This is a genomic window from Austwickia chelonae NBRC 105200 (genome assembly GCF_000298175.1).
Lineage (GTDB): Bacteria > Actinomycetota > Actinomycetes > Actinomycetales > Dermatophilaceae > Austwickia > Austwickia chelonae.
Genome location: NZ_BAGZ01000008.1, coordinates 515,171 through 572,593, shown reverse-complemented (window position 1 = coordinate 572,593; position 57,423 = coordinate 515,171). Strand labels below are relative to the sequence as shown.

The 57,423-nt window shown below is 66.2% G+C and carries 54 protein-coding genes (2 of these 54 only partly in view); 16 read left to right on the top strand and 38 right to left on the bottom strand.

All coding sequences use genetic code 11. The annotated features are described in order from the left end of the window. Positions 1-1,198, bottom strand: partial view of a molybdopterin-synthase adenylyltransferase MoeB gene (moeB, locus tag AUCHE_RS09265; RefSeq protein WP_006503038.1) — the 5' portion only. Its footprint begins 98 nt before the window's first position; the window shows 1,198 of its 1,296 coding nt (coding positions 1-1,198); it begins with the start codon at positions 1,196-1,198; its stop codon lies off the left edge, out of view. Between the two features lie 73 nt (positions 1,199-1,271). On the opposite strand from moeB, the gene AUCHE_RS09260 reads away from it, so the two are divergent. The 3 genes from AUCHE_RS09260 (at position 1,272) to AUCHE_RS09250 (ending at position 4,099) form a co-directional block, all read left to right on the top strand. Next, complete coding sequence (locus AUCHE_RS09260; protein ID WP_006503037.1) at positions 1,272-1,925, top strand: TetR/AcrR family transcriptional regulator; 654 nt, start codon at positions 1,272-1,274, stop codon at positions 1,923-1,925. A 28-nt stretch (positions 1,926-1,953) separates the two neighbouring features. Next, entirely contained in the window at positions 1,954-2,178 is a 225-nt protein-coding gene (locus AUCHE_RS09255; protein ID WP_006503036.1) for a DUF3107 domain-containing protein, read from the top strand. A gap of 379 nt (positions 2,179-2,557) precedes the next feature. Next, positions 2,558-4,099, top strand: coding sequence for a DEAD/DEAH box helicase (locus tag AUCHE_RS09250; protein ID WP_006503035.1), 1,542 nt, complete (start codon positions 2,558-2,560; stop codon positions 4,097-4,099). Between the two features lie 60 nt (positions 4,100-4,159). Here the strand turns inward: AUCHE_RS09250 and AUCHE_RS09245 are convergent, their stop codons facing one another. The 3 genes from AUCHE_RS09245 to AUCHE_RS09235 all read right to left on the bottom strand — a co-directional run bounded on the left by AUCHE_RS09245 (position 4,160) and on the right by AUCHE_RS09235 (position 6,808). Beyond that, complete coding sequence (locus tag AUCHE_RS09245) at positions 4,160-4,771, bottom strand: MarC family protein (protein ID WP_006503034.1); 612 nt, start codon at positions 4,769-4,771, stop codon at positions 4,160-4,162. Beyond that, entirely contained in the window at positions 4,768-5,613 is an 846-nt protein-coding gene (locus AUCHE_RS09240; RefSeq protein ID WP_006503033.1) for a PHP domain-containing protein, read from the bottom strand. The genes AUCHE_RS09245 and AUCHE_RS09240 overlap by 4 nt, the downstream gene beginning before the upstream one ends. Before the next feature lie 139 nt (positions 5,614-5,752). Continuing rightward, positions 5,753-6,808: a MaoC family dehydratase gene (locus AUCHE_RS09235; protein WP_006503032.1), complete on the bottom strand. Its 1,056-nt coding sequence runs from the start codon at positions 6,806-6,808 to the stop codon at positions 5,753-5,755. A 113-nt stretch (positions 6,809-6,921) separates the two neighbouring features. Between AUCHE_RS09235 and AUCHE_RS09230 the strand changes: the two genes are divergently transcribed. The 4 genes from AUCHE_RS09230 (at position 6,922) to AUCHE_RS17745 (ending at position 9,059) form a co-directional block, all read left to right on the top strand. Continuing rightward, positions 6,922-7,575 carry a GNAT family N-acetyltransferase gene (locus tag AUCHE_RS09230; RefSeq protein WP_006503031.1) on the top strand — a complete coding sequence of 218 codons (654 nt, stop codon included), beginning with the start codon at positions 6,922-6,924 and terminating at the stop codon, positions 7,573-7,575. Between the two features lie 103 nt (positions 7,576-7,678). Further along, positions 7,679-8,071, top strand: coding sequence for a GntR family transcriptional regulator (locus AUCHE_RS09225; RefSeq protein WP_006503030.1), 393 nt, complete (start codon positions 7,679-7,681; stop codon positions 8,069-8,071). Continuing rightward, positions 8,068-8,928: an ABC transporter ATP-binding protein gene (locus AUCHE_RS09220; protein ID WP_006503029.1), complete on the top strand. Its 861-nt coding sequence runs from the start codon at positions 8,068-8,070 to the stop codon at positions 8,926-8,928. The genes AUCHE_RS09225 and AUCHE_RS09220 overlap by 4 nt, the downstream gene beginning before the upstream one ends. Continuing rightward, complete coding sequence (locus tag AUCHE_RS17745) at positions 8,928-9,059, top strand: hypothetical protein (protein WP_281242624.1); 132 nt, start codon at positions 8,928-8,930, stop codon at positions 9,057-9,059. The genes AUCHE_RS09220 and AUCHE_RS17745 overlap by 1 nt, the downstream gene beginning before the upstream one ends. Here the strand turns inward: AUCHE_RS17745 and AUCHE_RS09215 are convergent. Further along, positions 9,053-9,709, bottom strand: coding sequence for an ABC-2 transporter permease (locus AUCHE_RS09215; RefSeq protein ID WP_006503028.1), 657 nt, complete (start codon positions 9,707-9,709; stop codon positions 9,053-9,055). The two genes, AUCHE_RS17745 and AUCHE_RS09215, sit on opposite strands and share 7 nt — an antisense overlap. A gap of 296 nt (positions 9,710-10,005) precedes the next feature. On the opposite strand from AUCHE_RS09215, the gene lpdA reads away from it, so the two are divergent. After that, positions 10,006-11,403, top strand: a complete 1,398-nt coding sequence (gene lpdA / locus AUCHE_RS09210) for a dihydrolipoyl dehydrogenase (RefSeq protein ID WP_006503027.1) — start codon at positions 10,006-10,008, stop codon at positions 11,401-11,403. An 88-nt stretch (positions 11,404-11,491) separates the two neighbouring features. On the opposite strand, the gene AUCHE_RS09205 is transcribed toward lpdA, so the two are convergent. The 8 genes from AUCHE_RS09205 to AUCHE_RS09170 form a co-directional block, all read right to left on the bottom strand. Beyond that, the gene (locus tag AUCHE_RS09205; protein ID WP_006503026.1) at positions 11,492-12,517 is read right to left on the bottom strand and encodes a radical SAM protein; all 1,026 of its coding nucleotides are present in this window, start codon (positions 12,515-12,517) and stop codon (positions 11,492-11,494) included. Positions 12,518-12,700: 183 nt separating this feature from the next. Beyond that, a complete protein-coding gene (locus tag AUCHE_RS09200) occupies positions 12,701-13,429 on the bottom strand; it encodes a tRNA-dependent cyclodipeptide synthase (protein WP_052024849.1) in 729 nt (242 codons plus the stop codon). After that, the gene (locus AUCHE_RS15665) at positions 13,422-14,270 is read right to left on the bottom strand and encodes a DUF1684 domain-containing protein (protein WP_006503024.1); all 849 of its coding nucleotides are present in this window, start codon (positions 14,268-14,270) and stop codon (positions 13,422-13,424) included. Before AUCHE_RS15665 ends, AUCHE_RS09200 begins: the two co-directional genes overlap by 8 nt. 91 nt (positions 14,271-14,361) lie before the next feature. Continuing rightward, positions 14,362-16,050 carry a thioredoxin family protein gene (locus AUCHE_RS15660; protein ID WP_006503023.1) on the bottom strand — a complete coding sequence of 563 codons (1,689 nt, stop codon included), beginning with the start codon at positions 16,048-16,050 and terminating at the stop codon, positions 14,362-14,364. Positions 16,051-16,379: 329 nt separating this feature from the next. After that, positions 16,380-17,729, bottom strand: coding sequence for a purine-cytosine permease family protein (locus tag AUCHE_RS09185; RefSeq protein ID WP_006503022.1), 1,350 nt, complete (start codon positions 17,727-17,729; stop codon positions 16,380-16,382). A 75-nt stretch (positions 17,730-17,804) separates the two neighbouring features. Then, complete coding sequence (locus AUCHE_RS09180; protein ID WP_143114821.1) at positions 17,805-18,167, bottom strand: hypothetical protein; 363 nt, start codon at positions 18,165-18,167, stop codon at positions 17,805-17,807. Positions 18,168-19,188: 1,021 nt separating this feature from the next. Next, entirely contained in the window at positions 19,189-21,912 is a 2,724-nt protein-coding gene (locus AUCHE_RS09175; RefSeq protein WP_040321864.1) for a phosphoenolpyruvate carboxylase, read from the bottom strand. A gap of 160 nt (positions 21,913-22,072) precedes the next feature. Beyond that, the gene (locus tag AUCHE_RS09170) at positions 22,073-23,809 is read right to left on the bottom strand and encodes a threonine/serine exporter family protein (protein WP_162137239.1); all 1,737 of its coding nucleotides are present in this window, start codon (positions 23,807-23,809) and stop codon (positions 22,073-22,075) included. 128 nt (positions 23,810-23,937) lie between these two features. Here AUCHE_RS09170 and AUCHE_RS09165 point away from each other — a divergent pair, with 128 nt between their 5' ends. Further along, on the top strand, positions 23,938-25,446 hold the full coding sequence (locus tag AUCHE_RS09165) for an aminopeptidase P family protein (RefSeq protein WP_040322060.1): 1,509 nt from the start codon (positions 23,938-23,940) through the stop codon (positions 25,444-25,446). Positions 25,447-25,532: 86 nt separating this feature from the next. Here AUCHE_RS09165 and AUCHE_RS09160 read toward each other — a convergent pair whose 3' ends face one another. From AUCHE_RS09160 to AUCHE_RS09105, 12 genes are all read right to left on the bottom strand, one after another. Further along, the gene (locus tag AUCHE_RS09160) at positions 25,533-27,989 is read right to left on the bottom strand and encodes an ABC transporter permease (protein ID WP_006503017.1); all 2,457 of its coding nucleotides are present in this window, start codon (positions 27,987-27,989) and stop codon (positions 25,533-25,535) included. Position 27,990: 1 nt separating this feature from the next. Next, on the bottom strand, positions 27,991-28,713 hold the full coding sequence (locus AUCHE_RS09155) for an ABC transporter ATP-binding protein (protein WP_006503016.1): 723 nt from the start codon (positions 28,711-28,713) through the stop codon (positions 27,991-27,993). Positions 28,714-28,855: 142 nt separating this feature from the next. Next, positions 28,856-29,716: a general stress protein gene (locus AUCHE_RS17155; RefSeq protein ID WP_006503015.1), complete on the bottom strand. Its 861-nt coding sequence runs from the start codon at positions 29,714-29,716 to the stop codon at positions 28,856-28,858. Positions 29,717-30,014: 298 nt separating this feature from the next. After that, on the bottom strand, positions 30,015-30,425 hold the full coding sequence (locus AUCHE_RS15655) for an META domain-containing protein (RefSeq protein WP_006503014.1): 411 nt from the start codon (positions 30,423-30,425) through the stop codon (positions 30,015-30,017). Between the two features lie 259 nt (positions 30,426-30,684). Then, on the bottom strand, positions 30,685-31,881 hold the full coding sequence (locus tag AUCHE_RS09140) for an acyl-CoA dehydrogenase family protein (RefSeq protein ID WP_006503013.1): 1,197 nt from the start codon (positions 31,879-31,881) through the stop codon (positions 30,685-30,687). Positions 31,882-32,134: 253 nt separating this feature from the next. Next, positions 32,135-32,656, bottom strand: a complete 522-nt coding sequence (locus tag AUCHE_RS09135; protein ID WP_052024847.1) for an exonuclease domain-containing protein — start codon at positions 32,654-32,656, stop codon at positions 32,135-32,137. A gap of 71 nt (positions 32,657-32,727) precedes the next feature. After that, positions 32,728-33,726 (bottom strand): ornithine cyclodeaminase, encoded by a 999-nt coding sequence (locus AUCHE_RS09130; protein WP_006503011.1) that lies wholly within the window; start codon positions 33,724-33,726, stop codon positions 32,728-32,730. Continuing rightward, positions 33,723-34,658, bottom strand: a complete 936-nt coding sequence (locus AUCHE_RS09125) for a sulfite exporter TauE/SafE family protein (protein ID WP_006503010.1) — start codon at positions 34,656-34,658, stop codon at positions 33,723-33,725. Before AUCHE_RS09125 ends, AUCHE_RS09130 begins: the two co-directional genes overlap by 4 nt. 444 nt (positions 34,659-35,102) lie before the next feature. Beyond that, positions 35,103-35,558, bottom strand: a complete 456-nt coding sequence (locus tag AUCHE_RS09120) for a GntR family transcriptional regulator (RefSeq protein ID WP_245706790.1) — start codon at positions 35,556-35,558, stop codon at positions 35,103-35,105. Between the two features lie 84 nt (positions 35,559-35,642). Next, complete coding sequence (locus tag AUCHE_RS09115; RefSeq protein ID WP_006503008.1) at positions 35,643-37,286, bottom strand: CocE/NonD family hydrolase; 1,644 nt, start codon at positions 37,284-37,286, stop codon at positions 35,643-35,645. A 324-nt stretch (positions 37,287-37,610) separates the two neighbouring features. Further along, positions 37,611-38,486: an HpcH/HpaI aldolase/citrate lyase family protein gene (locus AUCHE_RS09110; RefSeq protein ID WP_006503007.1), complete on the bottom strand. Its 876-nt coding sequence runs from the start codon at positions 38,484-38,486 to the stop codon at positions 37,611-37,613. 5 nt (positions 38,487-38,491) lie between these two features. Continuing rightward, positions 38,492-39,601, bottom strand: coding sequence for an HpcH/HpaI aldolase/citrate lyase family protein (locus AUCHE_RS09105; RefSeq protein ID WP_006503006.1), 1,110 nt, complete (start codon positions 39,599-39,601; stop codon positions 38,492-38,494). Between the two features lie 258 nt (positions 39,602-39,859). Here AUCHE_RS09105 and AUCHE_RS09100 point away from each other — a divergent pair, with 258 nt between their 5' ends. From AUCHE_RS09100 to AUCHE_RS09090, 3 genes are read left to right on the top strand one after another with little or no spacing between them, the layout of a single operon-like run. Further along, the gene (locus AUCHE_RS09100) at positions 39,860-41,128 is read left to right on the top strand and encodes a magnesium transporter MgtE N-terminal domain-containing protein (RefSeq protein WP_040321863.1); all 1,269 of its coding nucleotides are present in this window, start codon (positions 39,860-39,862) and stop codon (positions 41,126-41,128) included. Further along, positions 41,121-41,822 (top strand): DUF1003 domain-containing protein, encoded by a 702-nt coding sequence (locus AUCHE_RS09095; protein ID WP_006503004.1) that lies wholly within the window; start codon positions 41,121-41,123, stop codon positions 41,820-41,822. The genes AUCHE_RS09100 and AUCHE_RS09095 overlap by 8 nt, the downstream gene beginning before the upstream one ends. A gap of 10 nt (positions 41,823-41,832) precedes the next feature. After that, the gene (locus tag AUCHE_RS09090; RefSeq protein ID WP_040322048.1) at positions 41,833-42,957 is read left to right on the top strand and encodes an Mrp/NBP35 family ATP-binding protein; all 1,125 of its coding nucleotides are present in this window, start codon (positions 41,833-41,835) and stop codon (positions 42,955-42,957) included. Between the two features lie 71 nt (positions 42,958-43,028). On the opposite strand, the gene AUCHE_RS09085 is transcribed toward AUCHE_RS09090, so the two are convergent. Both AUCHE_RS09085 and sigE read right to left on the bottom strand, forming a co-directional pair. After that, positions 43,029-43,406 (bottom strand): Sec-independent protein translocase family protein, encoded by a 378-nt coding sequence (locus AUCHE_RS09085; protein WP_006503002.1) that lies wholly within the window; start codon positions 43,404-43,406, stop codon positions 43,029-43,031. A 101-nt stretch (positions 43,407-43,507) separates the two neighbouring features. Then, entirely contained in the window at positions 43,508-44,116 is a 609-nt protein-coding gene (gene sigE, locus AUCHE_RS09080) for an RNA polymerase sigma factor SigE (RefSeq protein WP_006503001.1), read from the bottom strand. Positions 44,117-44,375: 259 nt separating this feature from the next. Here sigE and AUCHE_RS09075 point away from each other — a divergent pair, with 259 nt between their 5' ends. Beyond that, positions 44,376-45,008: an O-methyltransferase gene (locus AUCHE_RS09075; protein ID WP_040322047.1), complete on the top strand. Its 633-nt coding sequence runs from the start codon at positions 44,376-44,378 to the stop codon at positions 45,006-45,008. Between the two features lie 101 nt (positions 45,009-45,109). On the opposite strand, the gene AUCHE_RS16220 is transcribed toward AUCHE_RS09075, so the two are convergent. Beyond that, positions 45,110-45,286, bottom strand: a complete 177-nt coding sequence (locus tag AUCHE_RS16220; RefSeq protein ID WP_006502999.1) for a DUF3117 domain-containing protein — start codon at positions 45,284-45,286, stop codon at positions 45,110-45,112. Between the two features lie 220 nt (positions 45,287-45,506). Between AUCHE_RS16220 and AUCHE_RS09070 the strand changes: the two genes are divergently transcribed. After that, entirely contained in the window at positions 45,507-46,313 is an 807-nt protein-coding gene (locus tag AUCHE_RS09070) for an enoyl-CoA hydratase/isomerase family protein (RefSeq protein WP_006502998.1), read from the top strand. A gap of 11 nt (positions 46,314-46,324) precedes the next feature. On the opposite strand, the gene AUCHE_RS09065 is transcribed toward AUCHE_RS09070, so the two are convergent. From AUCHE_RS09065 to dapE, 7 genes are all read right to left on the bottom strand, one after another. Beyond that, positions 46,325-47,647 carry a hypothetical protein gene (locus AUCHE_RS09065; protein WP_006502997.1) on the bottom strand — a complete coding sequence of 441 codons (1,323 nt, stop codon included), beginning with the start codon at positions 47,645-47,647 and terminating at the stop codon, positions 46,325-46,327. Further along, positions 47,644-48,012, bottom strand: a complete 369-nt coding sequence (locus AUCHE_RS09060; RefSeq protein WP_143114812.1) for a DivIVA domain-containing protein — start codon at positions 48,010-48,012, stop codon at positions 47,644-47,646. The genes AUCHE_RS09065 and AUCHE_RS09060 overlap by 4 nt, the downstream gene beginning before the upstream one ends. An 87-nt stretch (positions 48,013-48,099) precedes the next feature. Beyond that, on the bottom strand, positions 48,100-48,852 hold the full coding sequence (locus AUCHE_RS09055) for an LOG family protein (RefSeq protein WP_006502995.1): 753 nt from the start codon (positions 48,850-48,852) through the stop codon (positions 48,100-48,102). 69 nt (positions 48,853-48,921) lie between these two features. Beyond that, on the bottom strand, positions 48,922-49,824 hold the full coding sequence (locus tag AUCHE_RS09050; protein ID WP_006502994.1) for a LysR substrate-binding domain-containing protein: 903 nt from the start codon (positions 49,822-49,824) through the stop codon (positions 48,922-48,924). Positions 49,825-49,995: 171 nt separating this feature from the next. Beyond that, complete coding sequence (ahpF, locus tag AUCHE_RS09045) at positions 49,996-51,567, bottom strand: alkyl hydroperoxide reductase subunit F (protein ID WP_006502993.1); 1,572 nt, start codon at positions 51,565-51,567, stop codon at positions 49,996-49,998. A gap of 232 nt (positions 51,568-51,799) precedes the next feature. Beyond that, on the bottom strand, positions 51,800-52,363 hold the full coding sequence (gene ahpC, locus AUCHE_RS09040) for an alkyl hydroperoxide reductase subunit C (protein WP_006502992.1): 564 nt from the start codon (positions 52,361-52,363) through the stop codon (positions 51,800-51,802). Between the two features lie 201 nt (positions 52,364-52,564). Beyond that, positions 52,565-53,677, bottom strand: coding sequence for a succinyl-diaminopimelate desuccinylase (dapE, locus tag AUCHE_RS09035; protein WP_006502991.1), 1,113 nt, complete (start codon positions 53,675-53,677; stop codon positions 52,565-52,567). Between the two features lie 77 nt (positions 53,678-53,754). On the opposite strand from dapE, the gene dapD reads away from it, so the two are divergent. Further along, positions 53,755-54,693 carry a 2,3,4,5-tetrahydropyridine-2,6-dicarboxylate N-succinyltransferase gene (gene dapD / locus AUCHE_RS09030; protein WP_040321862.1) on the top strand — a complete coding sequence of 313 codons (939 nt, stop codon included), beginning with the start codon at positions 53,755-53,757 and terminating at the stop codon, positions 54,691-54,693. Continuing rightward, on the top strand, positions 54,680-55,588 hold the full coding sequence (locus AUCHE_RS09025; protein WP_006502989.1) for a hypothetical protein: 909 nt from the start codon (positions 54,680-54,682) through the stop codon (positions 55,586-55,588). The genes dapD and AUCHE_RS09025 overlap by 14 nt, the downstream gene beginning before the upstream one ends. Positions 55,589-55,618: 30 nt before the next feature. On the opposite strand, the gene dapC is transcribed toward AUCHE_RS09025, so the two are convergent. The 3 genes from dapC to AUCHE_RS09010 form a co-directional block, all read right to left on the bottom strand. Then, the gene (dapC, locus tag AUCHE_RS09020; protein WP_006502988.1) at positions 55,619-56,821 is read right to left on the bottom strand and encodes a succinyldiaminopimelate transaminase; all 1,203 of its coding nucleotides are present in this window, start codon (positions 56,819-56,821) and stop codon (positions 55,619-55,621) included. Further along, positions 56,818-57,138: a ferredoxin gene (gene fdxA / locus AUCHE_RS09015; RefSeq protein ID WP_006502987.1), complete on the bottom strand. Its 321-nt coding sequence runs from the start codon at positions 57,136-57,138 to the stop codon at positions 56,818-56,820. Before fdxA ends, dapC begins: the two co-directional genes overlap by 4 nt. A 150-nt stretch (positions 57,139-57,288) precedes the next feature. Then, positions 57,289-57,423, bottom strand: partial view of a VanW family protein gene (locus AUCHE_RS09010; RefSeq protein ID WP_006502986.1) — the 3' end only. It continues 1,632 nt past the right edge of the window; 135 of the gene's 1,767 nt are visible here — the last part of the coding sequence; its start codon lies off the right edge, out of view; the stop codon is at positions 57,289-57,291.

Below are 57,423 nucleotides of genomic sequence, written 5' to 3'. Positions count from 1 at the left end.
TGAGGGCTTCGGCGGAGCGCATTCCCGATCGGCAGTACACGAGGATCTCCCGGTCGTGGTCGATCCCGGGGAGGCGGGCGTCCCGGTGCAGGTCTCCCAGTGGGATCCACAGTTCCTCGTCGACGGGCAGTCGGACGATCTCCCGTTCGGCGGCTTCCCGGACGTCGACCACGAGGGGCGGGTGGCCTCCGGTGAGCCAGGTGGCTGCGGTCTGCGGGTCGATCTCGCCGGCGGTCCTGGATCTGTCGCCGTCCGTGGGAGCCGTGGGGGTGCGCTCCGTCCGCCGTTCCGGGTCCGTCGGGTGGGTGCATCCGGCGGCCAGGTCGGTCAGGGTGACCGGCCGGGCGTCGGCGGAGCAGAGCGGGCATCGGGGGTGGCGGCGCAGGGGCAGCGTCTCAACGGTGGCGGTCAGCGCGTCGTAGACGAGCATCCGCCCGACCAAGGGTTCCCCGATGTCCAGCAGGATCTTGATGACCTCGGTGGCCTGGAGGGTCCCGACGACGCCGGGGAGGACGCCCAGGACGCCGCCTTCGGCGCAGGAGGGCACCAGCCCCGGCGCGGGTGGTTCGGGGAAGACGCACCGGTAGCAGGGTCCTCTGCCGGGCCACCACACGCTGACCTGCCCGTCGAAGCGGGAGATCGCGCCCCAGACCAGGGGGGTCCCGGTGAGGACGGCGGCGTCCGCGAGGAGGTACCGGGTGGGGAAGTTGTCGGTGGCGTCGACCACGACGTCGTAGCTGCGGAGGAGTTGCTCCGCGACGTGGGCGGTCAACCGTGCGGGGTGTGTCTCGACGCGGACGTGCGGATTCAGTGCGGCGATCCGGTCGCGGGCCGAGTCGACCTTGGGGCGTCCGATGTCCGGGGTTCCGTGCAGTACCTGCCGTTGCAGGTTGGACGGGTCGACCCGGTCGTCGTCGACGACGCCGAGCGTGCCCACTCCGGCAGCGGCGAGATAGGTCAGCACGGGGCTGCCCAGGCCTCCTGCGCCCACCACGAGTACGCGTGCCCCGCGCAGTCGTAGTTGCCCCTGGGTTCCGACACCGGGCAGGAGGAGGTGGCGCGCGTACCGTTCGCGTTCGGGGCCGTCCAGTCCGGCGGTCGTCCCGGTCGCCGGACGGGCGACGGCGCTCTCGACAGGGGGTTCGTGGCCTGCGGCCGGGCCGGCCGACACGGGGTCGCTGCTCGACGAGGTCTGCATGTCGTGAGGCTACCTGGCTAGGATGTTCGCCACCGTGAGTGACCGGCCCACGAGGACCCCGAGGAGCGGCTTGATGATCTACGACGGAGACGCACCCTTGTCACGTGGCGGTCGTCTGTCCCGTCAGGAGCGGCGTGCCCAGCTGTTGGAAGCCGCCCAGGACGTCTTCGTCAGCTCGGGTTATCACGCGGCGGCGATGGACGAGATCGCCGAACGGGCCGGGGTCAGCAAACCTGTCCTCTACCAGCATTTTCCTGGGAAGATGGAGTTGTACCTGGCGCTGCTCGACGATGCCAACGAGCAGCTCACCGACACCGTGCTGAGCGCCTTGGCCGAGGCTCCTACCCTCGCGGAACGGGTCGTGGCGACCATCGAGGCCTATTTCGAGTTCGTGTCCCGTGATCGCACTCCTTACCGTCTGGTCTTCGAGTCCGACCTGGTGAACGACCCTTCCGTCCGGGAGCGCCTCGAGTCGGTGGAATATGCGATCGCCGAAGCCGTTGCCCCGTTGATGCAGGTCAACACCGATTTCTCCGACGCCGAGGCTCGCCTGTTGGCCACGGCGATGGTCGGTATGGCCCAGCAGTCGGCGCGGTTGTGGCAGGAGGAGGGACAGCAGATCCCTCGTGTGCACGCCGCTCGCCTGGTCGCAGCCTTGGCCTTCACCGGGGTGAAACGGTTGCCCCGCACGTCCGCCGAGGTGGACGGTTTCTTCGTCGAACACTGAGCTACGTACCGAGGAAAGGAAAGACACTGTGGAGATCCGTATCGGCGTCCAGCACTGCAGCCGTGAGGTGGCCTTCGAGAGCGATATGACCCCTGAGGAGGTCGAGGCCCAGGTGGTGAAGGCCACCGGGACGGGCACCGTGCTGCGTCTGCTCGACACAAAGGGCGGCGTGGTGGTCGTCCCGGGTTCGAACATCGGTTATGTCGAGATCGGGGCCCCGCGCAAGGCCGGAGTCGGTTTCGGGAAGATCTGAGCCGACGACATACCGGGGGCGTCTCTCACGGGGAGGCGCTCCCGGTTCGTGTCCGGCCGGTGGTTCTTCCACGAGTCTGCCTGATGGTTCCCACCGGCGGTCACCTTCCCCGGGGGAAGGCTTCGGCGTGGCCCTCCCCTGCCCTGAGATACGCCATGAACAGGTCCGGTAGGGGTTTTGGGTGTGCTGCCCCTACCATGGAGGCACTGATGTGTGCCCGATCGGCCCGAAACATTTGCCCGCGCGGGGAGAGCGCGAGCCATCGCTGAAAACCTCCGATCGGCTCAGGTACGTCCGCCCAGTCTCCCGGTGTCCCCGTTCATATCCGACGACGGGACACGTCCAGAGGTCTTTGCGGCGGACCCGATCGAGAGACGATATGAACACGAGAACTGCTGCTGACCTGCACACCGACGTCGATCATGACCTGCCGACGATCGATGCGGACAGTGCCCCGGAGATCGCTCCGGGAACAACCTTCGCCAGCTTCGGTATTCACCCTGAGATCGCCGACGCTCTCGCCGAGCACGGCATCGTCGCCCCTTTCCCCATCCAGGCGATGACCCTCCCGGTGGCCCTCGGCGGCCACGACATCATCGGTCAGGCGAAGACCGGGACCGGCAAGACTCTCGGCTTCGGTGTCCCTCTGCTGAACAAGGTCGTCGCCCCCCAGGACCCGGGGTACGCCGATCTCGACTACCCGAACCGTCCGCAAGCCCTGGTCGTGGTACCCACCCGTGAGCTGGCCGTCCAGGTCGCCGCAGATCTCACCCGGGCCGGCAAACGACGGGGTATCCGCGTGGAGTGCATCTACGGTGGTCGGGCCTTCGAACCTCAGATCACCGCGTTGACCCGCGGGGTCGAGGTCGTGGTCGGCACACCGGGGCGGCTCATCGACCTGAACCAGCAGCGGCATCTGAACCTGCACTCGATCCGCACGGTGGTGTTGGACGAGGCCGACGAGATGCTCGACCTGGGCTTCCTGCCCGATGTGGAACGCATCCTCGGTGAGACGCCGACCTCCCGGCAGACGATGCTCTTCTCCGCCACGATGCCTGGGGCCGTCGTGGCTCTGGCCCGCCGGTACATGACCCAGCCGACGCATATCCGAGCCATGACCACCGGCGACGACAGTCACACGGTGCAGGCCATCGAGCAGTTCATCTACCGGGCGCATGCGATGGACAAGACGGAGATGCTCAGTCGGATCCTGCAGGCCAAGGGTCGCGGGCTCACCATCGTCTTCACCCGCACCAAGCGCACTGCGGCGAAGGTCGCGGACGAGCTGACCGATCGCGGATTCGCCGCCGCGTCCTTGCACGGCGACCTCGGTCAGGGCGCCCGGGAGCAGGCGATGCGTGCTTTCCGCAAGGGCAAGGTGGACGTCCTCGTCGCCACTGATGTCGCCGCCCGCGGGATCGACGTCGAGAATGTCACCCACGTCGTGAACTACCAGTGCCCCGAGGACGAGAAGACCTACCTCCACCGCACCGGGCGCACCGGACGCGCCGGACAGACCGGCATCGCGATCACTCTGGTCGACTGGGACGACTTCCCCCGGTGGAGTCTCATCAACAAAGCCTTGGACCTGGGGATCACCGAGCCCATCGAAACCTACTCCAGCAGTGAGCACCTCTACTCCGATCTGGCGATCGACCCATCCGCTACCGGGCGCCTGCCCAAGGCAGCTCGGGTCCGGGTCGGTCTGGCCGCCGAGGAGTTGGAGGACCTGGGCGAGACCGGCGGCAGGTCCGGGCGTCGTGGCGCAGGGCCGGGCCGTTCCTCCGGCGGGGGTCGTCGACGCAGTGGGGATTCCGCGGGGAAGTCGTCCTCCTCAGCAGGTGAGGGGCAGGCTTCGCGGCCGGCGCGTCGGCGGCGTCGCACCCGCGGTGGCGGTGCCGCCGTGCCGAAGAGCGAGTGAACAGGTGAGCGTGCGGGCCGTCCGGGAGATCGGGCGGCCCGTTCGTCGTCGGCCTGTCGTTCAGACGAGCCGGACGAAGCCGATCACCCCGTCGGCCATCATCTGTACTGCGATCGCCGAGCACAGCAGTCCGGCGATCCGGCTGACCAGGATCGTCCCGCCTTCACGGAGCACCCGGTGGATGGCCCCGGCATAACGCATCGACAGGTAGACCACAGCCATCGCGGCAGCCAGGGCGAGGATGATCGCGCCGCGCTGTCCTGCGGTGGTCGCCCGCTGCATGGACACCATGATGGTGACGATGACTCCGGGCCCGGCGAAGAGCGGGACGGCCAGGGGGACGAGCGCGACATGGGTACGTCCGATCTCGGTGGGATCGGCCTCCTTGCCCATGAGGAGTTCCAGGCCGATGATCAGCAGCAGCAGCCCTCCGGAGATCTGCAGGGCAGGCACCGAGATCTTCAGGTAGTCGAGGATCTCCTTGCCGATCAGCGCGAAGGTGAGCAGCAGCCCGAAGGCGACCCCGGCGGCCCTGGCCGCGACGAGAAGTCGCTCCTGGCGGGTGTAGGACTTGGTCAGACTGATGAAGACGGGCAGCGCGCCCGGCGGGTCGAGGATGACCAGCAGGCTGATGAACACGGAGCCGAAGACGGCGCCGTCGATGACGTTCACGGCCCGATCACCTCGGTGGCGGTCTCCCGGTCCAGGAGAGCCCGGAACTGTCCGGGGTCGGTGGTGCGGTCGGCGAGTCGGTGGGTTTTTCCGGTGCCGTGGTAGTCGCTGGAGCCGGTGACGACGAGGCGGTGTCGGGCTGCGGTCTCCAGGGCCTGGCGGGTCTGTGCCGGGGTGTGGTCGAGGTGGTGGGCTTCGATTCCGACGAGTCCGGCGTCGGCCAGGTCGGCGAGGGTCCGCTCGTCGAGGATCCGCCCGCGACGGGCGGCAAAGGGGTGCGCGATGACGGGGATGCCTTTCGCGGCGAGGATCAGCCGGAGTCCGTCGAAGACGTCGGGCGAGTAGTGCGGCCGGTAGTAGGGCGATCCGTCGTGCAGGTACCGGGCGAAAGCTTCGGCTCGGTCGACGACATGTCCTCTGGCCACGAGTGCGTCGGCGATATGGGGGCGTCCGACGGTCGCTCCGGGGGCGACCTGGGCGAGGACGTCCTCGTAGGTGAGGGTCAGGTCGGCGGCGAGCGCGGCGGTGATGGTCTCGGCGCGGCGTTCCCGGCTGGTGCGGGCCCGGGCGATCTCGGTCAGCATCGCCTGGTCGGTGGGGTCGTGGAGGTAGCCGAGCAGGTGGACGGTGGTGTCTCCGCTGGTGCAGGTGAGTTCGATGCCTCGGACGAGGGTGATGCCGTGGGTGTGGGCGGCGGTGGCGGCTTCGTCCCATCCGTCGGTGGTGTCGTGGTCGGTGATGGCGACGACGTCCAGTCCGCAGGCGTGGGCTTGTGCGACGAGTTCGCCGGGGGTGTCGCTGCCGTCGCTGGCCTGGCTGTGGGCGTGGAGGTCGATGAGCACGTTTTCCAGCGTATGGGATCGGTCTGTTCGGTCAGGTCAGGCTGGTGGTTGGGCTGTTCGTCCGGGCCGGGTCGTGTGTCGGGGAGCTGTTCCGTGGTGAGGAGGGGCTTGTCCTCCGGTGGGCGGCGGCGGTGGGCCGTCACCGGCGTGGCATGAACACCGTGTAGTCGAAGTCGAGTGTGACCTCGGGGAGGCATTTGCCGTCCTCCCCCTGGTAGGGGAAGTCCGCGCAGGCCCGGTCCTTGGTCGCGACGGTGCGCAGCCGGAGCGCCCCGATGTCGTCTCGTCCGGGGATCGCCATGCGGTCGAGCACCTCCGACCAGGCGTAGACGGTGTGTCCGGCGAAGGTGGGATTGGTGTGCGATCCGGCGTTGATCGCCGCGACGGACAGCGCATTGCCGAGGCCGTTGAAGCTCAACGCCCGCGCCAGGGAGATGATGTTGCCGCCGTAGACGATCCGTCGCCCGTTGCGTCCCTGTCCCTCGGTGTGCTGGTTGAAGTGGACCTTGGCGGTGTTCTGGTAGAGGCGGGTGGCCATCATGTGGTCGGCTTCCTCGATGGTGTTGCCGTCGACGTGGTCGATGCGCTCGCCGACCTCGTAGTCGTCCCAGAGGTACGGTGAGCCGGCCAGTTCGGTGTCGTACGTCCCCTTCGCGATCTGCCAGGGGACGTGGAGGGATTCGACGGGTACGGCGTCGGGCAGCGACGGCAGCACGGTCTCCGGTGCCGGTGAGGAGTGGTCGCGCTTGTTGACCATGACCCAGCGGTGGTAGTCGAGCACGACCTCGTCGCGCTGGTTGACGCCGGTGGAGTGCACGTAGACGACGCCGGTCCTGCCGTTGGAGTTCTCCTTGAGTCCTTCGACCTCGGACGTGGTCGTCAGGGTGTCGCCGGGGTAGACGGGCGCGCCGAAGACGCCGCCCGCATAGCCGAGGTTGGCCACCGCGTTGATCGATACGTCGGGCACGGTCTTGCCGAAGACGATGTGGAAGACCAGCAGGGAGTCGACGGGCAGCCGTTCCTGGCCACAGGCGGCGGCGAAGGTGGCGCTGCTGGTCGTGGCGAATCGTGAGCCGTAGAGCGCCTGGTAGAACGCCACGTCGCCGTCGCTCACGGTGCGTGGGGTGGCGTGGCGCAGGCGTTGCCCGATCTCGAAGTCCTCGAAGTAGTTGCCGCTCGTCACCTTCGCGCTCATGGCTCGCATCCTGCCGGACCGGGTGCGCGGCTTCGTGCGGTAGGGCACGTGGCTCTGCTCACTCCGGTCCGGGGTGGCTTCGTCCGGGGGCGTGGAGCGGGAGGATGACGGTCATGAGCGATGTGCGTGCGGCGGGTGTCTCGGAGTATCCGGCGGTGGCTGCGCTTCTGGGGCAGGCATTCTGTGACGATCCGAGTTTGGGCCCGGTGGTGCGGGGTTCGGGTGATCCGGCGGCCAGGTTGGCGAGGATGTTCGCCCAGCAGATCGAGGAGGTCTTCGCGCGTGAGGGTGCGGTGGACGTGCTGACGGACGCCGGTGGCAGGCTGGTGGGGGCCTCGTTGTGGGCCGAGCCGGGGGCATGGGGGTCGTCGTGGTGGGCCGGGTTACGTGCTCTGCCGGCCTCGGCGCTGGCGTTGGGTCGCTGTCTCCCGGCTGCGTTGCGCAGTGAACGTGCCTGTGCAAGCAGGCATCCCACTTTTCCCCATTGGTATCTGTATGTGGTCGGCGCGGCTGTCGATGCGCGCGGCCACGGGGTGGGGACGGCGTTGTTGCGGCATGGGCTGTCCCGGGCGGATGCCGAGGGTGCTCCGGCGTATCTGGAGGCGACGACTCCGCGCAGTGCGCTCCTGTACGAGCGGTGGGGTTTCGTGGAGATGGGGCCGGTGCCGAATCCGCTGGGCGATCAGGAGGCGGTGGGCATGTGGCGTCCGCCTCGGCGGGGCGTGCAGGGTGCGCCTGGGGTGGAGGAGTCGCTGCGGAGCCGGTGATCCGGCGGGTGGGGAGTTTTTTCGGCGGTCGGCAGGGGTGTCGTGTGGGCGTCCCTACTTTTACTGTCTATAGTGCATATGGACAGTAAAAGTAGGGGTCGATATGACGCTCAGCATCACGCTCTCCAACACCACCGGACAGCCCATCTACGAGCAGATCCGGGAACAGATCCAGGCGGCGATCCTGGCCGGGCAGCTCGCCCCGGGCCACCCTCTGCCCTCCATCCGCGGCCTGGCCAAGGACCTACAGGTCAGTGTGATCACCACCACTCGCGCCTACAGCGATCTGGCCGCACTCGGTCTGATCACCAATGTCCCGGGCAAAGGCAGCTACGTCCTCGACGTCGACACCGCAGCACTCCAGGCCCACGTCCGCGATCTCGTACACCGCCATTTCCTCGACGGCGTCCGGCAAGCGTCCCGAGCAGGCCTCTCCCCCACCGAACTGCATAGCCTGCTCGACGCAGCCATCCATTCTGCGAAGGATCTCCGATGAGCACTGACCGGACATCTCCCGACGGCCCATTGCTGTCGCTGCGGCAGGTCAGCAAAAGCTTCGGCTCCTTCGCCCTGCAGTCCGTGGACCTGGAGGTCCAGGCAGGGCAGGTCGTCGGGCTGATCGGCGCCAATGGGGCAGGAAAGACCACCGCCATCAAGTGCGCCCTCGGAGCCGTCCGCCCGGACAGCGGCAGCACCCACCTGATCGACAAACGACGAGTCGGCGTCGTACTGGACTCTCCCCCGTACCTGCCGACGTGGACCGTCGCCGACGTGGAGCGCGCGCTGGCTCCTTTCTACCCGCATTGGCGACGGGACACCTTCACCCGGTTGTCCGAGTGGGCCGGCTTGAAGCCCTCCGCGCAGGTGAAGGACCTCAGCCGGGGAATGAGCATGCGTCTGCAGGTGGCCGTCGCGCTCAGCCATGACGCCCAGCTGCTGATCCTGGACGAACCCACCAGCGGGATCGACCCGGTCGGACGCTCCGAACTCCTCGACGAACTCTCTGCGTTCATGCTGGACGAGGACCATGCCGTGCTCTTCTCCACCCACATCACCGGGGACCTGGAGCGCATCGCCGACCGACTGGTCGTCTTCTCCGGCGGGCGGGTGGTCGTCGCCGGGGACACCGTCGACGTGTTGGAGTCCTTCCGCATGGTGCGCGGGGGCGTCGGCGAGTTGCCCGACCGACTCCGCGACCTGATCCACGGATTGCGTGAACATTCCGTCGGCTGGTCCGGGCTCATGTCCACGGAGGACACCGTGCACCTGAAGGGCACGGTCGTCGCGGAGCAGCCTTCGTTCGACGACCTGGTCGTCCACCTGACAGCTGATGACACCTGGGTGGACGACTGATGTCCGACCCTGCTCTGCCCCTGTCCCTGCTGGACATGTGCGTCCTGCACGCCGTCGTCCCGATGGCGTTCGCACTGGCCGTGATGGCGCCGGGAAACACCACCACCGTCCGCTGGTCGACAGCTCAATGATCCTGATGCTCGTAGAGCCGCATCGTGATCCGGTAGGACGCCCACCACGATGCGGCGACTGCCACCGGTGCAAGCCATGTCGCCTCGGGAGGGGGCCCGCTCAACGGCAGCGACGACGTCATCCGAGTACCTACGACGACGAGCACGCCAAGGGCGGCTCCGCACACCGTGAAGAGAAAGAGATTCGCCCTCTGCACGCCGTATCGCACTATCACCGGCACGAGGAAGGACTGCACCACGGCGAGGGCCCCGATGTGCCCTGCCACCCCGACGAGGGCTTCGTCCAGCGACGAGCGGCCACGGACGGAATCCACGACGGCCAACAGGTTGCCCACGCCTGCCAGAGAGGCCAGGAGGACGAGGATGAGCAGATAGCGCGCGTGGACGACCTCGCAGCGTTTCAGGGGGAGCTCGTCGCACAGCAGAGAAATCCTGGCCGTCTCGTCCGCCCGGAAGAGCGACAGGAGGGCCATCATTCCCATGATGAAGAGGAACAGCATGCCCTGTTGGGCACCGAAGGCCATTCCTGAGCCGAGGGCGCATATGAGAAGCGCACCGATCTGTCGTCGATCCGAGTACACCCTCAGCAGGTCCATGCGCAGCATGGAGAGTGTGGGCGATTCAGAGGTGAGCGGGGGCGTGTCAGACATGGCAGGTCGCCTTCCGGGCTGACGGGTGGATGTCCGGGCCACCCCAGGAAGGAGGTTCGGACATATCGAGCAGAGTGTGCAGATCGGTGGATGTCGTTCCGGGCGAGGAGCGCACCCTCTTTGAACCTACTGTACATGGACGATATATACAGTTGGGCGCGATCGGGAGGCAAGCCGCTGCTGAACACGGACGACGAGGCCTAGGGCCTACGCATGGACACCGGACGGCCCCTCCCAGGAGCAGCACCACGACACCGTGACCGACAGTGCTGAAAGTCCCGGATAGGCTTATCCCCATGGCTGACTTCGATGTGGTGGTCCTGGGCGCCGGCCCGGGTGGATATGTGGCGGCGATCCGGGCAGCACAGCTCGGCAAGAGTGTCGCCGTGGTGGAGAAGAAGTACTGGGGCGGGGTCTGCCTCAACGTGGGCTGCATCCCCAGCAAGGCCCTGCTCAAGAACGCCGAGCTGGCGCACACGCTGACCCACGAGAAGGCCAAGTACGGCATCGAGGGCGACGCCACGATGTCCTTCGGCCCGACACACAAACGGTCCCGCCAGGTCAGTGCGGGCATCGTCAAAGGCGTCCACTTCCTCATGAAGAAGAACAAGATCACCGAGATCGACGGCTGGGGCACCCTCACCGGGACCAACTCGATGGACGTGGCGCTGAACAACGGCGAGACGAAGTCGATCAGCTTCGACAACCTGATCATCGCCGCCGGCGCAGTCACCCGGATGCTCCCGGGCGTCGAGGTCAGCAAGAATGTCGTGACCTACGAGGAGCAGATCCTCGACGAGAACCTCCCCTCCTCGATCATCATCGCCGGATCCGGCGCCATCGGCGTTGAATTCGCTTACGTGATGGCCAACTTCGGCGTCGATGTGACGATCGTGGAATTCCTGGACCGCATGGTCCCCACCGAGGACGCCGACGTGTCCAAGGAACTCCTGAAGCACTACAAGAAACTCGGCGTGAAGGTCATGGTCGGCACCAAGGTCGACTCCGTCGAGGACACCGGCTCCGGCGTGAAGGTCACCGTCACCCCGGCCGCCGGCGGCGAGAGCACCGTCCTGGAGGCCGACCGTCTGCTCTCCGCCATCGGCTTCGCCCCGCGCACCCAGGGCTACGGGCTGGAGAACACCGGCGTCGAGCTGACCGAACGCGGCGCGATCAAGGTCGACGACTTCTGCCGCACCTCCGTGCCGAATGTCTACGCCATCGGCGATGTCACCGCGAAGATGATGCTCGCCCACGTCGCCGAGGCCATGGGCATCGTCGCCGCAGAGACCATCGCCGGCGCGGAGACCATGCCGGTCGACTACGCCAACATCCCCCGGGCCACCTACTGCCACCCGCAGATCGCTTCGATGGGGCTCTCCGAGCAGCAGGCGAAGGACGCCGGCCACGAGGTGAAGACCGCGTCCTTCCCGTTCGCCGCCAACGGCAAGGCCCAGGGCCTGGGCGAAGCCGCCGGTTTCGTGAAGGTCGTCGCCGACGCCAAGTACAACGAGATCCTCGGTGTCCACATGATCGGACCCGATGTCACCGAGCTGCTCCCGGCCGCCAATGTCGCCAAGCAGTGGGATCTGACCGCCGACGAGGTGAGCCGCACGGTCTTCGCCCACCCGACCCTGGGTGAGGCTCTCAAGGAGGCCATGCACGGCATCAGCGGACACATGATCAACTTCTGATCGACGACGCACCACGCGACCGGATCGGGCCCGGCCACCTTTCGAGGGTGGCCGGGCCCGACTGTTCCCTGCTGCACCGCAGGAGAGGTCAGTTCAGCACCCGAGGCACTCCTCGCGTGATCGGGCAGGATACGCACACCCGGTCGGACACTTCGACCGTGCGGTCGGTGAAACCTCCTCGCAGGCCGACCATCCGAGGCGAGTTCCACAACGCGTCGAAATCCTCCCGAAGAATGTTGCCGATACCGGGCGCATCGGAATCCTCCTGGAAATCACAGCTGTACAAGGTGCCGTCGATGTCGAAATCGGCAATCGCATAGAGATCGAAACATCCGTAATGGGAACGTGGGAGCCCCTTCAGGCTCGCATGATCGGCCAGTTCCTCAGCGAAGGGCAGGAAGCAGTTGACATGGTCGGCTCCGTGCTTCTCGGCATAGGCGACGACGGCGTCCTTCTGGTGCGCATTGAAGTCGAACTCGATGAACTGGACCTCCACCCGGGTGTGGCTCCGGGAAGGATGACGGCGGCGATACTCCATGATCCGTTCGAAATTCGACTTCACCCAGTCGACATGACCGCCCTGACGGTACTGCCCGTAGACGTCCTGGGTCAGGCCGTCGAGGGCGACCACGAGATAGTCCAGGCCTGAGTCGTGCAATCGCGCGATGGCCTCGTCACTCATCCTGAACGACAGATTGGAGCTGATCACGGTGCGGATATTCCGGGCGTGGGCATAGGCCACCATGTCCCAGATCCGCTTGTTCATCAGCGGCTCACCCTCGTCGTAGAGGATCACCTGGAGCAGGGAACCGTCGAGGCTGTCGATGATCCGACGGAAGGTCTCCATCGCCATCATGCCCTTGGGCCGGATGTACTCCTTGAGTCCTTCCTTGTCGGCATAGATGAGGCAGGCCGGACAGGACAGGTTGCACAAGGAGCACGGATTGATCCGGGCGAAGATCGGGCGGGAACCGACGACCGTCTCACGGCTCCTGATGTCACGGACCAGCCGCCCGAGATTGACGGTCCGGGCGGGGGTCAGATGGCGCACGGCCGACAGATGACGGACGATGCGACGCCTTAAGGTCTTGTACTCGCTGACGGCAAGGGACACGGAAAAGCCTCCTGGAGGACAGGATCACCCCGAGGAGGCCCATATTTGCCCTGATATGTTCGATATTCCATAGTCGCCTCGTGAAATTCAGCTGATGTTCCGACGTTCGACGACCTGCGGACACCGCAGGTGGGGCCCGCGTACCCTCCACGCGGACCCCACCCAGATCACCGATGCAGAAACTCACACCTCCGGGGCCGGACCACCCCTTAAGTCCTCGTCGACGGTGACCAGCGCGAACCCTTGGCGCTCGACCGGATGCCAGCTGAGCTCCCGGTCGTAGAGACGCCTCAGGTAGGGAATCTCCCGGTGGTAGACGAAGACCGACGAGTCGACTCCGACGATGCCCGGGGTATCGATGAACATGGGCAGCTCCTCCAGGAAATACTGGACGGCCTGCTCCTCCTGGTTCTCCTGGGGCGGATTCCCTTCCTCGGCCCAGGCCTGCAGGATCCCCCGCGATGTCGCCACCGTGGCCTCCTGGAAGCCCGGCTCCTCGAGATAACGCCGCCGTCCTTCCTGGAGAAGCTCCAGATAGCGAGGGTTCACCGAGAGGTTCTCATGGCAGAGCACCATCCCCGGCGTCTCCTCCACACCCGCCTGAGCCAACGCCGTCCGAACCTTGTTCAGCACGTACTTGCCCTGTTTACGGGCCTTGGACTCGGCCTTGGCCTCGGCATAGCCCAGAGCACGCAAGGTGTGCGCCGCCGACTTGTCCGGTACGAAGAAACTCGCCTGCGGGTAGGTCTCGAACGCCCACTGCACCAGCGCGGTGATCCGGGCCTGGTTGAAATAACCGTTGAACGGGCTGACCCCGACGCAGACATGCTCGGCCTCGGCCACGATCTGCGCACAGGACTCGGTCAGCGGCTCGCGCCGGAAGACGACATCGCGGAGAAGGACCTCAGTCACGGTGGCCATCCGTCTCGTCGGCCCATAGGACGTGCTTCTCCCCGCCGCGGACCGGTGCTTCGATCCGGTTCTCGGCCGGGGGCAGCGGACAGTTGAAGTAGTCGGAGAAACCGCACGGCGGGATGAACGCCTGGTTGAAGTCGACCTTGACCGGACCTGCGCCGGTGACACCGGACAGCTTCAGGAAACGTCCGGGCGCATGACTCTCCCGCCCGGTGGTGCCGTCGGCGAAGACGATCACCAGCAACCCGTGGTCGAGGAAGGCCACCAGGTCGTAGCGCTTCCCGCCGACCTCGACCTCCACGACCCCGGGCACCTTCTTGTCGTGGCCGTCGTCGGATTCCCGGGAGAAGCCCCACGTCACGTCAGTGGCCTGGCTGTAGGGACGGAACTCCCCGCGGACGACCAGCTCCGGGTCGAAGGGGTACACCTCGATACCCGCGAAGCGCTGCGCCTGCTCGTTCTCGGCCCGGTAGATCCGCAGCTCCACGGAGTCACCGTCCAGGCTGAAGGCATCCACCACGGTGCCGCCGCAGGTCAGCAACGGAGTGCCGTCGCCGCGCAGCAGAGAGAGCACCGTGGGCTCGGTGACCGGTGTCCCGTCGATGTCGATCTGCGCGCCCTCGTCGGGAACGATCAACACCCCCTGGCCGTCCGGACCGGGCTCGGCCGACATCGGCAGGTCGATGACGCGTTCACGCCCGCTGACCTCGTGGAAATCCACCAGGGCCAACGGCCCGTGGGCCCCGGTCACTGCGGTCAACCGTTCCTGCGCCCATTCTCGGTGGGCGAGTTCCTCCGGGGACAGGACGGCTTCGGTCTCTTCGACACCAGCGGACATTTCTCTCCTCAACAAGGGTTGTACGACGCCGACGGGGCCGGGTACGAAGACCTTCTCGTACCCGGCCCCGCCGATCAGGAAATGATGGGACTTACTTGGTGGGGTACTTCGTGCTGAGCATCTTGGTGACCCACGCCTCCATCTGCGGCTTGCCCTGCGGGCCCTGCAGCGGAGGAACCGAGGACTGCAGCTTGCCGTTGTAGATGACGACCATGGCCGGCAGACCACCAGGAAGCTTCACGCCGTTCTTGGCGAGGATCTTCCGGACGGCGGAGTCGTTGGACGCCACATTGGCCAGGGTCCACTTGCCACCGCTGGCCTTGGCCAGCTCGGCAGCGGTCTGTCCGTGACGCTTCGACGACTGCGAGTAGTTGTCCAGGTGCAGGCGCAGCGCGACCGGGTGCCGCTTGGAGATCGCGACGACCTTCTTCCAGGAGTCCTCGTCGCTGATGTTCACCGTCGCCGGGTCGGCAACGACCTTGCCGCCCTTGACCGCCTGGTCGATCCAGGTGTTCACGGCGGCCTTGTCGCCGTCGTAACCGCTACGGCGCGAGGTCTCCTTGCCGTCGATGATGGAGATCAACGTCGGGAACCACGGCTTGTCGAAACGCTCCCAGATCTTCGGGTACTTCGTCCCGTCGATCTTGCCGATGACGAAGGCGCCGTTGCCGGCCTTCGCCTTCTCCGCCAGCACCGGGGCCAGCTTCTCGCAGGGGTCGCAGCCCTCCTTGGAGAAGTCGAGGATGAAGGGAACCTTCTTCGAACCGGCCATCAGCTGGTCGAAGTTCTTGTCGGTCACCTCGACGATCTTGCCGGGGGCAACCGGCTTGACCGGCTTCTGGCCACCGTCGGCCGGGGGCTGTCCCGGCTTGACCGGCTTCTGACCGTCACCAGGGCCACCAGGCTGACCCGGCTTGACCGGCTTCTGGCCGTCACCGGGACCACCAGGCTGTCCCGGCTTGACCGGCTTCTGGCCACCATCCTCGATCGGGATGTCACCGGCCGGGGGCTGACCCGGACGGACCGGCTTCTGGCCGCTACCGGGCTGACCCGGACGGACCGGCTTCTGGCCGTCACCAGGGCCACCAGGCTGACCGGGCTGCCCCGGTTGACCCGGACGGACCGGCTTCTGGCCATCGCCAGGGCCACCAGGCTGACCCGGCTGCCCCGGGCGAACCGGCTTCTGACCACCGTCGTCGATCGGCAGTTCACCCGACGGCGGCTGACCCGGACGTCCGGGCTGGCCAGGCTGTCCCGGGCGGCCAGGACGTCCCGGCTCCTCGGGCTTGTTCGGCGGGTTGGAGTCGACCGGACCGAAACCGCTGACGGTCTTGTCGATGAAGGACTTCAGCCCTGCCTCACCGGGGAAGCCGGACAGGTGCGACCCTTCCTTGCCCTTGGCGTAGGGGACGATCGTCGGGTAGCCACGCACCTGGAAGGCACGCTTGGCGTCGGACCGGTCGGCGTCGATGACAGCCAGGGTCCACTTGCCCTGAGCTTGTTCGGCCATCCGACGGATGACCGGGTCCATCGTCCGGCAGGCACCGCACCAGGCAGGAGCGGTGATCAGGAAGAACACCGGCCGCTGGCTGCTCTGCTTCTTCAGCTGCTCGAGGTTGCTCATGTTCACGTCGACGATCGACGCGCCGCCCTGCACCGCAGACACCTCGGCCCCGAACGGGGAGGTGGTGGCGGCATTGGACACTCCGGTACCGACACCGGTGAGGAGCAGAACACTCGCAGTCACCAGTCCCACGGAACGCCGTGCAATCGAATTCATAAAATCTTTCCCTTTCGATGTGTGGTCGACAGTCGAGTCCGTCTACCTTTTCAGTGGGTCTCCGCGTAATCGGAAAATACAGATCACTTAGCCACCTCCATCTCTTCGGATCATCCGCGTCGCGTCCTCTCATGAGGACACGAAATCTTTGGTATCCGGGCAGGGCCGATCGAGATTTCGAAGGTAGACGGCCCCGGGCTTGCATCATGTTTCGGAATGTCTCCGAAGATGCCGCCCCACATATTCAGATCAGCTCAGAGGTCACGCCGGTTGAATTCACCGGATACATGGGAGCGGAGCTGATCATTCATGGGTTCAAAAGACCTGGTTCAGCTGATCTTCCGGATGCCGGACCCGCGGGCCAGGCCGAATCGAGCTGCGATCAGGTAACAGAGGAAGGCTGCGATCATCGATGTCAGGGCCGGGATATTCCAGCCCCACAGCAGGTCCGGAACCATGGCGGACGCTCTGGCGACCACATATCCGATGACCCAGGCGATGATCCCTGCCGGCACGTAAGTCGGCGCCTCCGAAGGAAGTTCGCCACGAAGGCGAGATTCGTCGAGCTCGTCGCGCCATGACCGGCAGACGAAGTAGTCCGCGATCATGATCGCTGCGATCGGCGGGCACAGGATGCCCAACTCGAACAGGAACGGTTGGAAGAGCTTGGCGAAGCCGAGTGCCGACATCAGCGATCCGACGAGGCCCAGCGCCACAGCGACCTTCGCCCGGGAGAAGCTGACCCCGACGAGAGCGTGCAGAGCATTCACCACCCCCAGGCTGGAGGGGTAGAGATTCCAGTCGTTCACCTTGATGATCGACAGGACCAGGATGATGACACCTACGACACCGGAGGTCGACTGGATGATCTCGATGACCACCTTGGCGTCGTCCGGGGTCGTGATCTTCAGGGCGTGGGCGAGCAGGACCCCGATGACTCCGACGAAGTACTCACCGAAGGTGACGCCGAGGACGGTCTGTTTCACCACATCGGCGACGCTGCGGTTGTACCGCGACATGTCAGGGGTGAAGATCGCGCCGATGATGAACCCGCCGGCGACGAAAGTGGTCGCTGCCGCCAATGAAATCGGCTGTCCAGGAGGCGGAGTGGAGAAGAGCGCCGTTCCGTGCTGGGAGAGCACCTGCGAGACCGACCAGACGCACACCAGGAGGAAGGCAGGCACCGCGACCCAGGCGACCCAGGACATCGCGGAGAAACCGAGGGTCACGATCGCGGTGACTCCCAGGCCACCGAGCACCGCCCAGGCCCATACCGGCAGCACCGGCATCAGGGTGTAAAGGCCTTCGGCGAAGACCGCATTCTGGATCGCGAACCAACCGACCAGGGTGACGGCGACGACCAGTCCGACCACGGCGGATCCCGCAGTGCCGAAACCTGACCAGCGGGCCAGCACCGAGGTCGACAGACCTTCACGGACGCCGGCCACACCCAACAGGATCGAGACCACTTCGAGGATCACCGAGCCCAGGGTGATGGCGATCATCGCGTCCCAGAAGCTCAGGCCGATCCCGATCGAGGCCGAGAGCAGGAACTGGGCAAGGGCCGACAGCATCCCGAAACGTTGGACCGCGACGGTCAACCATCCGTAACGGGCACTTTCGGGGACCCTGGTCAGGGCGTAGTCGTCGTGTTCAGGGATTGACGACGCATCGTTCACGGAAGTTTTCTCCGCGGGGGCCGTGCTCTGGGCAACAGGGGGTGTAGCCATGATGTCCTTCCAGCTCAGCCAGGGTCAGGGGCACAGGTACTGCTTCGCGGCCGCGATGACGACCTCGGGTTTCTGCGCGGCCTGAGGGACCTTGCGATCCTTTGCCTCGGTGCGGATCTGCTCGGCGATCGCGTCGTCCTTGACGTCGGACTGCTTCACGACGCAGGCGAGCTTCATGAGTGCTTCGACATCGTCCGCCTGGGCCGGTTTAGCGCCGAGTTTGGTGACGGTGTCCTTGGCCCCCTCCTCCACCTTTGAGACCGGGTGGGCCGAGACCGCCGGTGCCGGCGGGGTGCTTTCGGAGCTTCCTGCGGCGCCGCCTTCCTTGGCATCTCCACCGCAGGCGGACAGCGACAGCATGGACAGACAGATCATGGCGACGCTCATCGACTTTGCGATCGTCTTCGTGCCTGCCAGACCGATCCCAGATCGATCGTTATACATCAACAACCCCTCGCTGACCTCGAGAAACGTTGCAGCACTAGGACGTTCGAAGCCCTGGCCGCACGACAGGGGAGATTCAACTACGTAGAGCACGAAGATGTAAAGCCCTGAAGACAATTCACTTACATTTTGGCTCCATTTTTCACCCAAAACGAGGGGGAGAAATCACCCAGATCGAATCTGACCAGCAGATTCGTCGTCGAAAATCCGAAATCGAGCGTTATGAAACCGAGTTGCTGGCATGAAAAAACAGGCGTAGGGTGCCAGCGGCCAGACGTCCGGGGCAGAAGTTAGGCAGTGGTATGCCATTCCCCGGAGGCCCGCCAAAATCATTGAACCTTCATCAAGGTTCTATGTCCGAATTACACTTAATTCGACACTATTCGCCATAGGTCGCATTCATGCGGACCCACTTTTCCGGAGAAAACCTTCGGCTGTGCCTCGAAGCCCTCTGAACGGGGAAAACAACACCCTTCGACATACCGGAACCCGGCCGTCGACGCGAACGCATCGAACCCACAGGGCCCGCCGATCCAGTCCGGTCACGACTCCGCAGACCGCCGAAGGCGCCGCTGCGCCACCGGCCACGACGAACCCACCACGAAAAGGCTGCGACCTCCCCGCCACGCGCCCTCCCCCGGGCGCCTACCGTGCGACAGCGCACGAAAAACCCGGAGGGTCATCTCCCACCGGACATCGGAGAGCACCTCCGACACAGCTGCGATCAGCTACACAAGGGTGGTCAGTCCCCCGGAGCAACGATGTCACGCGGTCAGACCCCCCACCCGAAGATGAGGAGAACGTACACCGCCGCCGCAGCCGATCACTCCCCGATCAGAACACAGCTTCTCGACCGTCAGCTGAGAATCTCAGCACCGTTTCCTCAAAGAACACCAGTGAACGACAAGGGTCCGGTGGGCGGCCCGCAGACCACCGACCGGACCCCGTCCCGTACGACAAAGGCTCAGCCGGTGTTCTGCAGACCCGCTGCAGCCCCGTTCATGGTCAACAGCAGCACCGTCCGCCACCGCTTCACCACCTCCTCGTCGAGTTGCCCCTCCTCGACAGCCGCGCCCTCCCGCACCATCCGCAGAGCGCGGATCTGCAGATGCGACAAAGCATTGATGTACGGACGACGCATATCGATGGCATGCCGCAGATGCGGCTTGCACTCCAACAACTCATCCTGATCCAAGACCGCCAACACCAGCCGACGACTCAGGTCGTACTCGGCCAGGATCATCGTCACCAGCTCAGGACGCTCCCCCAGATCCAGGAAGGCCTCGGCGAGCGCACGGTCCGCCTTGGCCAGGCTCATCTCGGCCACATCGATCAACGAAGCGAACAACGGCCATTCCCGATAGGCCTGCCGTAAAGCCCCCAGATCGTCGACAGCGGCCAAACCGGACCCGAGCCCGTACCAGCCCGGGATGTTCACCCGCGCCTGCGCCCAGGCGAACACCCAAGGAATGGCCCTCAGGTCGGCCAGCGACCGCCCGGACTCCACCCCGCTGCGTCGGGAAGGCCGTGATCCCAGTCGTAGCTCACCCAGCTCGTCCAACGGGCTGGCCTGAGCCAACAGGTCCGCGATACCCGGAGACTCGACCAGAGCCCGATAAGCCCGTTGCGAAGCCTCGTCGATCGTGGAGGCCAGCACCGCGTGGGAACGGCCGGTCTCTCCCCTTCGGCGTGACCGCTCCGGCTCGTCGGTCAACAGGACCGCACTGGTCAACCGCTCCAGATGCCGCTGCGCGATGATCACGTCGCCGTACCGGGCCGCGATGACCTCGCCCTGCTCGGTCACCTTGAACCGGCCGCCGACCGACCCGGTCGGTTGCGCCAGGATCGCCCGGTGCAGAGGCCCGCCACCCCGGCCGAGCGAACCGCCCCGGCCGTGGAACAAGGTCATCCGCACGTCGTGTCGACGTGCCCACGCCGCCAACCTCGACTGCGCCCGGTCGAGAGTCAACGTCGCGCTGGCCGGGCCGACGTCCTTCGCCGAGTCCGAATAGCCGAGCATGATCTCCACGTGACGTCCGGTCGACTGCAACCAGGCGACCGTGCTGGGCAGCTCCACCCACTCGTGCAGCGTGGCTTCCGCGCCCCTCAGGTCCTCACCCGTCTCGAAGAGGGGCACCACGTCGAGCCGGAGCGGTCGGTCGCCCACGGCGAGACGGGCCAACGCACGGACGGCCACCAGATGGGCTGCGCACTGGCTGAAGCTGACGATATACCGGCCGCAACTCCGCTCGCCCCATCGTTCCTGCAGGTAGGCCATCACCCGCAAGGTGTCGAGCAGCTCAGTGGTGCGCTCGGACAACTCGGTCATCCGTCGCCCGGAGACACCCTCCGGCCAACCCTCGACAGCCAACCGGTCCAGGAAGACCGGGTCCTGCGCGGCGGCCTCCGCATCGTCCACCGCCTCGACCCCGCCGAGCAGCTCCACCAACGCGGCATGGTGCACCTCGCTGTGTTGGCGCACCTCCAACTCGGCCAGATGGAAACCGAAGGTCTCGACCAGCCAGATCAACTGCTGCAACTCGCCACCGGCCGCTCGAGTGTCTCCGGCCGCGATCAGACTGTCCTGCACCAAGGCCAGGTCCGCGAGCATCTCCTGCGGGCCCGTGTAGGCCATCCCGGCCTTCTCCCGACGGGTCAGATCCAGCCGTGCCACCACCACCAGCATCTTCTGGCGGTGCGGTTCACCCGGCGAGTCCTTCACGATCTGGGCGATGACATCGGGCAGACGCACCGCGTCATTGGCCAGGGCCTCCATGAGGGCGTCCGAGGGAGGCGTGCTGCTCTCGTCCATGGTCAAGGTGCGGGCGATCCGGTCCGCGTGCTGGGCCAGGGCAGCCAACGCGTGCTGGGCCTGAGCAGCCATGGTGCGCCGGGTCACCTCCGCAGTGACATACGGGTTGCCGTCGCGGTCGCCCCCCACCCAGCTGCCGAAGCGGACGAACGCCGGAGGGAGCTCCCGGGCGCCGAGCCCCTCGTGCACGGCCCGGTACAACCGGGGCACGGCCCGGAACAGGGTCTGATCGAAGACCGTCAAGATCGACTTGACCTCGTCCCCCGGCTCGGGCCTGGTCCGCCGCAAGGTCGACGTGCGCTGCAGGATGTCGATGTCCTCCAGCATCCGGCGGCGGGCGAAATCACGCTCCAGATTCCCCGACCACGGATCGTCGAAACGATCCAACTGTTCGGAGATCCGCGCCAAAGCCGTGGTGACCGCCCGGCGACGCGCCTCGGTGGGATGCGCGGTCAACACCGGGTGGATCCGCAGCTCCTCGACCCGTTGTGCCGCCGACTCACCGATCTCGGCGATCGCAGCGCCCACTCCCCCGGCTTCGACACCGGTGCCGAAGTCCTGGGCCTCGGCACGCAGGGCCCGTGCCCGCATCCGCTCGTCGGCCAGATTCGTCAGGTGCAGGTGGACCGTCACCGTCCGGGCCAACAAGGCCGCTGTCTCGTCGTCCATCCCGGCCACGACCTCCCGGGCACGGGTGAAGGCCCCAGCGTCACCGGTGTCGGCGGCCGCCTCCACCAAGGTCTGCATCAGATCGACGAGATCGGACAGCCCGGCCTCGCGCAGCACGGTGGCGTGCAAGGAGGTCAACAGGTCCAGATCACGAGATACCCGCGGCAGTTCGGACGAAGCCGGTGCCACGGAGGAAGCTCCGCTCATACCCTCCATGCTAGGAAGCCCCACGCTCTGTCCTTCCTGCAGGTTCGCCGTACGGACGTTCCCGTCCCGTCGGCCACGACCCCGACGACCACGGCAGAACCGCTGTGGCAGGCTCAGGTCCGGGTGCGCCCCGATGGCGCCCAGGACGATCCCGACCGGTTCACCGGGTGGTCCGCCGACGCCGCAACACCCGACGCAAAGCCTTCTTGTGCTCCGTGGAAGCGCGGGTCTCTCCCATCGGACGACCCACGTAGGTGCCCAGGCTGACCCCTGCGGCGAGCGCCAGGCCCACCGTCCCGGCGGACATCAGCGTGGCGAGCCCCTCGTCGGAGGCCGCGCCGACATAGTCGTACAACCCCCGGTAGACCATCCCGCCGGGCAGCAGGGTGACCAGCCCGGCGGTGGTGATCGCCAGGGAAGGGACCCGGCAGATCCGTCCCAGCGCGGGTGCGAGAGCGCCCACCGCGAAAGCGCCGATCGCACTCGCCGGGGCGATCGACAGCTGGAAGAAGACCCCCACCAGGTAGGCCGACCAGCCCAACGCCCCGGTCAGCAAGGAGACCAGGACGGTGCGCGGCCCCGAGTAGGTGGTGATCGCGAAGGCCGCTGAGACCAGACCGGCCAGGCTGATCTGCAAGGTCACCGACGGCGCGAACCCGAGGGTCGGTGAGATGTACGCCGGGACGCCCGCCCTGTTACCCAGTCCCAGCACCATCAGGATCCCCACGACGACGCCGAGAGTCATCAGGAGGACCTCGAAACCACGGCCGGTCGCCGTCACGTAATAACCGTCGATGGCGTCCTGGGCCGCGCCGACGAGTTGCAGTCCGGCCAGGAGCACCACGATCCCCGCGGTGACGACCACCGAAGGTGACACCGATCCCAGCCCGGCCACGTCGTGGGCTCGCGCATACATGAGGATGACGGCGACGCCGGTGGGGATCGCTCCCCCGATGATCTGTGCGAAGAAAGCGGCCAGTCCGCGCCGGGAGACCCACAACAGGGACCGGTCGATGAACGCCGCGGTGACCAGGGTGAGGACGATCTCCTGCCAGCTCCCGTCGAGCAGAGCCGCGATCGCCGCTGCCAGCCCGGCGTTGGCCGCGGTGACCACGTCCCGGTGGTAGAGGTGGGGGCGGCGCATGATCTCGGTGAACCGCTCCCGGGCCTCCTCGATGGGGATCGGGTCCTGGGCGAGAGCGGCCACCAGTTTCTGGATGCGGCGCAGCCGGTCGAAGTCGGAGGTGCGATTGGCCACGACCCGCATCACCGTGACCGGGTCGTGGCGTTCTCCTCGGTGGTGGGAGACGGTGATCGAGGTGAAGGTCACGTCGACGTGCACCGAGCGCAGACCGTAGGCGTGGGTCAGTTGGATCGCGGTGGCGGTGACATCGGCGGCCGAGGATCCCGTGGTGAGCAGCGCCTCGGCGATCCGCATCGCCAGGTCGATCACGGCCCGGGCCCGGGCTTCCTCGACTCCGTCGTCCGCCGGTTGTATCCGCATGCCCCAGGTGGGTGGGGCCCCTTCGACGGCATGCAGGAAACGGTTGCGCAGGCGGGTGCGTCGCTCGGCGTCCAAGGGCCAGCGTTGGATGGCCGACCGGGTGCGGAAGACCGATTTGGCGGCGGCGCTCTCCGCAGCCGGGGCCGCGTCGTCCAACGGGCTGCGCAGTTCCGGTTGCGCCGGGGTGAGCGGAAGCGGGGAGGTCACCGATTTGGTGGCGATCGGGCCGGTCTCGTGGAGGCTCGGTACCGGCTGGGGATGGTCGTTCCCGGCAGGCCGGGTCATCGCAGCACTACGTTCACCGCCTGCCTGGTCGGACGCCTCGGAGGGCTTGCCGCGGTCGTCGTCCGGCTTGTCGTCATGTGCCATGTCCCGCCCTGTCCCCGCTTTCACCCCGCCCAGTGTTCGACCAGATTCAGCGACGCCGGGCACCTATCGCAAATCGCCTGATCACAGAACTGTTCCGGGCGTTTTGCCGCGCCTGACGCTGCCGTCGATACTGCCGTGGCAGAGTGGCATTCGTGAGCGAGAAACAGACCAAGGCAGAGCACCGAGGCATCCCTTCCACCGAAGCATTCCGTCGTTATATCTCTTCTGGATGGGCCCCCTCACCGGAACCCTTGCCCGAACGGGCCGAGGTCGCCGATCACGCCGCGCGACGACGGGCACGACTGTCCGAGTTCTTCCCCGGCGAACGGCTCGTGATCCCGGCCGGGGGTCTGAAGGTGCGGAGCAATGACTGTGACTACATGTTCCGCCCGCACAGTGCTTTCGCGCACCTGACCGGTCTGGGTGCCGACCGGGAACCGGACGCGGTGCTGGTGCTGGAACCGGCCGAGGACGGCGGGCACGAGTCGATCCTGTACTTCCGGCCGTCCGCCGGACGGGACAGCGAGGAGTTCTTCACCGACAGCCGCTACGGGGAGTACTGGGTGGGCTCCCGTCCGACCCTGGCCTCCACCCAGGCCGAACTGGGCCTGGAGTGCCGTGATCTGTCCGCCTTCGAGAACGAGGTCGGCAAGGATGTGGGCTCCGTCCAGGTCAGGGTCGTCCGGGATGCCGACGACCAGGTCGCCGCGCAGATCGACACGGTCCGGGCGACGGCGCTGACCGAAGGCGGGTCCGTCGAGGAGGCGGCGCAGGTCGCCCAGGAGTCCGACCTGGAGCTGGCGCGGGTCCTGTCGACGATGCGCCTGGTGAAGGACCCGTGGGAGGTCGATCAGATGCGGCAGGCCTGTGCGGCCACGGCCCGGGCCTTCGAAGCGGTGGTCGCCGAGTTCCCCGAGGCGATCCGTCGAGGACGCGGAGAACGGTGGATCGAGGGCACCTTCAACCGTACGGCCCGGCACGAGGGCAACGGGGTCGGATATGAGTCGATCTGTGCCGCAGCCGATCACGCAAATACTCTGCACTGGATCCGGAACACCGGGGACATCCGGGAAGGTGACCTGCTCCTGCTGGACGCCGGTGTGGAGATGGACTCCCTGTTCACGGCGGACATCACCCGTACGATGCCGGTCTCGGGAACCTTCACACCCGCCCAGCGTCGCGTCTACGAGGCGGTCCATGCCGCGCAGGCCGCCGGTTTCGCCGCGATCCGACCGGGCCACCGGTTCAAGGACGTCCACGCCGCCGCGATCCGGGTGATCGCCGAACATCTGCACCGGTGGGGGCTGCTGCCCGAGGGCGCTTCGGTCGAGGACTCCCTGGATCTCGAACACGGGCAGTGGCACCGACGGTGGATGGTGCACGGGACCAGCCACCACCTGGGGCTGGACGTCCACGACTGCGCCCGAGCCCTCCGGGAGGACTACATGGACGCCGAGCTACGTCCCGGGATGATCCTCACCGTGGAACCGGGCCTGTACTTCAAGGAGGACGACCTGCTCGTCCCCGAGGAATTACGCGGCATCGGAGTACGGATCGAGGACGACGTCCTGGTCACCGAGGACGGATGCGAGATCCTCAGCCCGCATCTGCCCTCGCAGATCGACGAGCTCGAGTCCTGGCTGGCGAAGCTGCTGCCCTGAGCCGACCCGGTGGTGTCCCCCGGAAGCCGGGAGACCCGGCCCGGGGGCACCCACCAGCAGGTGCTGGACACCCCCGGGCCGTGAGCTCATTCGGCAGCCAGGGCCTTGCTCGGAGAGACCTTCGCGGCACGTCGACCCGGCACGACCGAAGCCAGCCAGCCTGCGGCGAGGGCCACCGCAGCAACCAAGGCCAGACGCCCCCAGGGAATGACGACCACGAGCGCTGTGACGCTCGAGCCCAGCAATGCCTGAGCCGCCGCAGCCCCGTAGCCGATACCTGCGACGATCCCGGTCGTCGTACCGACGGCAGCCAGGACCAGCGCTTCCACGCCGAACATGCGGCGCAACTGGCTACGGGTTACGCCCAGGGCCCGCAGCAGGCCCGATTCACGCCCACGTTCCAGCACCGACAGGCCCAGGGTGTTGCCGATCCCTACCAGAGCTATGAGCACGGCCACCCCCAACAATCCGATCACCACGTAGAGCATCCTCTGCATCAACTTGTGCATCTCGGCTCGCTCCACCGCGCTCCCTCCTACCCGGGCCTGGTCACCGGGCAGGAGGGCAGAGATTTTCTCCACGGCGGCGGCGGGGTCCTGCCCGTCGGCGAGTCGCACCGCGATCGCCTGTCGGGAAGACGGGTTCACCTTCCGAAGGTTGTCCGCGGTGAGCATCGGGGACCCCGGGCCCCCTTCTCTGACCACGGCGCGTACCGTGAGCGTGTCCCCGCGGGGCCCGGTCACCGTGACCTTCGCACCGTCGGGCACCCCGCGATGGCGTTCGCTGCTCAGCAGCACCGTGTCCGGGCCGACGCCTTCGACGAAACCGCGGTAGCGGATCACCTGGTCGGCACCAGGGCCCAGTCCTTGGGCCTCCGCCTTGATCTCGAAGGTCCTCGCCGGGTCCGCCGAGGTCAAGGTCACCTGGCCGGTGCTCTGCTGAGCGGCCGCCGCGACCACCGGAGAATGCCGGATCTTCTCGAAGACGCCCTCGGGAAGTTTCTCCTCGGAGGTGATCAACGCGTCCACCGAGGCACGACGATCGAATTCCTGCGAGAGACTGGCCTGTCCGCTCTCGGCTCCCACGCTCATCATGGTGATCAGCGCGACCCCGACGAAGAGGGCACTGGCAGTCGCCCCTGCCCGGGCGGGGTTCCGACGGGAGTTGTCGACCGCGAGCTGCCCGGGCAGACCTGCAACCCGGGCCGGAAGGGCACCGAGCAGACCTGCCAGAGGCGGGACGATGACACCGCCCACCATGACGATCCCGATGACGGACAGCCCACCACCGATCATGGCCGGAACCAGCTTGCTGCTCGCTGCACCCACCACCAGAGCGCTGGTCCCTCCCAGGAAGGTCAGGAAACCGAGGAAAGTCCGGATCCGCCCGGACCTGCTCCTCACCGGCGAAACGAATTCGGGACGAAGCGCAGCCATCGGAGCCACCCGGGTAGCGCGATGAGCCGGCACGACCGCGGCGAGGGTGGTCACAACCATCCCGAGCGACATGGGCAGGGCGACCGCCGCCGGGGACACCCATTGCCAGCCCAGTTCCGTCGAGCTTCCTGCCGACAGCGCGGAGACGACGGCGACAATTCCTGCGCCGAGGATCACCCCCGCCGCAGACGCGACGAAGGACAAGAACAGTGCCTCGCGCAGCACCAACCCGAAGACCTGGCGTCGCCTCGCTCCGACACAACGCAGTAAAGCCAGCTCACGGACTTGCTGGAGGACCAGGATGGAGAAGGTGTTGGCGATGACGATGGCGCTGACCACCACCGAGACGGCAGCGAATCCCAGGAACAGTTTCTTCGTCGTCTCGACCGCCGTCTTGGCCTGGCCCACCCGGTATTCGGCCTCGTCGGCCTTGGTCCGGATGGTGAAGGCGCCGCCGCCGGGGAGCGCTGAGGTGCGGGTCCGCAGGCTTTTTACGTCGACATCCGGCGCGATGACCTGGACTTCGTCGGCTCCGGGCTCTCCTGACCATGCGGCGATATCGGAACTGGCTGCGAACAGAGTAGGAAGAGGCGAACTGGTCCCGTTCGGGCCCGGATCGACCACACCGACGACGTGGGCTCGGACTGTCGGGGCATCGAAGCCGTGTCCGATGCGGAGGTCGTTCCCTTCCCGGACGCCTCTGGCAGCGGCCAGCGCAGAGGTCACCGCCACTTCGCCGGGCTTCTCCGGTAGCCGCCCGGAGGTGACCGTGCCGATGCCTTGCGGGAGGACAGTGCGCACCGAGGTCGGGCTGCGATGTCCGCCCATGTCCTGGAAGAATATTCGTTCGGAGAGCACCCGTGTCCCAGTGACGCCGGGAAGGCTGCGGACGGCTGCGACATAGGTATCGGAAATCGCGGGCCCGGTCGGCCCCCTTTCCTGCTTCTTGCGGGTGATCACCACGCCGGCGTCGGCAAGGTCTCCGACCACTCTCTGCTCCGTCGAGGAACGGATGGCATTCCCCAGGAAGAGCGCCACGGCCACGAAGGTGACACCCAGGACGATGGCCAGTGCTGCGGACACGAGTCGACGAGGTTGGGTGAGCATCTCAGACCTCGGCCCCGGCGCGGATGTCGTCGGAGACGATCCGCCCGTCGGTGAGAGTGATGATCCGGTCGGTGTAGGAGGCTGCGTGGTCGTCGTGGGTGACCATGACCACGGTCTGGCCCAGCTCTCGGACGCTGTGGGACAGGAATTCGAGGATCGCGTCGCCGGAGGCGGAGTCGAGGGCCCCGGTGGGTTCGTCGGCGAAGATCACGGCAGGCCGGCTGAGCAGCGCCCGGGCGATGGCGATGCGCTGTTGTTGCCCGCCGGACAACTCGGAGGGACGGTGTCCGAGTCGGTCTCCGATGCCGAGCACGGTGACGACCTGGTCGAACCAGTCCTGCTCGACTCGGCGACCGGCGAGTTTGAGGGGGAGCAGCATATTGGCCCGGGCGTCCAGGGTGGGCATCAGGTTGAAGGCCTGGAAGACGAATCCGATGCGGTCGCGTCGCAGCCGGGTCAGTTCGTCGTCGGACAGGCAGGTGATTTCCGTCTCACCGATCCAGGAACGTCCGGAGGTGGCCTCGTCGAGACCCGCGGTCACATGCATGAGGGTCGACTTGCCCGACCCGGAGGGGCCCATGACGGCGGTGAACTCGCCGGCGAAGATCTCGACGTCGATCCGGTCGAGCGCGGTGACACCGGTCTGTCCGCTGCCGTAGAGCTTGGCCAAGTGTTCGGTCCGGATGGCTGCCCGGGTTCGTGGCCGAGTGAAAGCGGTGGTCAAGGTCCCCTCCGTGGAGTCATGTCGTGTGCTTTCGCACGTCAACGACCCTACGGAGGGGACTTTTTCGACGAATCGGCCAGAAGTACGATCTCAGGGCCTTCCTGATCGCCCTTTAGGCTGATCAGGGCTGATCAGGTTCGACTCAGCTGTCCTTCTTCTCCTGGTGTTCCGACGCGGGGGTCGGCGTTTCCTGTTCTGTCGTTCCTTGGGGAAGGGCGGTGGTCGGTGGCGCTGGTGGTTTCTGGGGCATGAGGGTCGTCGGGGTGGGTTTCTGCCGTCCGGCCTGTTCGCGGGCTTCCCGTTCGGCGCGTTGGGCGTCCAGGGCTTCACCGTAGGTGCGGTATTTCGGTTGGGGTGCGGCGTCGGTCGGCTTCTTCGTCGGCGCGGTGGGGTGCTGCGGCGTGCCCTGCCCGTCCCAGACGGCGGGCGGCGGGGGCGGGGTATTTCCCTCGGACGGCGGGGTGTGCGCTCCCCCGGCCCAGGTGCCGGGGGCGGACGGGTCGTGGGGGTGTTCCTGGGATGTAGCGGTGTTTCCGCCGCCGGGGATGCCTTGTCGCATCTCCTCCATCAGGCGGCGGGCGTCCTCGATGAGGTGGTGTTCGACCAGGACTTCGTACCGGGTGGCCACGACCTGGCTGACGGAGGTGAAGTCGCGGGCTCCGCCGCTGAATCGGTAGGCGATGACCGCCCAGATCATGCCGAAGACGGCGCCGACGAGCACGGCGGTGAGGAACTGTCCGGGTCCGGCTCCTTCGACGAAGAGCCACATCAGGGACCCGAAGAACATGCCCATCCAGGCTCCTGAGCCGGCGCCGGAGGCGAGGACCCTGCCACCGGTGAGTCGTCCGGTGACTCGTTCGACCTGTTTGAGGTCGGTACCGACGATCATCATGTTCTCGACGGGAAATTCCCGGTCGGACAGGTAGTCGACCGCTCGTTGGGCTTGTTCGTACTCTTCGAACACGTGGAGGCTGACCGGATGCTGCAGTTGCAGGGTGCTCATCGGTATCCTCGGCTGCCCACCGGGCTGGGTCATGTCGGCTCACTTCCTCGACTGGTATGCCGGACTCGCGGTGCGACCCGCTGGAACGCCTCACGCTAGTCGATCGACAACGTCGTCGGCTTCGTGATCATTCCTGTTCGGGGGCGGGCCTTCTTCTGGTGGCGTGGGCGCTCGTCCGGTGACGATGCCGGGACAGTGCTGTGCCCCGGTCGGTGTGGACCATCGTCCCACCCGACCGGGGCACTGTGGGTCATCGGCGTGGATCCCCGCCGATGATTTCAGCGAGGGTCGCCGTGGCTCACCGGGCGGCGAAGACCGTCGTTCCGCTGTCCCGGGTGAGGGTCAGGGTGTTGCCGTCGACGCGGTATTGCGCCTGGCCTTCGGAGAGGGCACGGAAGAGTTTCTCTTCGACCTGTGCCGCGGTGCCGTGGCAGCCGACGCGGGTGGTGACCACGGTGTCGAAGGTGACCTTGTCGCCCTGGACGACGGCGTGGGCGTTGATGGTGTTGCACGGTCCTGCGCCGTTGAGCTGGTCGCCGTTGATCTGGAAGTAGGCGGGTTGTGCTGCGGCATTCTGCAGGTTCCACTGCGGGCCGGCGAGACCGGGCTGCGCGGCGGTCGCGGCGGGTGCCACGGCCATGGTGAGCGCGGCGAAGGTGGCGAGTGCACCGGTGAGGACCCCACCGCCGGTACGGGTACGAAGACGCATTGCTCTTTTCCCTTTCTGTTTCTGGTTTCGCTGGTCGGCGCAAGGGTGTGGCAGGAGATCACTGTTGGCACTGGCCTGCGGCCCTTTCGCCGTGGCATGTCTATCACCGAGACTCCGAGAAACCCGGGAAATTCATTGCTACACAAGCAATTTGGCAAAAAACTCCGGGGGTGCGCCATCTGTTGTATCTATCAGAGGAGTTCAGCGGTCCGCCTCGCTCACGGCTCGGGACGGCTCGACGTGTCGTCCGACACGCCGGTCATCCCTTGAGCTTGTAGTCCTTCAACAGTGAGCGCCCGATGATCATCTTCTGGATCTCCGCGGTACCCTCGCCGATCAGCAGCATCGGCGCCTCGCGGTAGAGCCGCTCGATCTCGTACTCCTTGGAGTAGCCGTAGCCACCGTGGATGCGGAAGCTCTGTTCGACGACGTCGGCGCAGTACTCCGCCGCCAGGTACTTCGCCATGCCGGCCTCGACGTCGTTGCGCTGACCGGAGTCCTTCAGCTTGGCGGCCATGACCATCATCTGATGGGCGGCCTCGACCTTCGTGGCCATGTCGGCGAGTCGGAAGAGGATCGCCTGGTGGTCGACGAGTTTCTTCCCGAAGGTCTCCCGCTGTTGGGCGTAGGCGATACCCAGTTCGAAGGCGCGCCGGGCGACACCGCAGGCCCGCGCCGCCACGTTGACGCGGCCGACCTCGACGCCGTCCATCATCTGGTAGAAGCCCTTGCCGGCCTCTCCTCCGAGGATCTGCGCGTCGGTGGTCTTGTGGTTCTCCAGGATGAGTTCGGTCGTGTCGACGCCCTTGTAGCCCATCTTCTCGATCTTGCCGGGGACGGTGATGCCGTTGTCCTGCGGCCCGAAGCCAGGTTCCTTCTCCACGAGGAAGGTCGTCATGTTCTTGTAGACGCTGTCCGCACCGGTGTCCGTCTTCACCAGCACGGCCGTCAGGTTGGACGAGCCGCCGTTGGTCAGCCACATCTTCTGCGCGTTGATCGTCCAGCCGTCGCCGTCCTTGACCGCGCGGGATTTGATGCCCGACACGTCCGACCCGCAGCCGGGCTCCGACATCGAGAACGACCCGCGGATCTCGCCGGTGGCCATCTTGGGCAGATAACGCTGTTTCTGTTCTTGCGTGCCGTGCTGAAGCAGCATGTAGGCCACGATGAAGTGGGTGTTGATGATGCCGGAGACGCTCATCCATCCGCGGGCGATCTCCTCCACGGACAGGGCGTAGGTGAGCAGGGATTCACCGAGTCCGCCGTATTCCTCGGGGATCATCAGGCCGAAGATCCCGATCTCCTTCATCGCGTCGACGATGGCCTGCGGATATTCGTCCTGGTGCTCCATCTCGGTGGCGACGGGGAGGATCTGGTCCTCCACGAACTCGCGGACCAGTTTGATGAGCTCGGTCTGCTCCTCGGTGAGGCCTGCGGTGCGCTGCAGTCGGGACATGGTCATCCTCTCGTACACCGGTCCACCCGGCGGGTCGATTCAGGCTGTGGCTACGTCCGATTCATCCGCTGTGCGACTTCTGCGGGTATCGGCGTACGGCGCGAGTATCCCGCTGTTCCCAAGCCTTCCGTCCCGCTGGGGTCCGTGATGATCGACACGTGCCACCCGATCTCCCCTGAGCCGTCGATCAGGGGAGACCTCCGCGAGGCGCCCACCCCCTGGGGGCGGCGCCATTGCGCACGGCGAGCAGGGGTCAGTACGCGAGATGCTGGACGAAGTCAGCTTCGGACATCACCTCGACCGGCAGCCCCTTTGCTTGAAGTCCGATCGCCACCCGGTGGTGTTCAGCCAGCTCCACCAACGAGGACACCCCGGCGGCCGCTACCGGATGATCGACGATGCCGATGACTGCCCGGGCGTCGGCCAGGGCCTCGTGATGGTTGGTCATCTCGAAGCCACAGGCTTGGGAGACGAAGGGCAGCCGATAGGAGGGAAGCGCGAAAGCCGCTTTCGACAAAGCCGGAGTGCACAGGAAGTCAATTGAAGGACAGGGTAATTCATCCACCGCGCAGGCTTCGCGAATAACGCTGATGTCGAAAGCAGCATTATGGGCGACGACGGGGTCCGAGCCGATACGCTCCACGATCTCGGGCAAGATCTCACGCCGTCGAGGCGCATTCGCGACCATCTCGCGCGTGATCCCGCGAAGTCTGTTCACCCCGACCCCCACACCGGTCAAGAAAAGATCTGCAAGTGTCTTCGTCCGAACGGACATTGAAGTATCCAGATGCACCTTCCTCATCGTGCGACCGGGTACCCCGTAGATGTCCCGGTCGCACGATTCGGTCACAGGTCGATGGTGCTTCCCCGCCCCTGCGCGACGGCCTCGGCGTAGATCCGCTGGGCGACCACGACGTCGAGCACCGCATTACCGGTGCTCTCGAAGTAGGTGATCTCCTCGGCGGACTCACGCCCCGGCACCGCTCCCAGCAATGCCTCTCCGAGTTCTCCAGTCACCTTGTCGAGATCGAACCTGCCGTCCCGCAAGGGGATCTGGATGTCCCCGGACTCGACGAGAGCGTCCCGGGTGTCGCAGTAGACCTTGTCGGCGGCCAACAGCACCACCGGGTCGACCTCGCACATCTGAGGGGTGTACGACCCGACAGCGTTGATGTGGGTCCCCGCCTCGACCAACGAACCGTCGAAGACCGGCTCGCTGGCCGTGGTGACCGTGGTGATGATGTCGGCGCCGGTGATCGCGGCGGCGGAGCTGTCCGCCCGCTCGATGACAGCCGGGAAGCGACCCGCGAAACGCTCGGACATCCGACGGACGAAATCGTCGGCCCGCTCGGTCGACAGGTCGAACACCCGCACCTGAGTGATACCGGGACGAACGGTGAGGACAGCCTCCAGCTGGCATTCGGCCTGGCCGCCTGTACCGAAGAGAGCGAAGACCGCCGCGTCCTCCCGGGCGAGCAGTTCGGTGGCGGCTCCGGCGACCGCGCCGGTGCGCTGCTGGGTCAGCCAGGTGCCGTCGAGCAATCCACAGACCATCCCGGTCTGCGCGTCGAGCACCACCATGGTGGCGGGCACGCTGGTCAACCCCCGTTCGATATTGCGCGGATAGACCGAGACGATCTTGATACCCAGAGCTGATTCCGGGGCTGCGTAACCTGGCATGTACAAGCTCTGCCCCTCGTATTCCGGGACATCCAGGTTCACCCGCAGCGGGATCTTGCACTCTTTCGCCGAATAGGCTTTCAACGCTTCCTTGTCGGCGTCGACAGCTGCGCGCATGTCGAAGATGCACTGCATCTCGCTGGCATTGACGGCAGTGATCTTCATGCGTGGTCCTTCTTCTCACTCGTCTCGACAGCGGCAACGGCTACCGAGGAAAATTCTTCCTGGGGTTTTTTCTTCTCGGACAGGAGATCCAACAGCATGCTCACCGCGGTGTAGGCGATCACCCCGAGGACGACCCATTGCAGGGCGGAGACGTTCAGGCTCTTGACGAAGAAGACCGCGACCAGGACGCCCAAGCTGCCGAAGACCGCGGAGAAAAGGGTCAGCTTGCGCGCATAGGCGTCATGGCGGATGAATTGGACCGAACCGATCGGCACCGAGAAGGTGCATGCCGCCATCATGATCGGAAAGGCGACGCGGGGATCCATTCCCATCGAGTAGACCGTGGCCATGGTGAGCGCGAAGGAACCGATGCCGATGTTGTTGAGCGCGCCGTAGATCAGGGAGAGCACACCGAACGCGAGGAGTTTCCCACCGGTGAGCCCTGTGGCGTCGCCACCGGACGGGGAAAGGCCGGTCTTGTGCATGAGGATGAGGCCACCGGCGACCAGAAGACCTGCGATGATGCCCCATTTGATGATCCGTGCCGGAAGTTTCGCGACGACCGGGGCGCCGAAGAAGGCACCGACGACCTGGGCGAGTACGGCCAGGCCCAGAGTGAACAGGTCAGTCTCGATGGAGGAGATGTAGCTCAGGGCCATCACGGCGACCGGGATCACGCAGGCGGTGTTCAGCGTGCCGGGAAGTTTCCGATCCACGACCCATTTGACTTTGGGATAGAGCGCAGAACCGATGGCGAAGTCGGAGATGCCGAAGGTCGAGAAGAAATAGATGATCGCCTGCGAGCCTGCCATCTGGGCCCGGTTTCCAGGTTCTTCCCACAGCTGGTGGCGGTGATGATGAAGATCCTTGACCAGAGTGACGACAAAGAAAAGATTGACCAGAACGATCAATGTCAAGACAACAGCGAGCATTGTGATTCCTCAGTGAAGAGAAAGAATATGCGCGGATATCCCCAAGCGCACTCACCACTGCCCCAGGTGGATCACATGGATGGGGCATCTGATAGGCCCCGTTGCCAGTCCCGATTGGGGATCGATCACAAATAAGCTTAACGAGCGGCAGCATATTCCTGTCAATCATCGGCAGGATAAAAAAATCCCTACCTCATCCATTCAGAATATGCCACAAAATATAGGACGACACCCGGGTGCACAAATATCCACCCGGCAAAAACGCCCTATGCGTTAGCCTCACCTAAAGCGTACATGACCCGGAACATTCGACACCCGGGGCCCTCGGTCACATATAGATATGCAACAAGACCTCCGCCGAGAGAAAAATGTGCATATTAAGGCCTAAAGTCCCGACCGTGAATCCGGGAAAGATCAACCCCCGTCAACGGGCAACCCCTCGAATCACCAGGACTGACGCAGTAACCCGATCGTCTCGGACAGATCCAACCCGTGCCGCCGCGCCGCCCGTACAAGCTCCTCCGCCGCCGCGCAGACCTCGTCCCCGGCTTCCGAACTCGCGCCGCCCGCGGTGAGATCGCCCCCCGCCGACTCGTCCCTGCTCACCACCCGACGTGGCAACACCACCGTGCCATGGCGTCCACGGGTGGCGACATGACCCTCGGCCTCCAACCGTTTATAGGCCTTGGCGACAGTGTTCACGGCCAGACCGAGATCACCGGCCAGCTGACGGACGGTGGGCAGACGAGCGCCGGCACACAGTGCTCCCCCGACGATCGCCTCGACGACCTGATCACGGATCTGTTCGTAGGGCGCGACCGACGAGCCCGGATCGAGGGTGATGACCACGTCCGCCAACCTATCCCGGGTGATCGCCGAGGGCGTGCATCTCGTCGCCACCGGCCACGACTCCGACCATCGCGCCCACCCGACCCGGCATCATGCAGAGGCCAGAGCGGGAGGGCGCGAGAAACGGCCAAAGAGTCAGCCGAGCGGGATCGTCAAGGACGACTCCGCCCCCTTGGGCGAGGAGAAGGTCACCGCGCCATCCGCAGCAGAGACCGACTGCCACCGGGGATCCTTCGTGTCGACCACCAGACCGAACCGATGACCTCCCTTGACCGCCCAGTGTTCAGCAGCCAAACGCACCGTGATCGTCTGCGGCTTGCCCGGGGTCACGCCCCGAAGGGTGTACGGATGCGCGGTCAACAGACCGCCCATCCCCGCCTTGTCGACGTCGTACAGATAGAAGAAGAGCGTGGTGTCCGCCTTCGTCGGGGTGACAGTGAGCTTGACCGTCGGCGCGCCGGCCACGATCGCATCCTTCGACAACGGCTGGCCGAGCCACACCCCGGCAGCCGTACGATCGACCAAGGGCATCGAGGCCAGGGGCGGCAACTTCATGAAACCTTGGAGCGCCCCGCTGATCAGGAGTGCACCCGAGTCGGCGACCGTCCCCTTACCGCTGTAGATCGAGGTGTTCCAGCCACTCGCCGGTTTGTCGGAGAGCCGCCCGGTGGGCTTGCGCTCATCAGGGTCCGCGCCGGTCAGATAGTTCACCGACTGACGACTGGCCAATGCCTTCACCGTCGGAGCCACCCGGGGCATCCGGGTGTTGGCCACCACCGCTTTCACCGGTGGCGCGGCATCAGCCTTCGTGGTGACCCCGCGAAGATGGTGGTCCATCCAGGCGAGGGTGGCATCCCAGGAGTCGCTCGGCAGTCCGATGAGACCGGGGATGTCAGGGATCGCATGGTCACCTCCGGCCATCAACATACGCTTGGGAACCGTCAGCCGATCGTAGAAGTCGGTCATCGTGTTCACCGGGAAGAAACTGTCATCCGTGCCGTGGGCGATGAGCACCGCGGCCCCGTTCGCGTTGATCTCCTTGACCTTGTTGATCGCCGACCTGCTGGCGGACAATTTGTCCAGAAAAGCCTCGGCCGCGGCGGCGTCGGGGGACTCCAGTTTGGCCTGGGCCTCCTGCAGGACAGGAGCAGGACGCCCCGTCAGGTTGCCGAGCTTCACCAGGAGCCCCATCGCAGACGAACTGATCGTCCGGTTCGGGAAGAAGGATTCCTTCAGGTCGGCGAAGCCCGACATCGAGGAGACCGCTCTGACCCGGCGGTCACGAGCCGCGGCCAACAGACCGGCTCCCCCGCCGTAGGAGATCCCGACCACGCCGACCTTGGCACTGTCCGCGCCAGGCTGTTTCAGGGCGTAGTCGATGACATCGCTGACATCACGTTGGGTGTCCTCCCCCATGATGTCGATCTGACCGCCGGATTCCCAGAACCCCCGGCTGGTGTACGAGACCACGATGAAACCGCGGGCGGCCATCTCCTTGGCCTTGACGAGATATTCGGCCCGGTTCATGCTCCAGCTCGCCGGCATCACGACGACCGGGAATTTTCCCTGACCGGCGGGTCTGACCAGGTATGCCGACAGCTTGACACCGTCGTGGGCGGTGATGGTGACCGCTTCCTTGGTGGTGTGCGCCCCATCCTTGTCGTTCGCGGCCCGGTCGACCGTGGCCACAGCCCGAAGGTGCTTCCCCGGGAGAGGCGCCGCGGTGGCGAGGGTGGGGGTGAGGAGAGCTACGACGGCGGCGATGCTGGTGACGGCCACGCCAGACGCAGAGCGATTCGACACTAAATATTCCCTTCGATAGAGACGGGGGTGCCAAGGACGCTACTGGTCGACCAACTCACCCAGATACCCCAGTTCGTAACAATGCGGACGAAGGTTGGTGAACTCCACGCCGAAGCCGGGCAGGTCGAGGCAAATCAGGGAAAACGCCCAGTTACCTGCGCTTTCAACAACTTTTCCAAATGTTGAAACGATGTGCTCAGCCCCCGGACCCCCATTGCCCCCAAGCACTCCCCCGGCCAGGCACGACAGGAGCCGCCCGTCGAACCCGACGGACGGCTCCTGAGACGACGCGCCGACGACCTAACCGTCCGACAAGGCCCGGATCGCCTCGTGCATGGCGAGCGCCCTGCGGGCCGACTCGACGTGGAGGTTCTCGATCATCCGGCCGTTGTAGGTCACCACGCCGGAGCCTCGGCCTTCGTCCCAGGCCTGCACGATGCCGCGGGCCTCCTCGACGGCTTGCGGGCTGGGCGCGAAGGCGGCATTGGCCGGCTCGACCTGTCCGGGGTGGATGAGTGTCTTGCCGTCGAATCCCCATTCGCGGCCCTGGGCGCACTCGGCCTCGAAGCCCTCGGCGTTCTTCACGTCGTTGAAGACACCGTCCAGGATGACCTTCCCCTCGGCGCGAGCGGCGAGCAGGCAGAGCTGCAGGGCGGTCTGCAGCGGTGCCCGGCCCGGCACATGCTCGGCGTAGAGCTCCTTGACCAGGTCGTTGGTGCCCATGACCAGGGTGGAGAGCCGCGGTGAGGCGCCGGCGATCGCGGCCGCGTCGAGCATGGCCCGCGGGGTCTCGATCATGGCCCACAGCGATGTGTGCGCCGGCGCACCGGCCTGCTCCATCGCCGCGACCAGGTCGCGTACCTCCTGGGCGGAGGACACCTTCGGTACCGCGATCGCGTCGGGCCCCGCCTCGCAGGCCGCCCTCATGTCCTCGGCATGCCACGGCGTGTCCATGCCGTTGATCCGGATGACGAGTTCACGTCGGCCGTACTCCCCCGAACGCACCGCGGCACAGGCGGCGTCCCTCGCGTCAGGTTTGGCATCGGGGGCGACGGCGTCCTCCAGGTCGAGGATGACCCCGTCGCAGGGGATCGACTTGGCCTTCTCCAACGCCCGCGCATTCGAAGCGGGCATGTAGAGCACGGAACGGCGGGGGCGGAACTGGTCCTCGGTCATCGTCGTCACTTCCCGGCGGTCTTGTCCTGGGCGGCCTGCTTGGCCGCGGCGTACGTCTCCTGCAGTTGCGGGTCGATCCGGGCCAGCTGCTCGGCGAGGTCGACCACCACGAGGCACTGTTTGCAGGAGGCGTCGTCCTCCATCTTGCCGTCCACCATCACCGCGCCGGTGCCGTCCCCCATCGCGATGACGACCTCGTAGGCGTGTTCCACCTCGTCCGCGGCCGGGCTGAACACGCGCCGCGCGATCTCGATCTGCTTGGGGTGCAGCGTCCAGGTGCCCACGCAGCCGAGGAGGAAGGCGTTGCGGAACTGGTCCTCGCAGCCGACGACATCGGTGATGTCTCCGTACGGGCCGTAGTAGGCGTAGATGCCGTGCATCGCGCACGCGTCGACCATCCGGGCGATCGTGTAATGCCACAGATCTTGCTGGTACGTCGCCCGCGGCGTGGTCTCGCCCTGGACGTCGTAGGCACCGTCGGCGCCCTTGGCGGCGTCGGCCCGTACCAGATAGCCGGGGTGGCCCCCGCCGACGCGCGTGGTCTTCATCCGCCGGTCGGCCGCGAGATCGGCCGGGCCGAGCGAGATGCCCTGCATGCGCGGGGAGGCCCCGCAGATCTCCTCCACATTGGCCATGCCGCGGGCCGTCTCCAGGATCGCGTGGACCAGGATCGGCCGCTCCAGACCGGCCTTGGCCTCGAGCTGGGCGAGCAACCGATCGACGTAGTGGATGTCCTCGGCGCCCTGCACCTTGGGGATCATCACCACGTCGAGCTGGTCACCGATCTGCCCCACCAGGGTCGTGATGTCGTCGAGGAACCAGGGGCTGTCCAGGGCGTTGAGCCGGGTCCACAGCTGGGTCGCGCCGAAGTCGGTGCCACGGGCGACCCGGACCAGCCCGTCCCGGGCCTTCTCCTTGTTCTCGGCCTTGACCGCATCCTCCAGGTTGCCCAACAGCACATCGACGGAGCCGACCATGCCGGGGATCTTCGCCGCCATCTTCTCGTTGGAGGGATCGAAGAAGTGGATCGCCCGGCTGGGTCGTGCCGGGATCTCCCGGAGCGGTGCCGGGGCACCCACAGCGAGGGGCGCGAAGAAGTCCTTGGCGGTACGCACGGCTACCTCCTGAACGGCAGGGTTCGGACCGGCCGGAGCCCGGCCTCGTCCGTGTCGACGCTAGCAATGCCGACCCGTCCGTTCCGGCCTGCGGATTGTGACAGCCTTCACGCCGCCCGGCGCCTGTCCGCAGACCAGGCCCGCAGATGCCCCGACTCCTTCGCCGAGCTGCACTCACCTGCAGGTCAGCCGGTGAGAAAGCGGAAAACGGACGATTCCTCCCAGTCCGTTCACAATCCTGGACGGTAGCCTCATCCCGTGACGAGTCGTGTGTTCGTAAGCCGCCTGGCCAATCTCAGCGTCTTCGACCCGCTCGGTGATCAGGTGGGCCGGGTCCGGGACGTCGTCGTCACCATCAGCCCCGCCCGCCGCCGCCCTCGCGTCATCGGCCTGGCCGTGGAGGTCCCCGGCCGTCGCCGGGTCTTCGTCCCCATGACCCGGGTGACCAGCGTCGAAGGCGGACAGGTGGTCACCACGGGTCTGGTCAACATGCGCCGTTTCGAGCAACGCCCCAACGAAACCCTCGTCCTGGCCGAGGTCTTCGACCGAGCGGTGACGGTGCGCGACCCCGAGGGTGACTACCGGGCGATCGTCGAAGACATCGCCGTGCAGCGGGAGGGCGCCCGCGACTGGTCCGTGGTGAAGGCCTTCGTCCGCAAGGGCGAGCCGGAATACCACCGGTTCGGTCTGCGCCGACGCCGCGGAGAGACCCTGATGGTGCCGATCGAGGACGTCGTCGGGTTGTTGACGGTCGACTCCGCCCAGGGAGCCGACAAACTCCTGGAGAACTACGACGACCTGAAGGCCGCCGACCTGGCCGAACTCATCCACGACCTGCAACCGATCCGGCGGGTACAGGTCGCTGCCGCGCTCGACGACGAGAAACTCGCCGACATCCTCGAGGAGCTCCCCGAGGACGACCAGGTGGAGATCCTGGCCGCACTGGAGTCCGATCGGGCCGCGGACGTCCTGGAGGCGATGCAGCCCGACGACGCCGCCGATCTGCTCTCCGAACTGACCCCGGAAGCCCAGGAACGCTATCTCCAGCTGATGGAACCCGACGAGGCCGCCGATCTACGTCGACTCCTGGAGTACGACGAGGACACCGCAGGTGGACTCATGACCACCGAGCCGGTCGTACTGCCCCCGGAGGCCACCATCGCCGAAGCCTTGGCCGTCGTCCGCCGGGCCGAGATCTCCCCGGCCACGGCCGCCACCGTCTTCGTGTGTCGTTCCCCCCTGGAGACGCCGACCGGTCGATATCTGGGCATGGTGCACATCCAACGTCTGTTACGCGAACCCCCGCACGGCGCGGTCGGCTCCATCCTCGACAAGAGTGTCGAACCGATCCGCCCGGACGCCTCCATCGGCACGATCACCCGTGAGATGGCGACGTACAACAATGTGTCGGTCCCCGTGGTGGACGAGGAAGGCCATCTCCTCGGCGCGGTGACCGTCGACGACCTGCTGGATCATCTGTTGCCGGATGACTGGCGCGAGGAACGCCACGAGGTGACCGATGACTGAGACCCGCCGCGACCCCTACCGGCTCGACCAGCCCCGCGAGGTCGGTTCCCGTTCCTTCCCCTGGCCGCGGCTCTCCTTGGACAGCGACCGGTTCGGGGTCTTCGCCGAGAAGTTCGCCCGGTTCATGGGCACCGCCCGTTTCCTGGTGTGGATGACGATCTTCGTGATCGCCTGGGTGACCTTCAACCTGGTCGGTATCTTCGGCCTGCAGTTCGACCCCTATCCCTTCATCCTGTTGAACCTCTTCTTCTCCACCCAGGCGTCCTATGCCGCCCCGCTGATCCTGCTGGCCCAGAACCGGCAGGACGACCGCGACCGGGTCGCTCTGGAGCAGGACAGGGCCCGCGACGAACGCAATCTCGCCGACACCGAATATCTGACCCGAGAAGTCGCCGCGCTGCGTATCGCGATGCGGGAGATCGTCACCCGCGACTACCTCCGTTCGGAGTTGCGTGATCTCCTCGAAGAACTCAAGGAGCAACCGCCGACGACCCGTCCGGAACCGGTGCCCCCGCCGGCGCCCGCGGTTCCCCGCAGGACACGCCAGATGAAGTCCTCGACCAGGGAGAAACAGCGACGCAAGGCGTTGTCCGCCACGCGTCCCACGGAACACGACCCGATGGCCGATCAGGCGCGGGCACTCCTGGCCGGAGAGCGTCGGGCCGGGCAGGAGGACACCCCTGATGGCCGATAAGGTGGGCGACATGTCAGCCCCGTCCCATGAAGCTCTTCTCGCAGCTCTGGCCACGGTCGAGGATCCCGAGATCCACCGACCCATCACCGAGCTGGAGATGGTGCAATCCCTCAGCGCCGACGACGACGGTTCCGTCCGGGTCGAGGTGCTCCTGACCGTCGCCGGATGTCCCCTGCGCGACAAGATCACAGCGGATGTCACCGCGGCCCTGAAAGCCGTCGAGGGCGTGACCGAGGTCGAGGTCGTCCTGGGTGTGATGACCGAGGAACAACGCACGAACCTGCGTAAGTCCTTACGCGGCGGTGCGGCTGAGCGGGAGATCCGTTTCGCCCGAGCCGACTCGCTCACCCGTGTCTACGCCATCGCCTCCGGGAAGGGTGGGGTCGGGAAGTCCTCGATCACCGCGAACCTGGCCGCGGCCTTGGCCGCCGAAGGACTGAAGGTAGGGGTCGTCGACGCCGACATCTACGGTTTCTCCATCCCCCGCATGCTGGGGGTCGACCAGCAGCCGGCCCAGGTCGAGAACATGATCATGCCGCCGAAGGCGCACGGGGTGAAGGTCATCTCCGTGGGCATGTTCGTCCCGGACAACCAGCCGGTCGTCTGGCGCGGGCCGATGCTGCACCGCGCCCTGCAACAGTTCCTCGCCGATGTCTACTGGGGTGACCTGGACATCCTCCTGCTGGATCTCCCCCCGGGCACCGGCGACGTAGCCATCTCGATCGCCCAGCTCATCCCGGGGTCGGAGATCATCGTGGTGACCACGCCTCAGCAGGCGGCTGCCGAGGTCGCCGAACGGGCCGGTTCGATCTCCACCCAGACGCATCAACGACTGGTCGGCGTGATCGAGAACATGTCCTGGCTGGAGATGCCCGACGGCTCCCGTCAGGAGATCTTCGGCTCCGGCGGGGGGCAGACCGTGGCCGATTCGTTGAGCGCCGTCTCCGGCACCGCTGTTCCCCTGCTGGGCCAGGTGCCCCTCGACCCGACCCTGCGCGAAGGCGCCGACGCCGGTGTCCCCGCGGTGCTCGACCCGGAGAATTCACCGGCAGGTGCGGCGCTGCGCGATGTGGCCCGTCAGCTGGCCTCGCGAGGCCGTGGGCTGGCTGGGCGTCGCCTGGGAGTGACCTTCTGACCGTCCTCCCCCGAGTACACCGTTGAGGGCCCCGACCGATGATCGGTCGGGGCCCTCAACGGTGTTTCGGCTCAGGTGGCCTCGTCGTCGTACGGGGTGGGCGATGTCGGGTCGTAGACGACGGACGGATACGCCATCGCTGCGGCAACCGGGGCGGTAACGGTCTCCGCTGCGACAGTCGGTGTACGTCCGGGTTCCTCCAGGAGAGCTTCCCGCACGATCTTGCGCGGATCGTACTGGCGGGGGTCGTAGGCCTTCCAGTCCACCGCGTCGAATTCCGGACCGACCTGCTCGCGCAGCTGCTGCTTCGCGCCTTCAGCGGTCTTCTTCATCCCCTGGACGAAGTCCCGCAGCCGGGAAGCGTACTCAGGAAGACGCTCCGGCCCGATCAACACCAGGGCGAGGACGACGATGAAGATGAACTCCCAGCCGTTGATGTCCAATAACACCGCAGGCCTCCTCGTCGTCCGAACCGGCCCCTGTGCTGGTAGCCGCACTCATCCTGCCATGAACCCGGCTCCCGGGAGAGCCGGACATCGGCGCGGGCGGATCAGGCCGGGCTGGGTGCGGATCGCAGCATCGGCACCCGGGTCGCCCGGGAGCGCTTCGAGGTCGGGGCGCGGTGGGCCAGCGCCTGACGCAGCTGGGAACGTCCACGGTGGATCCGGGATCGGACGGTGCCCAGCTTGATCCCCAGGGCCGCCGCGACCTCCTCGTAGGAGAGTCCCTCGATGTCGCAGAGCACGACGGCTGCCCGGAACTCGGGAGCCATGGCATCCAGGGCCCGCTGCACGTCGTCGTCGAAGGTGCGCTCTTCGTAACGCTGTTCGGGCCCGGCTTCACGGCTGGGCAGCCGGGCCGCCGACTCCTCCGCGAGAGCGTCGAACCGGATCCGCTGTTTGCGTCGCATCCGGTCCAGGAAGAGATTGGTGGTGATGCGGTGCAGCCACCCCTCGAAGGTGCCGGGCTGGTAACTGTCCAAGGAACGGAAGACGCGCACGAACACGTCGTGGGTCAGGTCCTCGGCATCATGGGGGTTGCCGGTCAGACGATATGCAAGACGGTAAACGCGAGACGAGTGCTCCCGCACGACCTCTTCCCAGGTCGGCGCGACCCACCCCGCGGTGTCAGCGGAGTCGACATTGACGGGTGCCTTCACGGGTCAATCCTTGGGGTCGGGGATGGTGGCGCCACCGGGTGCGTCGGCGCCGTCTGCTGACCATGGTGCCCGCTCTGTCTGGGAAAGCGCTGAACGATGCCAGGATGTTCTCCCCCAGTTCAGAGGCCCGGAAAAGGAAAGACACGCCGGCTCATGACAGCCCGGCCCGGCCCTGTCCGGAAGCTGTTCACCGTGATGAGAGGCCCGCGAGGCCGCCACCGCGACCGTGGACGGCGCCGAGGCAACTAGGCTGATCGCCATGAGCGCGCAAAAGGTGGCTTCCTGGGCCTACAGCGAGGACTTCGTCGGCGAGACCGTCGCCCAGGAACACGCGCGCGCACGCGGGGAGCAGCTGGGCGCCCCGCCGGTACTTCCCGGCACCGGAGCGGCCCTGCGCCTCCTGGCAGCGGCCTGTCATGCCCGAGCCATCGTGGAGATCGGTTCGGGCGCCGGGGTGTCCGGGCTGTGGATCCTGGAGGGGATGCCTGCTGACGGGGTGCTCACGACCATCGACATCGAGGCCGAGCACGGTCGGGCCGCGAAGCAGGCCTTCATGCAGGCCGGGGTTCCTCCGCAGCGCACCCGGGTGATCACCGGGGATGCTCTGGACGTCCTGCCCCGGCTGACCGACGGCGCTTATGACATGGTTCACGTCGACGGGGAGAAAGAGGATTACCCGGAGTATGTCGAGCAGTCCATTCGTATTCTCCGGAAAGGCGGGGTACTGGCCATCGACAACATGCTCTGGCATGACAAGGTGGCCGATCCGGCGGACCGGGACGAGGTGACGACCATTGTCCGCGATCTGGGAAAACGTTTACGTGACGACGAACGATTGATGCCGACGCTTTTGCCGGTCGGGGACGGACTCTTCGTCGCGGTGAAACGGTGATCTTCGTCGAATAAAGCCTCGGGGCCACGTCCGATGGACGTAGCCCCTGCTCACTGCTCACCTCAGGCCGGGTTTCCTCGGCCTTAGTGCCTCTTCGGTCGTCACATGGGGACGTTCTCGCACCCCTGGATAGCGCGTCCGAGATCGGCTGCCTCGTCGGGGGTCATCTCGACGACCAAACGCCCGCCACCTTCGATCGGCATGCGCACGATGATCGCGCGCCCCTCCTTGGTGACCTCGAGCGGCCCGTCACCGGTGCGCGGCTTCATCGCGGCCATGTCTGCCCCTTTCGTCGAATTGCGGTGTGCTGCTCTGGCATCTCGGCGCTGTGGACCCCGTACGCTGCCTTCGAGGCGACACGGTCGACGCCCCTACGCCGATGACGCACACCTGTCCTTGTCATTATCTCTTGTCACGGCAGTCTTGCGAAATCGGGGGCGGAATTCCTCTGTGTTTCCAGACGTTTGACGAGGCTTCCCCGAGCGAAGGAGCTTGGCCGTGGTCAAGGCGAACCCGCAGAACCCTGCCGTGACGGTGAATTATGAGGACGGAGTTGCCACAGTTCGCTTCAATCGCCCGGAGGCAATGAATGCGATCGATCTGGCGACAAAGGAATCACTTCTGAAGATTTTGTGTCAGGTCGCCCAGGATCCGGACATACGCTGCGTGGTGATCACCGGATCAGGTCATGCCTTCTGCGTCGGACAGGACCTGAAGGAGCATGTCGTCGGCCTGGCATCCGGTTCCGAGGAACTGGCCGCCACGGTGACAGCGCACTACAACCCGGTCGCCGAGCTGATCGCGACGATGGACAAACCGGTGATCGCCGCGGTGAACGGTGTTGCCGCCGGGGCAGGCGCCGCTTTCGTCATGGCCTGCGATCTGAGGATCTTCTCGACCGGAGCCGGAGTGAACCTGGCCTTCGCCGGGATCGCACTCTCCTGCGACTCCGGCACCTCCTTCTGGCTGCCCCGACTGGTCGGCGTCGCCAAGGCCCACGAACTGCTGTACTTCCCACGGACGCTGCCGGCCGAGGAGTGCCTGGCCCTGGGTCTGGCGACGAGTGTCGTCCCCGAGGAGGAATTCGATGCCGAGGTGACCCGGACCGCTCACGCCTTGGCCGAAGGACCCACCCGCGCCTACGGCGCCATGCGACGTTCCCTGGCCTTCGCCCAGGGTCATGACCTGGCGGCCTCGCTCGCCTTCGAGGCCGAACAGATGCGCGCCACCGGGAGCTCGTCAGATCACCGTGCCGCGGTGGACGCCTTCCTGGCCAAGGAGAGACCGGCGTTCACCGGACACTGACCCAGGCCCGGTCACGGCGGGAAATCGCTGGGCGGGACGAAGCGCCACAGTTCGTAGAGCCACCACCACTGGGTGGCCAACCCGAAGAGGACCCACCCGGCGGTCAACGACCACAGCCTGAGTCGACTCGGGGTCCGCGTCTCGACGATCGATTCCCCGTACCCGGCGGTTCCCGGGCCTTCAGCGGCTGTGGCCCTCTCCTCGAGTCTCCTTCGACGCCGACCCCGCCAGGCGGCGTCCACGGCGATCGCCGCCCAGGGAAAACAAGGCAACAGATAACGGAACACGCTGGTGCCCGGGTCCAGGACGACCGCCAGATAGAGCGGATAAGCCAGGATCCAGGCCCGCATGACCGGGCCCAGCCGGGAAGCCCACGGCCCTGAGGCCACCCCGACGACGAGAACGACCAGAGCAGCGAGGGCCAGGGGCCCGGCCTGCCCGAAAAGATAGTGGGAGATACCCACCCAGGGTTGCAGGGGGACGATGTCCTGCCCCTGCCGCCAGGTGGCCATCGTGTCGGTGTATGCCGTCCGGATACCGGTCCCCCACCAGGCGATCATCGGCCAGGTCAATCCGGCCAGCCCGCAGCCGCCCAACGCCCCGGCCATACCGATGTACTCCTCGCGTGGGATCGGCCGGACGCTTCGGGCACGCCAACGCATCACGACGGCGACCACTGCGACCAGGCCCAGCGGGACCGCGATCGGCCGGGCCAGTCCGGTCAGGAAGGCCGTGCCAGCGGCCCACCACCAGCGTTCCTGGTCCAGATGGCTCAGTACCAGCACCAACAACAGGATCGCCAAGCTCTCGGTGTAGGCCACCTGAAGCACCGGTGAAGGAGCACAGGTCGACCAGACCGCCACAGCGGCCACAGCCGATCCGCTGCCGATCCGGTCCCGCAGCAGGAACGCCATCGCCACTGCGGCGACACCGCCCAGCACGAAGGCCAGCACGGCGCCGGTGATCGGGAAGGGCGCACCGGTGACAGCCATCAACAGCCTGGTCATCATCGGGAACAGCGGATAGAACGCCCAGGGGTTCTGTTGGAGTTCGCCGGTGTCCGGATCCCGGGGCAGGGTCCCGGGGTAGCCCTTCGTGGCGATCTCCTGATACCAACCGGCGTCCCACAGGCCGACGATCGTCCCGTAGTTCACCTCCGGACCGGTCCAGGACACCGCCACCTGATATCGCGTCAGGACGACCAGCAGGAGCGCGCTGAAGGCCCGAGCCGCGAGATAGACCGACAGCACGGTGAGCACGAAAGGATCCGTGTACTTCCGCCACCGGACGGGCACCTCCGCCGACCGGAGGGCCGGGCTCCCGGTCGTGGTCACGTCGAGGATCCGCTGGTACCGGGCAATGCTCCGGGCTCGACCGGATCTGCGGAGACGACGCTGTCGGATTCTTCGATCTGAGTCTGCAAGCGGGCGATCAACCGATCGCGTTCAGCCAGTTCTGTGGCCAGACGACCCAGGACGATATCGACCTGGTCCATCCGGTATCCCCGCAGTGCACGATCGAGGAAAAGCCTGTCCAGGTCCTCGGCGTACAGGGTGTCGACCCCTTCGAAAGGATCATGTCCGCTGGTCCGGACGGGATCGGCCGCGGCCACGCTCATCCCGGTACCTATCCGCCCGGCGGCGAGTGCGGCGACAGCACCGGCGAGCAGCACGACGAGAACGCTGAGGAGCACCATCACGCACTCGATGGTGCCATGTCGCGGCGATTCTGGGAGAAAGCACGCCCCACCGGAGTCCACACACCTGTCGTCGACTCCGGCGCAGACTCACTCAGGATGCCGTCGGGGTTCGGTCTCACCGCTGGAACGGATGATCCGCACCGCTTCGTCCACGTCGTCGGTCAGATGCAGCAGGTCGACGTCACCGGACGACATCGTCCCGGCCGGGACGGCGACCTCCCGTAGCCAGGACAGCATCCCACCCCAGTAGTCCCGGCCCAGCAGGACGATCGGGAAGGAGGTCACTTTCCTGGTCTGCACCAGGGTCACGGCCTCGAAGAGTTCGTCCAGGGTGCCCATCCCCCCTGGTAGCACCACAAAGCCCTGGGAGTACTTGACGAACATCGTCTTACGGGCGAAGAAGTACCGGAAGTTCACGCCGAGGTTCACGAAACTGTTCAACCCGTGCTCGAAGGGCAGCTCGATGCCCAGGCCGACCGAGATCCCGCCGGCCTGCGCTGCGCCGGCATTCGCGGCTTCCATGGCTCCTGGCCCCCCGCCGGTGATGACGGCATATCCGGCGGCGACCAAGGCCTTCCCCAAGGCGACGCCGGTGAGATAGTCAGGATCTCCAGACTGGGTCCGCGCCGATCCGAAAACACTGACAGCAGCGCCGAGTTCGGCCAAGCTGCCGAAACCTTCGACGAATTCGGCCTGGATCCGCAATACCCGCCAGGGATCGGCGTGCAACCAATCGGACCGGTTCGTCGAGTCCAACAGCCGCTGATCCGCGGTGACCTCCGGGATCTGATGACCTCGCAGGATCACCGAACCGCGTTGATATACCTCTTCGTCGCTCATCCGGTCACGCTATCGACGTCATCCCGGCCTGGGCGGGTCCTGCTCCCGCGTGTCCGCAGAGCGCTTCGTTCACAGCGGGGTCACGTACGGCAAGTCCCGCAGCACTTCGGCGACCCCTTTGAGCAGCGCCACGTCCACATGGCTGGCTCGACGGACCAGGGCGATGTCACGGTGAGGCGCCGGGGAGTCCATCCGCTTGACGACGACCCCGGCGTGGTCGGCGACCGGCGGGCTGACCGCCAGCTCCGGCAACAGGGTCATCCCGGCGCCGGTGGCGACCATATGCCGGAGAGTCTCCAGACTGGTCGCGCGGAAACCGTCCCTTTCCTGCCCGCCGGATCGGGAACAGACGTCGAGGGCCTGGTCACGCAGACAGTGTCCGTCCTCCAGGAGGAGAAGCTCCTGACCGGCGAGGACGGCCGGTGACAACGGTTCGGCATATTCGGCCACGGCGTGACCGTAGGGCACCGCGAGGAGGAAGTCCTCGCGGAAGAGAGGCTCCCAGGCCAGGGATTCCTCGTGCAAGGGCAGGGCGAGCACGGCGGCGTCGAGGGAACCTGCCCGCAGCCGGTTGACCAGCTCCCCGGATTTCTCCTCCACCAGTTGCAGGTCGAGCCGGGGGAAACGTTCGTGCAGAGCTGGGATGACGTGGGGTAGGAGGTACGGGGCGATCGTGGGGAAGAGACCGATGCGTAGGGTGCCGGATTCTGGATCGGCGACGGCGCGGGCGATCCTGCGGATCTGGTCGACCTCGTCGAGCAGATGACGTGCGCGGGCTACGACTTCGTGCCCGGCCGGGGTGAGCAGCACATTACGTGCTCCTCGTTCGACCAGAGGCGTGCCCAGCTCTGATTCCAGTTTCTTGATCTGCGTGGACAGGGTCGGCTGGCTGACGAAGCAGGATGCGGCCGCTCGGCCGAAGTGCCTGTGGTCGGCCAAGGCGACTAAATACTCCAGGTCCCGCAGGTTCATTCGTCCGTCTCCTCAGTTAGTGCGTCCCCGCCGTCCGGCCGTACCCTTCAGCATCTCCTTGGAAGCTGTACGGACGGACGGCAGGGTGGGTGGGCCCGCTCGGGCGGGCCGGATCGGTGTGCTCCGGCGCCGTGGTCGGTGGCGGCCTCCGTCGCACGGGTGAGCGTGGACTCAGTGGTGAGCAGCAGGTGCGCTCGTGCGGATGAGGTGGTCGAAGGCGGACAGCGCTGCGGTGGCGCCGGTGCCCTCGGCGATGAGGATCTGCTTGTACGGGACGGTGGTGCAGTCGCCGGCGCCGAAGATTCCGGGGATGTCCGTGGCTCCGCGCACGTCGGTGACGATCTCGCCCCGTTCGGAGAGCTCCACCGCGCCCTTGAGCCACTCGGTGTTGGGCAGCAGCCCGATCTGCACGAAGATGCCCTGAAGCTCCAGTTCGCGGATCTCCCCGCTGATGCGGTCCTCGTAGGTGAGGCCGGTGACCTGGGTGCCGTCGCCCAGGACCTCCGTCGTGCGGGCGTTCATGATGATGTCGACATTGGGCAGGCTCTTGAGCTTGTCGACGAGGACTTCGTCCGCGCGGAGGACGTCGAGGAACTCGATGACGGTGACATGCCCTACGACGCCGGCCAGGTCGATGGCGGCCTCGATCCCGGAGTTCCCCCCGCCGATGACGGCGATCCGCTTCCCTTTGAAGAGCGGGCCGTCGCAGTGCGGGCAGAAGGTGACGCCTTTGTTGCGGTACTCCTCCTCGCCGGGGATGCCCATGTGACGCCAGCGGGCCCCGGTGGCCAGGACCACGGTCTTGGCCTTCAACGTTCCCGCGCCGAATTCGACGGTGTGCAGTCCACCGAGCTCGGCGGCCGGGATCAGTTTCGTCGCGACCGGTCCTTTGACGAGATCGACCTCGTACTGGGTGACATGCTGTTCGAGGTTGGCCGCGAAGGTCGGCCCTTCGGTGTAGGGCACCGAGACGAAGTTCTCGATCGCCATGGTGTCCAGGACCTGGCCGCCGAAACGTTCGGCGACGAGGCCGGTGCGGATGCCCTTCCGTGCGGTGTACACCGCGGCGGACGCCCCGGCGGGTCCTCCGCCGACGACGAGGACCTCGAAGGGCTCCTTCTCGTTGAGCTTGGCGGCGGCGCGTTCGGTGGCTCCGGAGTCGAGCTTGGCCACGATCTGGGCGGCGTCCATGCGTCCTTGGCCGAAGAGTTCACCGTTGAGGTAGATGGCGGGCACCGCGAGGATGTTCTTCTCGGTGACCTCGTCCTGGAAGAGGGAGCCTTCGACGGCGGTGTGCCGGATACGGGGGTTGAGCACGGCCATCGCGTTCAGGGCTTGGACGACAGCCGGGCAGTTCTGGCATTCGAGCGACATGTAGGTCGTGAACTCGTAGGTCCCTTCGAGGGACTGGATCGCGGCGATGGTGTCCGCGTCCTCTTTGACGGTGTGCCCACCGACGTGCAGCAGGGCCAGGACGAGAGAAGTGAATTCATGACCCAGCGGCAGACCGGCGAAGGTCACCTTGATGTCTGTTCCGACGCGGACGATGTCGAAGCTGGGATGGCGGTCGCCGGTGCCGTCGTATCGGGCGGTGACCTTGTCGGAGAGCGCGGCGATCTCCTCCAGCAGAGCGCGCAGATCAGCCGATTTGGGGCCTTCACCGAGCGTGGCGACCAGTTCGATGGGGTCCTTCACCATCTCCAGGTAGGTCTTCAGTTGATCCTGCAGGTCCTTGTCCAGCATGGCTCTCCTCGGTCGGGGCGGCGGCGTGCGGGCAGGGCTGATCGCCCGTCGACGGGTGCCCGCAGCGGTGGTAGGTGGATGATCGGGTGGTGCGATCGTCAGTCGTCGTGAGGGTCCGGGGCGTTCCCCGGCCCGACAGGGCGGATGACGAGGCGTGGTGCGGCCGCGGCGAGCGTTGCGTCGGGACGCTCGCCGCGGCAGTGGCCACGGGGGCCGGTGGGAGGTGACTGGGTCAGATCTTGCCGACCAGGTCGATGGAGGGCTTGAGGGTGGTCTCCCCTTCCTTCCACTTGGCCGGGCAGACCTCGCCCGGGTGCGCCGCGACGTACTGGGCGGCCTTGACCTTGCGCATCAGCGCGTCGGCCTCGCGGCCGATGCCTTCGGCGGTGGTCTCGATGTACTGGATGATGCCCTCGGGGTCGACGAGGAAGGTGGCGCGGTCGGCCAGCCCGGCGCCCGGACGCATGTTCTGGAAGTTGTTGGTGATCTCGCCGTTGGCGTCACCGAGCATGTAGTACTTGATCTTGCCGATGGTCTCGGTGGTGTCGGCCCACGCCTTGTGCACGAAGTGGGTGTCGGTGGAGACCGAGTAGACCTCGACGCCGAGCTTCTGCAGCTCCTCGTAGTGGTCGGCGAGGTCGCCCAGCTCGGTGGGGCAGACGAAGGTGAAGTCGGCCGGGTAGAAGAAGAAGATGGCCCACTTGCCCTTGACGTCGGCGTCGGAGACCTCGACGAATTCACCGGCCTTGTAGGCAGTGGTCTTGAACGGCAGGATCTGGGTGTTCATGAGCGACATGGGTGGTGCAGCTCCTTCGTGGTCTCGGGTGAACTTTCGATAAGAACCCTATATCGAAAGAAATGTAAATGCTAGGCAGCGTCGATCGTTTGTATGGATATCGACCATAGGGGAAAGCTATGAACTACGCCCCTGCACATCACGCCCTTGCCCCTCCGCAGCCGATCCATGCCCCCACAGATCCCACCGCTCGACGAACGGTCAGCTGGCTCCCGGAACCGAGTCGGTTTCGACGCCGACCAACCAGCGACCCAAAGCTTCCTCCGCGGATCGCAACTGCGACAAAGGAACTCGCTCATCATCCTTATGGGCCAACAACGGATCCCCCGGGCCGAAGTTCACCGCAGGCACCCCCAACGCCGAGAAACGCGCCACATCCGTCCACCCCTGCTTCGCCGAGACGCGTACACCCAACGCCTCCACGAAGGCCTGCGCCACCGGCCGGTCCAACCCGGGCCGAGCACCCTCCGCCAGGTCGACCACCTCCAAGGCGTACTCGGGAAAACACTCTCGAAGATGAGCCACCGCCTGCTCGCCCGTCAGATCCGGCGCGAAACGGTAGTTCACCAACAACGACGCCTCGTCGGGGACCACGTTGTTCCCCGCACCGCCGGAGATCCCCACTGCTGACAGCCCCTCCCGGTAGATCAGACCGTCCACCTCCACCGTCCTGGCCTCATAGGACGACAGGAAGGACAACGCCGGTGCCAGCTTGTGGACCGCGTTCTCCCCCGTCCACGGCCTCCCGGAATGAGCCGCCACCCCCGAAGTCGACAGACGCACCCGCACCGTGCCCTTGCACCCCCCCTCGACCTCGGCGCACGTCGGCTCCAAGAGCACCGCGAAATCTGCCGCCAACAGGTCCGGATGAGACAACGCCATCCGCCCCAACCCGTTCCGCGCCGACTCCACCTCCTCGCAGTCGTAGAAGACATAGGTGACATCCCGGTTCGGCGCGACGAGCGTAGCCGCCAACCGCAGCTGAACCGCCACCCCGCCCTTCATATCGACCGTCCCGCGCCCCCACATCTCCGGAAGACCCTGGGCGTCCGCCACGATCCGGGTCGGCAGATTCGGCGGCTCGGTCAACGGAACAGTGTCCAGATGACCTGCCAGGATCACCCGCTCGGACCGACCCGACTCCGTACGGGCAACCACCACATTCCCCGATCGGGTCACCACCAGATGGTCATAGCGACGCAATGCGGCCTCCACCGCATCCGCCAGCGGCCCTTCCTGCCCACTCACCGAAGCGATATCGCAGATCGCCGCGGTCAGATCCACCACGTCGAGTTCAAGATCCAGATCTGTCATACCGGCCAACCTAGCCCGCACCCCGCACGGACCCAGCCTCAGCGCAAGTGCAGACAACTCCTCTACGCTTGGGCGTCATGACTATGCAGCGCGCCGCGTGGGGCTGGGGCCTCGCGACCACTACAGAATCAGGCACGATCCTCGACACCTGGTACCCCGCGCCAGAAATCGGCGAAGCACCCGCGGACAGCCCGCATGCTGCGCCCGTGGAACTCGCCGCGCTGGAGAAGACCGACCCTCGACGTGGCGTCCACACCACCGTCGTCCAGACCCGGATCGACCTGGATGCCCCTCCGGCCGACACCCCTGACGCCTACCTGCGTCTCCATCTGCTCTCGCACCGCCTCGTCGAGCCCAACAGCATCAACCTGGACGGCATCTTCGGGAAACTCCCCAACGTCGTGTGGACCTCCGCGGGGCCCTGCTCCCCCGAAGGTTTCGAAACGACCCGTGCCCGGCTGCGCGCCGACGGCCCGGTCACCGTCCACGGCGTCGACAAGTTCCCCCGCATGGTCGACTACGTACTGCCCAGCGGGGTCCGCATCGCCGACGCCGACCGGGTCCGCCTGGGCGCGCACCTCGCCGAGGGCACCACCGTCATGCACGAAGGATTCGTGAACTTCAACGCCGGAACCCTGGGGCACTCCATGGTCGAAGGCCGCATCAGCCAGGGCGTCGTCGTCGAGGACGGCTCCGACATCGGCGGCGGCGCATCCACCATGGGCACTCTCTCCGGCGGTGGCACCCAGCGCGTCCGGATCGGCAAGCGTTGCCTGCTGGGAGCCGAATCCGGGCTGGGTATCGCCCTGGGCGACGACTGCGTCGTCGAAGCCGGGCTCTATGTCACCGCAGGCACCAAGGTCACCCTGTCCGACGGCCGCGTCACCAAGGCCCGTGAACTGTCCGGCCAGTCCGGCCTTCTGTTCATCCGCAACTCCGTCTCCGGCACCGTGGAGGCCCGTTCCCGGGACGGTCACGGCATCCAGCTGAACTCCGCGCTGCATGCGAACGACTGACTCGTGGGGATCCCCCGGTTGGGGGGTCGCTGAGCCTCAGCGACCCCCCAACCGGACCCGCCGCAACCGCTTCATCGCAGGATTGGGCGCCCTCGTCCTGGGCGCCACCGGAGTGGTCTTCGTACACCATCTCCTGGACACCGGCTTCATCGGACCACCCCGCTGCACCTTCACCAACCAGCGAGGTGCCGAATTCGACCTGTCCACCGAACAGGTCCGACACGCCTCGACGATCTCCGCCGCCGCCAGCCGCCGCCAGCTGCCGCCCAGAGCCGCCACCATCGCCATCGCCACCGCGATGCAGGAATCAAAATTGCGGAATCTCGCCGGCGGCGACCGCGACTCGGTAGGGCTCTTCCAGCAGCGTCCCAGCCAAGGATGGGGAACCGTCGCCCAGATCCGCGACCCGGTCTACTCCACCGACAAGTTCTACGACGGGCTGGTCAAAGTGCCCGGCTGGCAGGAGATGCCGCTGACGAAAGCAGCCCAGAAAGTCCAGCTCAGCGGATTTCCCAATGCCTACGCACAACACGAGACCCCAGCGGAGGCCTATGCCGCACCGCTGACCGGAATCCGACCGCTCAGCATGAACTGTTCGCTGGGCAAGGCCGAAGCCGGATCATCCGCCGCCGAGGTACAGAAACTTCTCCTGCGGGAAACCGGCCTGCGCGCCCAGGTCAAGAACAACACGCTGGTCATCGAGCCGAGGACCGCGCGAGCCGCCGGTACCGCAGCCACCTGGGCGCTGGCCGGAGCACACGAATTCGGGGTCTCGGAAATCAGACTGGGCAAAAAGGTCTGGAAACGGGATGCCTCTTCGGACGCCCCGGCCTGGGCCGATCACGGTGAACCGGCGGCAGACAATGCCGTCCGGATCACCATGATCAGGCAGTGAACCCCGATCCTCGAAAGGCCCCGGAGCCGATCAGGACCTGACGGAACCGACGAGCCGTGCAGCCGCAGCCGCGATCCGCTCGTCGGTCGCCGTCAGAGCGATCCGCACATGCCGGGAAGCCGCCACACCGTAGAAAGAGCCCGGTGCCGCCAGAATGCCCAGCCCGGCCAGGAAATCAACCGTCTCCCAGCAGTCCTCATCCCGAGTCGACCACAGGTAAAGACCTGCCTGCGACTCCTCGACCTTGAAACCCGCACCGAGAAGAGCCGGCAACAGCACAGCACGACGCCGCGCATACCGCTCCCGCTGCTCGGCGACATGACCGTCCTCGGCCAGAGCGACCCTCATCGCCTCCTGGACCGGGGAAGGCATCATCATCCCCGCGTGCCGCCGCACCTCCAACAACCTAGCCACCAGAGCCGGGTCACCAGCGACGAAAGCAGCCCGATAACCGCCCAGATTGCTCTGCTTGCTCAGCGAATAGCACACCAACAACCCGGTGTGGTCGCCACCGCACACCCGAGGATCGAGCAGGCTCGGCACCGAGCCCCGCACACCGGAAACAGCATCCGGAACGTCCTCACGCCAGTCGAGCTCGGCATAACACTCGTCACCGACCACGACCGCGCCCCGACGACGAGCCCAGGCCACGATCTCCGCCAATTCCCCGACGTCCAAAACCTTCCCGGTCGGGTTGCCCGGGCTGTTCACCCAGACCAGAGCCGGCGCATCAGCGGACTCCGCCGGGCCGAGCTCTGCCACCTTGTCGAAAGGCAGCGGCCTCGCCCCGGCCAACCGTGCACCCACGTCATAGGTCGGATAGGCCACCGACGGAAAAGCCACCGCATCCCCGGGGCCCAGCCCCAGCAGCATCGGCAACCAGGCCACCATCTCCTTGCTCCCGATGGTCGGCAAGACACCTGCCGGATCGAGCCCGGCCACACCCCGACGCCGCTCGAACCACTCGACGACCGCAGCCCGCAGAGCCGGCGTGCCGTGCGTCTGCGGATAGCCGTGCGCATCCGCAGCCTCCGCCAGAGCCCGACGGATCACCTCCGGAGTGGGATCGACCGGAGCACCCATCGACAGATCCACGATGCCATCAGGATGCGCCGAAGCCCGCTGCTTGGCCGGCGCCAACGTGTCCCACGGAAAATCAGGCAGACCGAAACGCTGAGCGGGCGGGAGACCCGCCGGGGAGTTCCCGCCCGCCCGCTGCGATGCCGAGCTCACTCGCCCTGAGGGGGCAGAGCCGAGATCAACGGGTGATCCTTACCGATCTGTCCGAGCTTGGCTGCGCCGCCTGGGCTACCGAGGTCATCGAAGAACTCGGCATTCGCGCCGGTGTAATCGGCCCACTCGTCCGGGACGTCGTCCTCGTAGAAGATCGCTTCGGTCGGGCAGACGGGCTCACAGGCCCCGCAGTCGACACACTCGTCCGGATGGATGTACAGAGAACGTTCACCCTCGTAGATGCAGTCGACGGGACATTCCTCGATGCAAGCCTTGTCCTTGATGTCGACGCAAGGCTGAGCGATGACGTACGTCATGGGATAGGTCCTCCTGAGCTGGTATGACGCCAGACACAGTATCCCCCCGACAAGCCCCGATGTGGAACGGGCCCGGCACGGAGAAACATCCGCTCACCGCGGACACACCCCGGCAAAGACCGCCGGCGAAACCCCCATCAGCGAGAACGGTCAACCACAGGTCACCGCAGGCACCGGGGCGTACCGGGTGAAGATCTCATCACGACGCTCCTCACGTCCCTGCACCGTCCACACCCGACGCACCGTGATGTCGAAACCCGGTTGCAGGGTCCGCGCCCGGCACCC

What these genes read in the sequence shown, in the direction of transcription:
- AUCHE_RS09260 (WP_006503037.1), top strand. Translation starts at nt 1,272, where the DNA reads ATGATCTACGACGGAGACGCACCCTTGTCACGTGGCGGTCGTCTGTCC.
- AUCHE_RS09250 (WP_006503035.1), top strand. Translation starts at nt 2,558, where the DNA reads ATGAACACGAGAACTGCTGCTGACCTGCACACCGACGTCGATCATGAC.
- AUCHE_RS09235 (WP_006503032.1), bottom strand. Translation starts at nt 6,808, where the DNA reads ATGAGCGCGAAGGTGACGAGCGGCAACTACTTCGAGGACTTCGAGATC.
- AUCHE_RS09230 (WP_006503031.1), top strand. Translation starts at nt 6,922, where the DNA reads ATGAGCGATGTGCGTGCGGCGGGTGTCTCGGAGTATCCGGCGGTGGCT.
- AUCHE_RS09225 (WP_006503030.1), top strand. Translation starts at nt 7,679, where the DNA reads ATGACGCTCAGCATCACGCTCTCCAACACCACCGGACAGCCCATCTAC.
- AUCHE_RS09220 (WP_006503029.1), top strand. Translation starts at nt 8,068, where the DNA reads ATGAGCACTGACCGGACATCTCCCGACGGCCCATTGCTGTCGCTGCGG.
- AUCHE_RS17745 (WP_281242624.1), top strand. Translation starts at nt 8,928, where the DNA reads ATGTCCGACCCTGCTCTGCCCCTGTCCCTGCTGGACATGTGCGTCCTG.
- AUCHE_RS09215 (WP_006503028.1), bottom strand. Translation starts at nt 9,709, where the DNA reads ATGTCTGACACGCCCCCGCTCACCTCTGAATCGCCCACACTCTCCATG.
- lpdA (WP_006503027.1), top strand. Translation starts at nt 10,006, where the DNA reads ATGGCTGACTTCGATGTGGTGGTCCTGGGCGCCGGCCCGGGTGGATAT.
- AUCHE_RS15665 (WP_006503024.1), bottom strand. Translation starts at nt 14,270, where the DNA reads ATGTCCGCTGGTGTCGAAGAGACCGAAGCCGTCCTGTCCCCGGAGGAA.
- AUCHE_RS15660 (WP_006503023.1), bottom strand. Translation starts at nt 16,050, where the DNA reads ATGAATTCGATTGCACGGCGTTCCGTGGGACTGGTGACTGCGAGTGTT.
- AUCHE_RS09180 (WP_143114821.1), bottom strand. Translation starts at nt 18,167, where the DNA reads ATGAGCGTCGCCATGATCTGTCTGTCCATGCTGTCGCTGTCCGCCTGC.
- AUCHE_RS09175 (WP_040321864.1), bottom strand. Translation starts at nt 21,912, where the DNA reads ATGAGCGGAGCTTCCTCCGTGGCACCGGCTTCGTCCGAACTGCCGCGG.
- AUCHE_RS09160 (WP_006503017.1), bottom strand. Translation starts at nt 27,989, where the DNA reads ATGCTCACCCAACCTCGTCGACTCGTGTCCGCAGCACTGGCCATCGTC.
- AUCHE_RS17155 (WP_006503015.1), bottom strand. Translation starts at nt 29,716, where the DNA reads ATGAGCACCCTGCAACTGCAGCATCCGGTCAGCCTCCACGTGTTCGAA.
- AUCHE_RS15655 (WP_006503014.1), bottom strand. Translation starts at nt 30,425, where the DNA reads ATGCGTCTTCGTACCCGTACCGGCGGTGGGGTCCTCACCGGTGCACTC.
- AUCHE_RS09140 (WP_006503013.1), bottom strand. Translation starts at nt 31,881, where the DNA reads ATGTCCCGACTGCAGCGCACCGCAGGCCTCACCGAGGAGCAGACCGAG.
- AUCHE_RS09135 (WP_052024847.1), bottom strand. Translation starts at nt 32,656, where the DNA reads ATGTCCGTTCGGACGAAGACACTTGCAGATCTTTTCTTGACCGGTGTG.
- AUCHE_RS09130 (WP_006503011.1), bottom strand. Translation starts at nt 33,726, where the DNA reads ATGAAGATCACTGCCGTCAATGCCAGCGAGATGCAGTGCATCTTCGAC.
- AUCHE_RS09125 (WP_006503010.1), bottom strand. Translation starts at nt 34,658, where the DNA reads ATGCTCGCTGTTGTCTTGACATTGATCGTTCTGGTCAATCTTTTCTTT.
- AUCHE_RS09110 (WP_006503007.1), bottom strand. Translation starts at nt 38,486, where the DNA reads ATGACCGAGGACCAGTTCCGCCCCCGCCGTTCCGTGCTCTACATGCCC.
- AUCHE_RS09095 (WP_006503004.1), top strand. Translation starts at nt 41,121, where the DNA reads ATGACTGAGACCCGCCGCGACCCCTACCGGCTCGACCAGCCCCGCGAG.
- AUCHE_RS09090 (WP_040322048.1), top strand. Translation starts at nt 41,833, where the DNA reads ATGTCAGCCCCGTCCCATGAAGCTCTTCTCGCAGCTCTGGCCACGGTC.
- AUCHE_RS09075 (WP_040322047.1), top strand. Translation starts at nt 44,376, where the DNA reads ATGAGCGCGCAAAAGGTGGCTTCCTGGGCCTACAGCGAGGACTTCGTC.
- AUCHE_RS16220 (WP_006502999.1), bottom strand. Translation starts at nt 45,286, where the DNA reads ATGGCCGCGATGAAGCCGCGCACCGGTGACGGGCCGCTCGAGGTCACC.
- AUCHE_RS09055 (WP_006502995.1), bottom strand. Translation starts at nt 48,852, where the DNA reads ATGAGCGACGAAGAGGTATATCAACGCGGTTCGGTGATCCTGCGAGGT.
- AUCHE_RS09050 (WP_006502994.1), bottom strand. Translation starts at nt 49,824, where the DNA reads ATGAACCTGCGGGACCTGGAGTATTTAGTCGCCTTGGCCGACCACAGG.
- ahpF (WP_006502993.1), bottom strand. Translation starts at nt 51,567, where the DNA reads ATGCTGGACAAGGACCTGCAGGATCAACTGAAGACCTACCTGGAGATG.
- ahpC (WP_006502992.1), bottom strand. Translation starts at nt 52,363, where the DNA reads ATGTCGCTCATGAACACCCAGATCCTGCCGTTCAAGACCACTGCCTAC.
- dapE (WP_006502991.1), bottom strand. Translation starts at nt 53,677, where the DNA reads ATGACAGATCTGGATCTTGAACTCGACGTGGTGGATCTGACCGCGGCG.
- dapD (WP_040321862.1), top strand. Translation starts at nt 53,755, where the DNA reads ATGACTATGCAGCGCGCCGCGTGGGGCTGGGGCCTCGCGACCACTACA.
- AUCHE_RS09025 (WP_006502989.1), top strand. Translation starts at nt 54,680, where the DNA reads ATGCGAACGACTGACTCGTGGGGATCCCCCGGTTGGGGGGTCGCTGAG.
- fdxA (WP_006502987.1), bottom strand. Translation starts at nt 57,138, where the DNA reads ATGACGTACGTCATCGCTCAGCCTTGCGTCGACATCAAGGACAAGGCT.